This window comes from Streptomyces brasiliensis (assembly GCF_014647875.1).
Taxonomy (GTDB): Bacteria; Actinomycetota; Actinomycetes; order Streptomycetales; family Streptomycetaceae; genus Streptomyces; species Streptomyces brasiliensis.
On sequence record NZ_BMQA01000028.1, the window covers coordinates 57,672 to 108,451 of the forward strand.

Annotated in this window: 56 protein-coding genes, 2 tRNA genes, 1 other RNA gene and 3 pseudogenes (1 of these 62 only partly in view); 25 read left to right on the forward strand and 37 right to left on the reverse strand. The window is 71.0% G+C overall.

Annotation, left to right across the window (positions count from 1 at the left end; genetic code table 11):
* The 5 genes from IEZ19_RS31395 to ffs all read right to left on the reverse strand — a co-directional run.
* On the reverse strand, positions 1–30 hold the start of the coding sequence (locus IEZ19_RS31395; RefSeq protein ID WP_189314695.1) for a N,N-dimethylformamidase beta subunit family domain-containing protein. Its footprint begins 1,467 nt before the window's first position; 30 of the gene's 1,497 nt are visible here — the first part of the coding sequence; the start codon lies at positions 28–30; its stop codon lies beyond the left edge, outside the window.
* A gap of 129 nt (positions 31–159) precedes the next feature.
* Positions 160–1,938: a M48 family metalloprotease gene (locus tag IEZ19_RS31400; RefSeq protein ID WP_189314747.1), complete on the reverse strand. Its 1,779-nt coding sequence runs from the start codon at positions 1,936–1,938 to the stop codon at positions 160–162.
* A 282-nt stretch (positions 1,939–2,220) separates the two neighbouring features.
* The gene (gene purD / locus IEZ19_RS31405; protein ID WP_189314696.1) at positions 2,221–3,474 is read right to left on the reverse strand and encodes a phosphoribosylamine--glycine ligase; all 1,254 of its coding nucleotides are present in this window, start codon (positions 3,472–3,474) and stop codon (positions 2,221–2,223) included.
* A gap of 97 nt (positions 3,475–3,571) precedes the next feature.
* Positions 3,572–5,812, reverse strand: a complete 2,241-nt coding sequence (locus IEZ19_RS31410; RefSeq protein ID WP_189314697.1) for a DNA polymerase III subunit gamma and tau — start codon at positions 5,810–5,812, stop codon at positions 3,572–3,574.
* Positions 5,813–5,902: 90 nt separating this feature from the next.
* Positions 5,903–5,997, reverse strand: an RNA gene (gene ffs, locus IEZ19_RS31415) — signal recognition particle sRNA small type.
* A gap of 73 nt (positions 5,998–6,070) precedes the next feature.
* On the opposite strand from ffs, the gene IEZ19_RS31420 reads away from it, so the two are divergent.
* Positions 6,071–6,158, forward strand: a tRNA-Ser gene (locus IEZ19_RS31420).
* Between the two features lie 79 nt (positions 6,159–6,237).
* Here IEZ19_RS31420 and IEZ19_RS31425 read toward each other — a convergent pair.
* Positions 6,238–7,086 (reverse strand): annotated as a pseudogene (locus IEZ19_RS31425) (tyrosine-type recombinase/integrase); the annotation flags it as partial.
* A 202-nt stretch (positions 7,087–7,288) separates the two neighbouring features.
* Positions 7,289–8,305, reverse strand: coding sequence for a DNA-directed RNA polymerase subunit alpha (locus IEZ19_RS31430; RefSeq protein ID WP_189314698.1), 1,017 nt, complete (start codon positions 8,303–8,305; stop codon positions 7,289–7,291).
* Positions 8,306–8,573: 268 nt separating this feature from the next.
* Between IEZ19_RS31430 and IEZ19_RS31435 the strand changes: the two genes are divergently transcribed.
* On the forward strand, positions 8,574–8,795 hold the full coding sequence (locus tag IEZ19_RS31435; RefSeq protein WP_189314699.1) for a hypothetical protein: 222 nt from the start codon (positions 8,574–8,576) through the stop codon (positions 8,793–8,795).
* Positions 8,796–9,366: 571 nt separating this feature from the next.
* Here the strand turns inward: IEZ19_RS31435 and IEZ19_RS31440 are convergent.
* Positions 9,367–9,730: pseudogene (locus IEZ19_RS31440) on the reverse strand (tyrosine-type recombinase/integrase); the annotation flags it as partial.
* A gap of 796 nt (positions 9,731–10,526) precedes the next feature.
* On the opposite strand from IEZ19_RS31440, the gene IEZ19_RS31445 reads away from it, so the two are divergent.
* The gene (locus tag IEZ19_RS31445) at positions 10,527–12,029 is read left to right on the forward strand and encodes an eCIS core domain-containing protein (protein WP_229841086.1); all 1,503 of its coding nucleotides are present in this window, start codon (positions 10,527–10,529) and stop codon (positions 12,027–12,029) included.
* Between the two features lie 335 nt (positions 12,030–12,364).
* Here the strand turns inward: IEZ19_RS31445 and IEZ19_RS31450 are convergent, their stop codons facing one another.
* The 7 genes from IEZ19_RS31450 to IEZ19_RS31480 all read right to left on the reverse strand — a co-directional run bounded on the left by IEZ19_RS31450 (position 12,365) and on the right by IEZ19_RS31480 (position 17,627).
* Positions 12,365–13,330 carry a LysM peptidoglycan-binding domain-containing M23 family metallopeptidase gene (locus IEZ19_RS31450; RefSeq protein ID WP_229841091.1) on the reverse strand — a complete coding sequence of 322 codons (966 nt, stop codon included), beginning with the start codon at positions 13,328–13,330 and terminating at the stop codon, positions 12,365–12,367.
* A 243-nt stretch (positions 13,331–13,573) separates the two neighbouring features.
* Complete coding sequence (gene gap / locus IEZ19_RS31455) at positions 13,574–14,572, reverse strand: type I glyceraldehyde-3-phosphate dehydrogenase (protein ID WP_189314700.1); 999 nt, start codon at positions 14,570–14,572, stop codon at positions 13,574–13,576.
* A gap of 125 nt (positions 14,573–14,697) precedes the next feature.
* Positions 14,698–15,657 (reverse strand): GlxA family transcriptional regulator, encoded by a 960-nt coding sequence (locus tag IEZ19_RS31460; protein WP_373297084.1) that lies wholly within the window; start codon positions 15,655–15,657, stop codon positions 14,698–14,700.
* A 33-nt stretch (positions 15,658–15,690) separates the two neighbouring features.
* On the reverse strand, positions 15,691–16,146 hold the full coding sequence (locus IEZ19_RS31465) for a hypothetical protein (protein WP_189314702.1): 456 nt from the start codon (positions 16,144–16,146) through the stop codon (positions 15,691–15,693).
* The gene (locus IEZ19_RS31470) at positions 16,130–16,627 is read right to left on the reverse strand and encodes an RNA polymerase sigma factor (protein ID WP_189314703.1); all 498 of its coding nucleotides are present in this window, start codon (positions 16,625–16,627) and stop codon (positions 16,130–16,132) included. The genes IEZ19_RS31465 and IEZ19_RS31470 overlap by 17 nt, the downstream gene beginning before the upstream one ends.
* On the reverse strand, positions 16,624–17,268 hold the full coding sequence (locus IEZ19_RS31475) for a class F sortase (RefSeq protein ID WP_189314704.1): 645 nt from the start codon (positions 17,266–17,268) through the stop codon (positions 16,624–16,626). Before IEZ19_RS31475 ends, IEZ19_RS31470 begins: the two co-directional genes overlap by 4 nt.
* Positions 17,265–17,627: a Tat pathway signal sequence domain protein gene (locus IEZ19_RS31480; RefSeq protein WP_189314705.1), complete on the reverse strand. Its 363-nt coding sequence runs from the start codon at positions 17,625–17,627 to the stop codon at positions 17,265–17,267. Before IEZ19_RS31480 ends, IEZ19_RS31475 begins: the two co-directional genes overlap by 4 nt.
* A 188-nt stretch (positions 17,628–17,815) precedes the next feature.
* Between IEZ19_RS31480 and IEZ19_RS31485 the strand changes: the two genes are divergently transcribed.
* The 3 genes from IEZ19_RS31485 to IEZ19_RS31495 all read left to right on the forward strand — a co-directional run bounded on the left by IEZ19_RS31485 (position 17,816) and on the right by IEZ19_RS31495 (position 19,250).
* Positions 17,816–18,154 (forward strand): ArsR/SmtB family transcription factor, encoded by a 339-nt coding sequence (locus IEZ19_RS31485; protein WP_189314706.1) that lies wholly within the window; start codon positions 17,816–17,818, stop codon positions 18,152–18,154.
* Positions 18,151–18,627, forward strand: coding sequence for an ATP-binding protein (locus IEZ19_RS31490; RefSeq protein WP_189314707.1), 477 nt, complete (start codon positions 18,151–18,153; stop codon positions 18,625–18,627). Before IEZ19_RS31485 ends, IEZ19_RS31490 begins: the two co-directional genes overlap by 4 nt.
* Positions 18,628–18,761: 134 nt before the next feature.
* Positions 18,762–19,250 carry a hypothetical protein gene (locus IEZ19_RS31495; RefSeq protein WP_189314708.1) on the forward strand — a complete coding sequence of 163 codons (489 nt, stop codon included), beginning with the start codon at positions 18,762–18,764 and terminating at the stop codon, positions 19,248–19,250.
* Positions 19,251–19,281: 31 nt separating this feature from the next.
* On the opposite strand, the gene IEZ19_RS31500 is transcribed toward IEZ19_RS31495, so the two are convergent.
* The 7 genes from IEZ19_RS31500 to IEZ19_RS31530 form a co-directional block, all read right to left on the reverse strand.
* Positions 19,282–19,632: an ArsR/SmtB family transcription factor gene (locus tag IEZ19_RS31500; RefSeq protein ID WP_189314709.1), complete on the reverse strand. Its 351-nt coding sequence runs from the start codon at positions 19,630–19,632 to the stop codon at positions 19,282–19,284.
* Between the two features lie 160 nt (positions 19,633–19,792).
* Positions 19,793–20,218 carry an ATP-binding protein gene (locus IEZ19_RS31505; RefSeq protein ID WP_189314710.1) on the reverse strand — a complete coding sequence of 142 codons (426 nt, stop codon included), beginning with the start codon at positions 20,216–20,218 and terminating at the stop codon, positions 19,793–19,795.
* On the reverse strand, positions 20,218–20,358 hold the full coding sequence (locus tag IEZ19_RS31510; RefSeq protein ID WP_189314711.1) for a hypothetical protein: 141 nt from the start codon (positions 20,356–20,358) through the stop codon (positions 20,218–20,220). The genes IEZ19_RS31505 and IEZ19_RS31510 overlap by 1 nt, the downstream gene beginning before the upstream one ends.
* Positions 20,355–22,079 carry a SulP family inorganic anion transporter gene (locus tag IEZ19_RS31515; protein WP_189314712.1) on the reverse strand — a complete coding sequence of 575 codons (1,725 nt, stop codon included), beginning with the start codon at positions 22,077–22,079 and terminating at the stop codon, positions 20,355–20,357. Before IEZ19_RS31515 ends, IEZ19_RS31510 begins: the two co-directional genes overlap by 4 nt.
* Positions 22,076–22,417, reverse strand: a complete 342-nt coding sequence (locus tag IEZ19_RS31520; protein WP_189314713.1) for an ArsR/SmtB family transcription factor — start codon at positions 22,415–22,417, stop codon at positions 22,076–22,078. The genes IEZ19_RS31515 and IEZ19_RS31520 overlap by 4 nt, the downstream gene beginning before the upstream one ends.
* 103 nt (positions 22,418–22,520) lie before the next feature.
* Entirely contained in the window at positions 22,521–24,254 is a 1,734-nt protein-coding gene (locus IEZ19_RS31525; RefSeq protein ID WP_189314750.1) for a copper resistance CopC/CopD family protein, read from the reverse strand.
* Between the two features lie 138 nt (positions 24,255–24,392).
* Entirely contained in the window at positions 24,393–27,086 is a 2,694-nt protein-coding gene (locus tag IEZ19_RS31530; protein WP_189314714.1) for a GNAT family N-acetyltransferase, read from the reverse strand.
* Between the two features lie 99 nt (positions 27,087–27,185).
* Here IEZ19_RS31530 and IEZ19_RS31535 point away from each other — a divergent pair.
* From IEZ19_RS31535 to IEZ19_RS31560, 7 genes and pseudogenes are all read left to right on the forward strand, one after another.
* Positions 27,186–27,587: pseudogene (locus tag IEZ19_RS31535) on the forward strand (SIP domain-containing protein); the annotation flags it as partial.
* A 24-nt stretch (positions 27,588–27,611) separates the two neighbouring features.
* On the forward strand, positions 27,612–28,199 hold the full coding sequence (locus IEZ19_RS31540) for an HhH-GPD-type base excision DNA repair protein (RefSeq protein WP_189314716.1): 588 nt from the start codon (positions 27,612–27,614) through the stop codon (positions 28,197–28,199).
* Between the two features lie 58 nt (positions 28,200–28,257).
* Positions 28,258–28,926, forward strand: coding sequence for an HdeD family acid-resistance protein (locus tag IEZ19_RS31545; RefSeq protein ID WP_189314717.1), 669 nt, complete (start codon positions 28,258–28,260; stop codon positions 28,924–28,926).
* 79 nt (positions 28,927–29,005) lie between these two features.
* Positions 29,006–29,320, forward strand: a complete 315-nt coding sequence (locus IEZ19_RS31550) for a hypothetical protein (protein WP_189314718.1) — start codon at positions 29,006–29,008, stop codon at positions 29,318–29,320.
* Positions 29,321–29,394: 74 nt separating this feature from the next.
* Positions 29,395–29,520: a hypothetical protein gene (locus tag IEZ19_RS52715; RefSeq protein WP_268248689.1), complete on the forward strand. Its 126-nt coding sequence runs from the start codon at positions 29,395–29,397 to the stop codon at positions 29,518–29,520.
* A 303-nt stretch (positions 29,521–29,823) separates the two neighbouring features.
* Positions 29,824–30,120, forward strand: a complete 297-nt coding sequence (locus IEZ19_RS31555) for a type II toxin-antitoxin system VapB family antitoxin (protein WP_003999914.1) — start codon at positions 29,824–29,826, stop codon at positions 30,118–30,120.
* Positions 30,121–30,229: 109 nt separating this feature from the next.
* Positions 30,230–30,865, forward strand: coding sequence for a LytR C-terminal domain-containing protein (locus IEZ19_RS31560; protein WP_229841087.1), 636 nt, complete (start codon positions 30,230–30,232; stop codon positions 30,863–30,865).
* 379 nt (positions 30,866–31,244) lie between these two features.
* On the opposite strand, the gene upp is transcribed toward IEZ19_RS31560, so the two are convergent.
* Positions 31,245–31,880 (reverse strand): uracil phosphoribosyltransferase, encoded by a 636-nt coding sequence (gene upp / locus IEZ19_RS31565; RefSeq protein WP_189314719.1) that lies wholly within the window; start codon positions 31,878–31,880, stop codon positions 31,245–31,247.
* A 104-nt stretch (positions 31,881–31,984) separates the two neighbouring features.
* Here upp and IEZ19_RS31570 point away from each other — a divergent pair, with 104 nt between their 5' ends.
* From IEZ19_RS31570 to IEZ19_RS31585, 4 genes are all read left to right on the forward strand, one after another.
* On the forward strand, positions 31,985–32,194 hold the full coding sequence (locus IEZ19_RS31570; protein WP_189314720.1) for a hypothetical protein: 210 nt from the start codon (positions 31,985–31,987) through the stop codon (positions 32,192–32,194).
* A 300-nt stretch (positions 32,195–32,494) separates the two neighbouring features.
* Entirely contained in the window at positions 32,495–33,031 is a 537-nt protein-coding gene (locus tag IEZ19_RS31575) for a tRNA adenosine deaminase-associated protein (RefSeq protein ID WP_189314752.1), read from the forward strand.
* Between the two features lie 56 nt (positions 33,032–33,087).
* Positions 33,088–33,519 carry a tRNA adenosine(34) deaminase TadA gene (gene tadA / locus IEZ19_RS31580; RefSeq protein ID WP_229841092.1) on the forward strand — a complete coding sequence of 144 codons (432 nt, stop codon included), beginning with the start codon at positions 33,088–33,090 and terminating at the stop codon, positions 33,517–33,519.
* Positions 33,520–33,569: 50 nt separating this feature from the next.
* Positions 33,570–33,654, forward strand: a tRNA-Ser gene (locus tag IEZ19_RS31585).
* 65 nt (positions 33,655–33,719) lie between these two features.
* Here the strand turns inward: IEZ19_RS31585 and IEZ19_RS31590 are convergent.
* The 13 genes from IEZ19_RS31590 to IEZ19_RS31650 all read right to left on the reverse strand — a co-directional run bounded on the left by IEZ19_RS31590 (position 33,720) and on the right by IEZ19_RS31650 (position 43,373).
* Entirely contained in the window at positions 33,720–35,006 is a 1,287-nt protein-coding gene (locus IEZ19_RS31590; protein ID WP_189314722.1) for a tyrosine-type recombinase/integrase, read from the reverse strand.
* Positions 35,007–35,017: 11 nt separating this feature from the next.
* Positions 35,018–35,248, reverse strand: coding sequence for a helix-turn-helix domain-containing protein (locus IEZ19_RS31595; protein WP_189314723.1), 231 nt, complete (start codon positions 35,246–35,248; stop codon positions 35,018–35,020).
* Positions 35,249–35,451: 203 nt separating this feature from the next.
* The gene (locus IEZ19_RS31600) at positions 35,452–36,597 is read right to left on the reverse strand and encodes a DUF3631 domain-containing protein (protein WP_189314724.1); all 1,146 of its coding nucleotides are present in this window, start codon (positions 36,595–36,597) and stop codon (positions 35,452–35,454) included.
* Complete coding sequence (locus IEZ19_RS31605) at positions 36,594–37,028, reverse strand: hypothetical protein (protein WP_229841088.1); 435 nt, start codon at positions 37,026–37,028, stop codon at positions 36,594–36,596. The genes IEZ19_RS31600 and IEZ19_RS31605 overlap by 4 nt, the downstream gene beginning before the upstream one ends.
* Positions 37,025–37,930, reverse strand: coding sequence for a bifunctional DNA primase/polymerase (locus tag IEZ19_RS31610; RefSeq protein ID WP_189314725.1), 906 nt, complete (start codon positions 37,928–37,930; stop codon positions 37,025–37,027). Before IEZ19_RS31610 ends, IEZ19_RS31605 begins: the two co-directional genes overlap by 4 nt.
* Positions 37,931–38,018: 88 nt before the next feature.
* Entirely contained in the window at positions 38,019–38,501 is a 483-nt protein-coding gene (locus IEZ19_RS31615; RefSeq protein WP_189314726.1) for a hypothetical protein, read from the reverse strand.
* Between the two features lie 203 nt (positions 38,502–38,704).
* Positions 38,705–40,822: a P-loop NTPase family protein gene (locus IEZ19_RS31620; RefSeq protein WP_189314727.1), complete on the reverse strand. Its 2,118-nt coding sequence runs from the start codon at positions 40,820–40,822 to the stop codon at positions 38,705–38,707.
* Positions 40,823–41,119: 297 nt separating this feature from the next.
* Complete coding sequence (locus IEZ19_RS31625) at positions 41,120–41,290, reverse strand: pRL2-8 (RefSeq protein ID WP_373297083.1); 171 nt, start codon at positions 41,288–41,290, stop codon at positions 41,120–41,122.
* Between the two features lie 2 nt (positions 41,291–41,292).
* The gene (locus IEZ19_RS31630) at positions 41,293–41,610 is read right to left on the reverse strand and encodes a hypothetical protein (RefSeq protein WP_189314729.1); all 318 of its coding nucleotides are present in this window, start codon (positions 41,608–41,610) and stop codon (positions 41,293–41,295) included.
* 2 nt (positions 41,611–41,612) lie between these two features.
* A complete protein-coding gene (locus tag IEZ19_RS31635; protein WP_189314730.1) occupies positions 41,613–41,960 on the reverse strand; it encodes an RRQRL motif-containing zinc-binding protein in 348 nt (115 codons plus the stop codon).
* Entirely contained in the window at positions 41,960–42,844 is an 885-nt protein-coding gene (locus IEZ19_RS31640) for a DUF2637 domain-containing protein (protein WP_189314731.1), read from the reverse strand. Before IEZ19_RS31640 ends, IEZ19_RS31635 begins: the two co-directional genes overlap by 1 nt.
* A complete protein-coding gene (locus IEZ19_RS31645; protein ID WP_189314732.1) occupies positions 42,841–43,107 on the reverse strand; it encodes a hypothetical protein in 267 nt (88 codons plus the stop codon). Before IEZ19_RS31645 ends, IEZ19_RS31640 begins: the two co-directional genes overlap by 4 nt.
* On the reverse strand, positions 43,104–43,373 hold the full coding sequence (locus IEZ19_RS31650; RefSeq protein WP_189314733.1) for a DUF6284 family protein: 270 nt from the start codon (positions 43,371–43,373) through the stop codon (positions 43,104–43,106). Before IEZ19_RS31650 ends, IEZ19_RS31645 begins: the two co-directional genes overlap by 4 nt.
* 644 nt (positions 43,374–44,017) lie before the next feature.
* Here IEZ19_RS31650 and IEZ19_RS31655 point away from each other — a divergent pair.
* The 7 genes from IEZ19_RS31655 (at position 44,018) to IEZ19_RS51255 (ending at position 49,507) form a co-directional block, all read left to right on the forward strand.
* Positions 44,018–44,776: a GntR family transcriptional regulator gene (locus tag IEZ19_RS31655; RefSeq protein ID WP_189314734.1), complete on the forward strand. Its 759-nt coding sequence runs from the start codon at positions 44,018–44,020 to the stop codon at positions 44,774–44,776.
* The gene (locus IEZ19_RS31660; RefSeq protein ID WP_189314735.1) at positions 44,757–45,374 is read left to right on the forward strand and encodes a GNAT family N-acetyltransferase; all 618 of its coding nucleotides are present in this window, start codon (positions 44,757–44,759) and stop codon (positions 45,372–45,374) included. Before IEZ19_RS31655 ends, IEZ19_RS31660 begins: the two co-directional genes overlap by 20 nt.
* Positions 45,375–45,905: 531 nt before the next feature.
* Positions 45,906–46,085, forward strand: coding sequence for a hypothetical protein (locus IEZ19_RS31665; protein ID WP_189314736.1), 180 nt, complete (start codon positions 45,906–45,908; stop codon positions 46,083–46,085).
* Positions 46,086–46,095: 10 nt separating this feature from the next.
* A complete protein-coding gene (locus IEZ19_RS31670; protein WP_189314737.1) occupies positions 46,096–46,389 on the forward strand; it encodes a Dabb family protein in 294 nt (97 codons plus the stop codon).
* A gap of 158 nt (positions 46,390–46,547) precedes the next feature.
* Complete coding sequence (locus tag IEZ19_RS31675; RefSeq protein WP_308429031.1) at positions 46,548–47,381, forward strand: RNA polymerase sigma factor SigF; 834 nt, start codon at positions 46,548–46,550, stop codon at positions 47,379–47,381.
* A 287-nt stretch (positions 47,382–47,668) separates the two neighbouring features.
* On the forward strand, positions 47,669–48,595 hold the full coding sequence (locus tag IEZ19_RS31680) for an RNA polymerase sigma factor SigF (protein WP_189314739.1): 927 nt from the start codon (positions 47,669–47,671) through the stop codon (positions 48,593–48,595).
* A gap of 660 nt (positions 48,596–49,255) precedes the next feature.
* Positions 49,256–49,507: a hypothetical protein gene (locus IEZ19_RS51255; protein WP_229841089.1), complete on the forward strand. Its 252-nt coding sequence runs from the start codon at positions 49,256–49,258 to the stop codon at positions 49,505–49,507.
* Between the two features lie 31 nt (positions 49,508–49,538).
* On the opposite strand, the gene IEZ19_RS31690 is transcribed toward IEZ19_RS51255, so the two are convergent.
* Positions 49,539–49,733 carry a hypothetical protein gene (locus IEZ19_RS31690; RefSeq protein WP_189314740.1) on the reverse strand — a complete coding sequence of 65 codons (195 nt, stop codon included), beginning with the start codon at positions 49,731–49,733 and terminating at the stop codon, positions 49,539–49,541.
* A gap of 250 nt (positions 49,734–49,983) precedes the next feature.
* Between IEZ19_RS31690 and IEZ19_RS31695 the strand changes: the two genes are divergently transcribed.
* Positions 49,984–50,487, forward strand: a complete 504-nt coding sequence (locus IEZ19_RS31695) for a MarR family winged helix-turn-helix transcriptional regulator (RefSeq protein ID WP_189314741.1) — start codon at positions 49,984–49,986, stop codon at positions 50,485–50,487.
* Positions 50,488–50,780: the final 293 nt, after the last annotated feature.

The window sequence follows — 50,780 nt, forward strand, 5'->3', positions numbered from 1 at the left end:
CTCCCAGCGGCGGATCTGTTCCGAGGTCATGGTCGCTCCCCTCCCTCGTTCCCCCGTAAGCCCTTGCCGTGTGCGCGAACGGTCCCAGCACATCACATTCCGCACGCGCACGGTCACTACTCGTTGCGAATTGACTCAAAGTGGAATCGATGACTCCGGTCACACGAGGCGTACCGGCTTCTCCGGGCGTATGCCCGACGCGATCAGCCAGGCGCGGAGCGGGGCGGGGTCTCCGTCCTCGGTCAGGCTGAGGACGCGTGAGGGCAGATCGGCGGCTCGCTCGCCGTTGAGCAGCAGGGACGGGCCGTCGAGCCAGTCGAGGCCGGGGGCGGCTCCGGCCGTGTCCATGGCGGCGCAGCAGACCATCGCCGTGACGTGATCGGCGAGGAGTTCGCGTGCGGTGCGCGGGGGCTGGAGCGGGAAGAGGGGGAGGGCGCCGTCGTCCCAGAGGGGTGTGCCGGTGCCCTGGCCGGGGACGGCGGAGGCCGATCGGGGTATGCCGGCGCGGCGTGCGGTGGTGGCTTCCTCGCGGGCGAGTTCGGCGCTGAGACCGGCGGCGAGGGTGGTGCTGCGGTCGGGGGCCGGGGCGAGGCCTTCGGTGGAGCCGGCGCAGGGGACGGAGGTGTCCGTAGGTTCGGTCGCTTCGGTGTCCGGCTCGTCCGGTGTCGACGACAGGTGGTCGAGGACCCGCGCCAGTGTGGGTCCGCCGGGGTCGCGGGTCGTCGTGCCGGCCGTGGGGCGTACGCCGAGGGAGTTCAGGACGCGGTGGAGACGGGCCGCGTCGGTGCGCCACTTCCGGTCGACGACCTCCTCCGGGTACTCCTGCCAGTCCACCGGCGCCCAGTCCGGACCGTGCTCGGCGGGGCCGCCGTGGAAGAGGCGGGCAGCGAGCAGCGAGGCGGCCTCGTCCACCGTGCCGGGCTCCTCGAGCAGGTCACAGGCGGGGCGCTCGCCCAGGCGGGAGGCGAAGCCCTCGGCCAGCCGGTCGCGCCGGGACAGCTCGGTGAGCGCCGCGACGACACCGGCGTCCAGCCGCGACGGCCAGCGGCCCATCCGCCAGGCGGGCAGCGCGACGCGGGTCAGCAGCCGGTCCCAGCCGGCGTACGCCAGCCCGACCTGTTCCTGGGCGACGATCCTGAGGCCGTAGTCCACAGCCTGTGCACGCTCGGCCGCCGCCGCGGCCACGCCCCGTTCCATCTCGGCCGCGTGCACGCGGCAGCCGCGCAGCAGCAGCCGGGTCACCCAGCCGACGCCCGCGAGCACCGTGCGGGAGACGGGGTCGCGGCCGGGTTCCGAGGTCACGGCGACGGCCGCGTCGAGGCCCCGTACGAAACGGCGGGCAGCCGCTATGTCCGGGTGCGCCGAGGGTCCCGTACCGGCGACGACCGGGGCCAGGACCGCGCGCAGTTCGCCGATGCGCATCCACCACAGGAACGGGGAGCCGATGACCAGGACGGGCGCGGTCGGCGTACGGCGGTGGGGGCGCCGCCCCGGACCCGCCAGTTCGTCGCCGCTCTCCGGCGCGGGCGGGCCGTGCGCCGGGTGGGTGCGGTCCTCCAGCCAGCTGTCGCAGTCCGGGGTGAGCGCTATGGCGGAGGGCGCCGGGACGTCGAGGCGGTCGGCGAGGTCGCGCACCATCCGGTACAGGTCCGGGGCGGACTCCTCGGCGATCGGGACCGTCGGGCTGACGGCGGGGCGGGCGCGGGCGACGACCAGGGCGATGCCCGCGGCGGCCAGCAGCACCAGCACGGCGACCGCGCTGACGGTCCCCCGGGCGACGTCCCAGGCGCCGCCGACCAGATGTCCGGTGGTGCCGCCCGCCAGCAGGATCACGGCGGCGGCCGCGGGCAGCAGCGCGACGGCCAGCGCCCGGCCGCGCACCCGCAGCACGGCGAGGGCGCGGGAGCGCGCGGCCTGCGCACCCGCCTCCACTCCCATCCCGGTCACGATCCGGAGGTCACCCCCTCGCTGTCCTGGCTCCTGGCTCTGTCCTGGCGTTGCTCACTCCCCCACTGTGGCACCCGCAGGTGACATCGCAATGCCGGTGGGCCAAGTGCCGGAACGCTTGCGCCGCACCCTAGTTGGGGCCCCGGCCGTCGTCAGCCGGATGAGCGCTTCGCTCACTCGATGGAATGGCTTTGGTCAGAGGTGGATGACGGACGGCAAAGATCAGGCCCCGGATTTCTCCGGGGCCCGGGTGCAGGTGAGAGGGGGCGTCCGCTACACGCCGGCGGCCGCCTTCGCCGCGATGTCCGTACGGTGCTGGGAGCCCTCGAGACCGATTCGGGCGACGGCCTCGTACGCGCGTTCGCGGGCCTGCATCAGGTCCGTGCCGGTCGCCGTGACCGAGAGGACGCGGCCACCGGCGCTGACGATCGCGTCGCCGTCGCGCCTGGTCCCGGCGTGCAGGACGTAGGCGTGCGGGGCGTCCTCGGCGGCCACCGCGTCGAGGCCGGTGATCGGGTCGCCGGTGCGCGGGGTACCGGGGTAGTTGTGCGAGGCGACGACCACGGTGACCGCGGCGTCGTCGCTCCAGCGCAGCGGCTCGAGGTCGTCGAGGGTGCCCGTCGCGGCGGCGAGCAGCACGCCGGCCAGCGGCGTCTTCAGGCGGGCAAGGACCACCTGGGTCTCCGGGTCGCCGAAGCGGGCGTTGAACTCGATGACGCGGACGCCGCGGCTCGTGATCGCGAGACCGGCGTAGAGCAGGCCGGAGAAGGGGGTGCCGCGGCGGCGCATCTCGTCGACGGTCGGCTGGAGCACCGTCTCCAGGACCTCGTCGACCAGCTTCGGGTCGGCCCAGGGCAGCGGGGAGTAGGCACCCATGCCGCCGGTGTTCGGGCCCTCGTCGCCGTCCAGGGCGCGCTTGAAGTCCTGCGCGGGCTGGAGCGGGACGACCGTACGGCCGTCGGTGATCGCGAACAGGGACACCTCGGGGCCGTCGAGGAACTCCTCGATGACGACGCGCTCGCAGCCCGCCGCGTGCGCCCTGGCGGCCTCGATGTCCTGCGTGACCACGACGCCCTTGCCCGCGGCGAGACCGTCGTCCTTGACGACGTACGGCGCACCGAAGGCGTCGAGCGCCTCGGCGACCTCGTCCTCGGTGGTGCAGACGTACGACCGGGCGGTGGGCACCCCGGCCGCGGCCATCACGTCCTTGGCGAAGGCCTTGGACCCCTCTAGCTGCGCGGCCTCCTTCGAGGGGCCGAACACCGGGACGCCCGCCTCACGCACGGCGTCGGCGACCCCGGCGACCAGCGGGGCCTCCGGGCCGACGACGACCAGATCGGCGCCGAGCCGCGTGGCGAGCGCGGTCACGGCGGCGCCGTCCAGGGCGTCGACCTGGTGCAGCTCGGCGACCTCGGCGATGCCGGCGTTGCCGGGGGCGCAGTGCAGCGCGGTGACGTCGGGGGCGAGGGACAGGGAGCGGCACAGGGCGTGTTCGCGGGCGCCGCTGCCGATGACGAGGACCTTCACGGGGTCAGCCTAGCTGGCGTTGGATACGAAGGCCGGGGGGCGGGGAGGCTGTGGGTTCCTCCACAGCGCGCCGGCGGCTTGGTCGCCCGCTCGTCGGCTATTCGTTGGTGAACTCCTCCACCACCGTCGCGCCCAGCTCCTTGACGATGAGTTCGTGGCCGGAGAGGGCCGATTCGTCGAGGTCCGGGTCGTCGTCCTCGGGGATGTCGTCCTCGGGGGCGACCGGGGGCGGTTCCGGGGCGGCGGCCGGCCGGGGGGCCTGGGGCGCTGCTGTCGGGGGCGCGGGCGGTGCGGCGGGTGCGGGCGCGGTCGGCTGAGGAGCGGCCGGACGCTGTACGGGGGTGGGGGAGGGTGCGGTGTAGCTGTTGCCGCCGCCCGCGTACGTCGAGGAGCCGCCGGCGGGTGCCGGGGCCGAGCCGCCCGACGGGTCGACGATCGCCTCGATCTTCCACTGCACGTTGAACTGCTCGGCCAGCGCCTGCCGCAGCACGTCCTCGCTGCCGCTGCTCGCGAAGTTGTCGCGTGCGCCGGCGTTCACGAAGCCCAGCTGGAGCGTGGTGCCGTCGAAACCGGCGACCTGGGCGTTCTGGCTGAGCAGGATCCAGGTGAAGCGGCGGCGGTTCTTGACGGCTTCGAGGATGTTCGGCCAGAGCATGCGGGGGTCGAGGCCGCCGGGGGTGGGGGGCGCGGACGGTGCCGGGGTCGCGGGCGTGGGCGCGGGCGCGGGTGTCTGGGGTGCCGGCTGTGACTGTCCGCTGCCTGCGGGGGCGGCCGTGGGCCAGCCGCCCGGCCGACGGCCACTGCCCGCGGGGGCGGCGGTGGGCCAGGCGCCCGGGGCCGGACCGGCGGAGGGGGGCGGAGTCTGGGGAGCGGCCGGGGCCGGGGGCTGGGCAGGGGTGGAAGGCAGGCCACCGCTGACGGGCCCGGCGGGACCGTTGCCCTCGCTGGCCGGCCCGGCACCGGGCGCGCCGGGGGCCGTAGCTCCAGGAGCCGCAGCAGCGGGAGCGGAAGGAGCCGGAGGAGCAGGGGCCGTGGCCCCCGGAGCAGCCCCACCGCCGCCCGGACCCCGAACGGCCGCGCGCGCCGCAGCGGGGCCGCCGCCGGCCGGCATCTGGGGGGCGTGCGCGTCGGGACCGGGGACGTACTCCATGGCGGGGGCGCTCGCGGCGCCGGAGAAGTTGATGCCGCGCTCGAGGCGGTCGAGGCGGGCCATGACGGAGCGCTCGTCGCCGTAGGCCGCGGGGAGCAGGACGCGGGCGCAGATGAGTTCGAGCTGGAGGCGGGGCGAGGTGGCGCCGCGCATCTCCGTGAGGCCCTCGTTGACGAGGTCGGCGGCGCGGCTGAGCTCGGCGGCGCCGAAGATGCCGGCCTGGGCCTGCATGCGCTCGAGCACGTCGGCGGGGGCGTCGATGAGTCCCTTGTCCACGGCGTCGGGCACAGCGGCGAGGATCACCAGATCCCGCAGCCGTTCGAGCAGGTCGGCGACGAAGCGCCGGGGATCGTTGCCCCCCTCGATCACGCGGTCCACGACCTCGAAGGCGGCGGCTCCGTCACCGGTGGCGAAGGCCTCGACGACGGAGTCGAGCAGTGACCCTTCGGTGTACCCGAGGAGCGAGGTGGCCATGGCATACGTCACACCATCGGCCCCGGCACCGGCGAGCAGCTGGTCCATGACGGACATGGAGTCACGCACGGATCCGGCGCCGGCGCGCACGACGAGCGGGAGCACACCGTCCTCGACCGGGATGTTCTCCTTCTGGCACACCTCGCCGAGGTAGTCGCGAAGCGTCCCTGGAGGCACGAGCCGGAACGGGTAGTGGTGGGTGCGCGACCGAATGGTCCCGATGACCTTCTCGGGCTCTGTGGTGGCGAAGATGAACTTGAGATGCTCGGGCGGCTCCTCGACGACCTTGAGCAGGGCGTTGAAGCCGGCCGACGTGACCATGTGGGCCTCGTCGATGATGTAGATCTTGTACCGGCTGCCCGCGGGCCCGAAGAAGGCCTTCTCACGCAGCTCACGGGCGTCGTCCACACCACCGTGGGAGGCCGCGTCGATCTCGATGACGTCGATGGAACCGGGTCCGTTCCGGGCGAGATCCCGGCAGGACTGGCACTCGCCGCAGGGCGTGGGCGTAGGCCCCTGCTCGCAGTTCAGACAGCGGGCCAGGATGCGCGCGCTGGTGGTCTTCCCGCACCCACGCGGCCCGCTGAACAGGTACGCGTGGTTGACCCGGTTGTTCCGCAGCGCCTGCTGCAGCGGGTCGGTGACATGCTCCTGCCCGATGACCTCCGCGAAGGTCTCCGGGCGATAGCGGCGGTACAGCGCGAGAGACGACACGCATACGAGGTTATAGGCGTCCACTGACAACGGACTCCGCCGTCGCCCGTACCCGGATGTCCTGGTTCCTCCAGGAAACCTCCAGGAAATGCAGACGCCCCCCACGCACCCGCCAGAGCCGACCTACCCTTGCTGCCTTCCGGCCCTGGGGGAGTTCAGTCAGATAGCGCCGCGTGAGGGGCTCCGCACAGAGTACCTGATAGCGGCAGGTGGGAACGAGTTCGCGAGCACTCCTCTCGGTCATGTAATGTTTCCGGCGGAGGATTCGCCTAGAGGCCTAGGGCGCACGCTTGGAAAGCGTGTTGGGGGCAACCCCTCACGAGTTCGAATCTCGTATCCTCCGCCAGTGCCTCACCGGGCACGATGTCGAAGGGCCCCACCGTTCGCGGCGGGGCCCTTCGACGTTGTCCGTCTCAGTTTCCGTCTCACTTGGTCTTCGGCGGCTCCCAGAGAGCATCGCCGACTTCTTGAGCGACCTTCCGCAGCATCGTTCCAGTGACGTGCATGTACCGGGCGCGCATCCGGGCCGCTCCCCCAGGCTCCCACCCCATGATCGCGTCGACCACGACGTCAGGGACGCCGAGGATCAGAAGCACGGTCGCGGCGGTGTGGCGAGCGTCACGGAGACGGCCGTCCCGAACGCCCGCGTCTCGAAGCAGCCGCTTCCAGACGTGAAAGTCGGTGTTCGGGCTCAGGGGCCCGCCGGTCAGGGAGGCGAAGACGTACCCCTTGTCCTCCCAGTCGGCACCGGCCGCGCTCCTCTCCTTCTCCCGCACCTCCTGGTGATGGCGGAGGAGCTTGATCAGCGGATCCGGCAGACCGACCGTTCGACGTCCGGCACGGGACTTGGTGGACTTGTGCTCGCGGCGGATCTGCTGCTTCTGAGGGCAGTGGCCGGCCTTCCGGCCGCACGGATCGTCTCCGCAGCCGTGGGCGTACTTGGGGCGGAGCCGGTTCTTGCGGATGCGGACGTACCCGGCGTTCAGGCCGACGTCTTCCCAGTGGAGCCCGAGCGCTTCCCCTTGGCGGAGGCCGAAGGCCAGGGCGACGACCCAACGAGCGCTGTTGCGGACCTTGGCCGCCTCCACGAGGAGGCTCTGTACCTCCTCGATCGTGAACGGCTCGATGTCCTCCTCTTCGAGCCGCGGAGCCTTGGCGATCTCGGCCGCGTTGGTCGGGATGTGCCCGCGTCGCACGGCTTCTCCGAGGGCAGTCCGGACGGTGCGGTGAATGTGATGGGCAGTGCCGGCGGAACTCCCGGACTCCTGCATCCGGGGCACAGCGTGTCAGGCGGCTCGGCCGCACCCGGGGGGACAGGGAGTAAGGCAAGATAAAAATGGCGGCTGGTTGATCAGGCTTGGAGGGCTTGGGCGTCTGCATCTCCGCCGGTGGGCCCTCGGGGAGCCGGGTGCGGTCGGCCGTTGCTCATCGCTGGCTCCTCTGCTTTCCTGGCTCCCCTGCGACCCGGCGCAGCGTTCAGTACTGCTCGGTCTCCATGAAACCCGTGCTCCCGTTATCGTCCGCGTCGAAGGCGGCGGCGGTCAGGTCGAATCCGGGCGGGCTGTCCTTGAGCGTCAGGCCCATGCCGGCCAGCTTCGCCTTGACCTCGTCGATCGACTTCGCACCGAAGTTGCGGATGTCAAGCAGGTCCGCCTCGGAGCGCGCCAAGAGCTCACCCACCGAGTGGACGCCCTCACGCTTGAGGCAGTTGTAGGAGCGGACGGTGAGTTCCAGCTCCTCGATCGGCAGCGCCAGGTCGGCGGCGAGGGCGGCGTCCGTCGGGGACGGACCCATGTCGATGCCCTCGGCGTCGATGTTGAGCTCACGCGCCAGACCGAACAGCTCGACCAGGGTCTTGCCGGCGGACGCCATGGCGTCGCGCGGGCGCATGGCCTGCTTGGTCTCGATGTCGACGATCAGCTTGTCGAAGTCGGTGCGCTGCTCGACACGCGTGGCCTCGACCTTGTAGGTGACCTTGAGCACGGGGCTGTAGATGGAGTCGACCGGGATACGGCCGATCTCCTGGCCCACCTGCTTGTTCTGCACGGCGGAGACGTAGCCGCGACCGCGCTCGACGGTCAGCTCCATCTCGAGCTTGCCCTTGCCGTTGAGCGTGGCGAGGACGAGGTCGGGGTTGTGCACCTCGACACCGGCCGGGGGCGCGATGTCGGCGGCGGTGACCAGACCCGGGCCCTGCTTGCGCAGGTACATCACGACCGGCTCGTCCTGCTCCGAGCAGACGACCAGCTGCTTGATGTTGAGGATCAGGTCGGTGACGTCCTCCTTGACGCCCGGCACGGTGGTGAACTCGTGCAGGACGCCGTCGATGCGGATGCTGGTGACAGCAGCGCCGGGGATCGACGACAGGAGGGTACGGCGCAGGGAGTTGCCGAGGGTGTAGCCGAAGCCCGGCTCCAGCGGCTCGATCACGAACCGGGAGCGGAACTCGTCGACGACCTCTTCGGTCAACGAGGGACGCTGAGCGATCAGCATGTGTGGATCAGATCCTTCAGTCGTGGGCGCCCGCAATATGACACCCGACCAGGCCGCACCCTGAAGAATGCGGATACTGCAAGAGTACGGGCGGTACGACCATATATGGGGAGGTACCGCCCGGATCCTCAGGCAGGCCGTGCCTCAGACGCGGCGGCACTTCGGCGGACGGCAGGCTCAGCTCTTGCAGGAGTGGAGTCCAACGATCAGTACTCCTGCCCCTGAGAGTCGGCCACCAGTGCAGTTCGTAGATGCATACTGGGGGGCGATGACAAAGCCTGCTGCACCGAAGCGTCATTTGCCTACCAGCCCCTTTAAGGCCCCGGTCACGCCGGTTCCCAAGCACTTCGCCGTGGGCGACCAGGTCACACACGACATGTACGGCCTCGGCCGGGTGATCGGCATCGAGGACGGAATCGCGGCGCTCGTGGATTTCGGCTCGGCACAAATGCGGATCTTGAGCCCGTACGCCAAGATGACCAAGCTGTAGGACCGCTGTGCCCGGTCACGGCACGCCAGGCCCCTTCAGGGACCTGCAACGAAAGGGAGACCTCTCATCGATCTGACGTCGCTGTTCTCCGCCCTGGAAGGGCAACCCCGCTGTGCCACTGCGGCATCGCCGCCTCCGACGACAAACCCCTTCCAGGCCCCGGACTTCGGGGAAGACGAGACCTTCGTGCTCGAGGATGCACAGGAGCCCGCCTCAGGCATGCGTGCGGCGCGACCCAAGGCAGCTTAGCTCCACGAGTAACGGTGGCTTCGACAGCTGGCCGCGGGCCGTCGCCGGTGCTGCGGTGAGGAGTGCGACCGTCTCAGTTCCCGTCTCATTCAGCCCCGTTCACCGTCGTTCAGCCGAGACCCTGTGCCGGTCCCTTCCCGTAGGCAAGCCGCCCACGAACGCAGGTGAACGCTCCTGCACACAGCCCAGCACCCCACCAACACAGGTGGAAAGCGTGTTGGGGGCAACCCCTCACGAGTTCGAATCTCGTATCCTCCGCCAGTGCCTCACCGGGCACGATGTCGAAGGGCCCCACCTCACGGTGGGGCCCTTCGACGTTGTCTCAGACCTCGTTGTCCTGGTCTTTGTCCACAGCGGGTGTCTCCGGGGGTCCCCAGATCGCATCGGCGATCTTCCGGGCCACGTCCTTGAGCACGGCGTCCGGCACGCGGAGGTACCGGGCCCGCATGCTTGCGGAGGTGCCCGGCTCCCACCCCATGATCTGATCAATGACGCGGTCCGGGACACCGAGCAGCATGAGCGGCGGCGGCCGTGTGCCGGGCGTCGTGCAGCCGACCGTTCCGAACCCCCGCGTCTTCCAGCAGCCGCTTCCAGTCGTGGTAGTCCGTGTTCGGGCTCAGTGGGCCACCCAGCGACTTGGTGAACACGTAGTCCGACTCGAGCCATAGGTCGCCGGCCGCCTTGCGCCATGGCTTACCGGGCTGACGCGCCGAGCCTTCGTCGCCTCACCAGGCTCATCGCACCGCCCGAACCGCTCTGGGGGAGGCACCACTTCTCCAAGCGCGCCGCGGTCGGACCGGCCAGCTGGGGGCCTCCCGTGCCCACCCGGGCCACAAGCCTGACCAGGCCGGCGACAAGCTCAACAACACCTGGTGGGGGGCCAGGTGTGTCGGAGTCGGGCCAGGGCCAGGTACTGGCCTGTTCGGCGTCACGGTGCCCGTGGATGTCTGGATGGATGTCCGGTGCGACGACGCCGCACCCGGCGAGTCCGGCATCACATGCGTCTTCCCGGACTGCGCTCCGACCGACACGGTAAGCCCCAGTGGCCCCAACGGCGCCTCCTGCGGCACTGGTTCTGTGCCCGTTCGGCCGTCAGCTCTGCCCCCGAACACCTGGAATCCGCCTGCTATCCCGCCCGACGCTGAATGCAGATTGCCTCACTTCGACCGCACAGGAGCGCATATGGTCACATACCGAGACCAAGGCAACAACACTGAGCATGGGCGCGGCTCCGATCGGCCCAGAGTTGCTTCCGCCAGGCCCGCCGCTCAAGGGCTCCTCGGTTTGCAGGCCGACGCCGGAAACACGGCGACCGTCCAGATGCTCCGCCAGAACGGTCATCCCTGGGCTCAGGACACACATCAGCACGGCCCCGCATGCGGGCACCACGCAGAGGGATCCCCCGTCCAGCGGCGTGCCGCGCAGGACCAGTTCGCCGGTCCAGCACCCCGGAACGAGGCACACGCCCACGGCCACGAGGCCGTGGCGGACAGCAGCCCAGCCGGTCAGCGAGCCCTGCTCGACAAAGCCAAGGCATCACCGAGCCGCCCGCTACCCGCGCCCCTGATCGCGGCGGCGACGTCGTTCTTCCAGAACCGCAACCTCTCCCTCGCTCGTCTCCACGACAATCCGGTGGCACAGCGGGCCACCGAGGCGATGGGGGCCCAGGCCATGACGATCGGCGCCCACATCTTCGCTCCTCCGCAGGCCGTCGGGAACATGAGGCTCATGGGTCACGAGCTGAGCCATGTCAACGAGAACCTCAACGGCACCCACGAGACCGGCAACACCAACAGTGCAGGGGTGACGGTCACCGACCCCAACCAGCCCTCCGAGCACAAGGCGGACAGGGACGGGGCCTTCTTCGACGCCGGTGCGGCGACCGCGCCCTCCGTCGTCGCCCAACGGGCAGTCGAGCACAGCGCTGGCCACGCGGCCGGATACGGGGAGGCCGTCACCGGAGCACCCACCGTCCAGCGGGCACCGTACGGCTCCAGTTACTACGACGAGGAGGTGTCTATGGAGCCAATGGTGATCGACGTCGAGCCCGTGTACCACCAATCGTCGTCGCGGCCTTCCGCCCATGATGAGGACGTGGACATGGACCGGTACGACGGGCGCGGTCACTCCTCGTCCAGGGGTCCCTATGGCGGGTCCCGGCAGTCCTCGCAGGCCCCCGGCCACGGGCACTCCGGGAGTTCACGGCACTCAGAGCGGCACGGCGTTCGCAAGTCCAGCCAGCAACCAGCCTCATCCACCACAACCAGGCTCCTGGCGATCGCCAGCGGTGTCATGCGGGAGGTCCACAGCCGGCTGCACCGTGGGGCGGCCAACCAGATCGCGGCCGCGGCTGCCGCCGGCGGCGGCCTGCAGCACTTGCTCAGTGCCGTCCGCGATCCCGCCTACCGGCTACAGCCGGGGACCTTCCAGGAGCACCTGGGCCAGAGCGCGGCCGCAGCCTCCGCCCTTGGCGTCGGAAACTGCGGAGAACACGCGGCCTTGGCCTTCTGCCTGCTCAACAAGGCTCGACTGCCCGAAGGCGTTCGCATCTGGCACGTCTCCCTGTCGATCGACCACGCCTTCGTCGCCGTGGGACGCCCCGACAATCCCCGCAACATCGTGGTCCTTGACGCGTGGCAGAACAACTCCAGCCCCAAGCTGGCCGCGGAATTCAACTTCCCGTTCCTCGTGAACGTCGGCACGCCCGAGGCGCGGCAGTTCCGAATCACGCGCGAGGCGAGGCCGTTCCAACCCGACGGCCGAGACTACCTGGCATACGGTCGGCAGACCGTCGACATCGAAGCCATGACCCAGACCATGGACACCACCGGCCCGGCCATCGACCCTCGCGAACTGGCCGGCCAGTCACACATGTGGGACCACACCATGCCCGACTCCGCAGACCGCCCCCGCCCCCGCCATAGGCACGACCGCCGGCAAATTTCGGCGCTCGAGAGGTACCTCGCTGGCGGCAGCCGCAGGTAGCCCGCGATTCAGCGACGCCCGCGACCGTCAGACCAGGGCAGGCGACCACGTCTGGAGACGTGAACCCGAGCTGGTGGTGCTTGGCCCGCCGCAGGGCGATCAGGTCCCCGTCGACGTCGTCCAGGAAGAGGAGGCACTCCGGCTCGGGCCTCGTCGCTTCCTCGGCCGACTTCCGGTACGCCTCGGCCTGCTCATCGCTGTTGGTGTGCGTCACATCACTCTCCCCCACGAACCCCATCTGCCGACACCCCCGGAACACGCCGAAGGCCGGACCCGGGGATCGGGGTCCGGCCTTCGGCGTGTTCCGGGCAGGTGGTTCTCGCGTGGGACGCGCGTCAGCCGATGGCGACACCCTTGGCGCGCAGGTAGGCGACCGGGTCGACGTCCGAGCCGTAGTCCGGCGTGGTGCGGATCTCGAAGTGCAGGTGCGGGCCGGTGACATTGCCGGTCGCGCCGGAGAGGCCGATCTGCTGGCCCGCGGTCACGGTCTGACCGGTCGAGACGGACAGCTGGGAGAGGTGGGCGTACTGGGCGTAGTAGCCGTCGGCGAGCTGGATGACGACCTGGTTGCCGTACGCGCCGCCCCAGCCGGCCGAGACGACGGTGCCCGCGCCGACCGCCTTCAGCGGGGTGCCGGTCACGGCGACGAAGTCGACGCCGGTGTGGTAGCCGCTGGACCAGCTGCTGCCCGACTCCTTGTAGCCGGTGCCGAGGGAGACGCCGGACAGCGGGGCGGAGAAGCCGTTGCCGGTGCCGGCGGCCTCCTCGGACGTGGTCGCCTCCTCGGCCTTCTTCGTCGCGGAGGGCTTCGAGGCAGACGAGTCCTCCGAGGACGACTTGGACATCGAAGAAGGCGCGGAGGACGACGACTTGGGGGCGGTCGTCTCGGCCTTCTTGCCGCCGATGGCGAGCTTGAGACCCGGACGGATCAGCGACGGGTCGGCGCCGACGGCCTCACGGTTGTCGGCGTAGAGCTTCTTCCAGCCACCGCTGACGTTCTGCTCGTCGGCGATCTTCGAAAGGTAATCGCCGACCTTCACCGAATAGGTCCGCACGTCCGTCTTCTTCTGGACTGTCTTCTTCTGGGCTGCCTTCTTCTCGACAGCCTTCTGGCCGGCGCCCGGAAGGATCTGAACGGCCTCTTCCGGAACGGACTGCGAGGGAGCGGAGTGGGCGCCGGCGGCGGCGCCGGCGGCGCCCATGAGCAGAAAAGCGAGAGCCCCGCGACCGGTTCCGGCGAGGGCTGGTAGAGCAGTCGCCAAGCCGGCCACGATTGCCAGGGCGACGCCCAAGAAGATGATGTAGCGACGGAGAGCCACGACGGCACCACCAAGCTGAGGGAGAACGTTCGGTCTTGCTCTCGAAATTTAGGCAGCTCGCGCAGAGCTGTCAAGACCGAACGTTCTACGCCATCTCGCCGCCCGCCGCCGGTAGCGGCGTTCCTTGCTCTCCCTCGGCTTGGTCAAGTGGCTGGAGAACTCCCCGTTCGAGCTCAACGCCTGGCGCAGGACATGAGGTCGTTCCGCCGCGAGGCCGGCGGCAGTTCAGCCTGCCGCGAGGAGTTCCAGCGTGTCCACCACCCGGTTCGAGAAGCCCCACTCGTTGTCGTACCAGGCGACAACCTTGATGTGGCGGCCGTCCACACGGGTGAGGGCCGAGTCGAAGATCGAGGAGGACGGGTTGCCCGTGATGTCGGAGGACACCAGCGGGTCCTCCGAGTATTCGAGGATGCCCGCCAGTCGGCCTTCCGCTGCCGTGCGGTACGCCGCCAGCACCTCGTCGCGCGTCACGTCGCGGGCCACCGTCGTGTTGAGTTCGACGATCGAGCCCACCGGGACCGGTACGCGGATCGAGTCGCCGGACAGTCTGCCGTCGAGGTTCGGCAGCACGCGGCCGATCGCCTTCGCGGCGCCCGTCGTGGTGGGCACGATGTTGACGCCGGCGGCGCGGGCGCGGCGCGCGTCGCGGTGCGGGCCGTCCTGGAGATTCTGTTCCTGCGTATAGGCGTGCACCGTCGTCATGAAGCCGTGTTCTATGCCCGCGAGTTCGTCCAGGACCGCGGCCAGAGGCGCCAACGCGTTCGTCGTGCACGAGGCGTTGGAGATGACGGTGTGCTCGGCCGGGTCGTACGTGTGCGTGTTGACGCCGAACGCCAGCGTGACGTCGGCCCCTTCCGACGGTGCGCTGACCAGTACCTTCCTCGCGCCCGCAGCAAGGTGGGCGCGGGCCGCCTTCGCCGACGTGAAACGGCCGGTCGCCTCCAGCACCACGTCCACGCCGAGTTCGGCCCACGGCAGCTTCGCCGGTTCGCGTTCAGCGAGCACCGTGATGCGGCGGCCGTCGACGACCAGGGCGTCCCCGTCGACGGTCACCGGACGGCCCAGCCGGCCGGCCGTCGAGTCGAAGGCCAGGAGCCGGGCGAGGGTGGCGGGTTCCGTCAGGTCGTTGACCGCGACGACGTCCAGGTCGCTGTCGCGTTCCAGCAGTGCGCGCAGCACATTGCGTCCGATGCGGCCGAATCCGTTGATCGCTATGCGCGTCATGAATCGTGTCCCCGGGTCGAGTGAGTGGTGTTTCCGCGAGATGTCATCAGCGTCCTGCGCGGCCTCCTTCCGTGACAGCGGCGTGATCGCCACGGTTCACAAGGATCTCGCCACACCGCCGTGCGCTACTCGCCCTGCGCGAAGGTGCGTCGGTACAGGCTCGGCGTCGTGCCGAGGATGCGCTGGAAGTGCAGTCGCAGGTTCGCGCCGGTGCCCAGGCCGGCGTCCGCCGCGATCTGCTCCACGCTGCGCTCCGAGCGTTCGAGCAGTTCGCGGGCCAGGTCGACTCGGGCTCGCATGACCCACTGCATCGGCGTGTAGCCCGTGTCCTCGACGAAGCGTCTCGAGAAGGTGCGGGGTGACACCGCCGCGTGCCGGGCCAGCGCCTCGAGGGTCAGGGAGGTGCCCAGCCGGTGCAGTGCCCACTCGCGGGTGGCGGCGAAGCGCTCGCCCAGCGGCTCGGGCACGCTGCGTGGCACGTACTGAGCCTGGCCGCCGCTGCGGTACGGGGCCGCGACCAGGCGCCGGGCCGCGTGGTTCGACGCGGCCACCCCCAGGTCCGCGCGCAGGATGTGCAGACACAGGTCGATACCCGAGGCGGCGCCGGCCGAGGTCAGCACGCTGCCCTCGTCGACGAACAGGACGTTCTCGTCGACCTGCACGAGCGGATGCTTCGCGGCGAGCGCCCGCGTGTAGTGCCAGTGGGTCGTGGCGCGCCTGCCGTCGAGCAGGCCCGTGGCAGCGAGCGCGAAGGCGCCCGTCGAGATGGCGGCGAGCCGCGTGCCCCGGGCGTGCGCGGCGATCAGCGCCTCGACCACGGCGGGCGGCGGATCGTCGCGGTCCGGAAAACGGTAGCCGGGGATGAAGACGATGTCGGCGACCTCGAACGCGTCCAGGCCGTGGGCCACGTGGTACGACAGGCCGTCTCCGCCGGTCACGAGACCGGGCGCCGCGCCGCACACCCGTACCTCGTACGGCATGCTCGCGCGCGTCGTGAACACCTGCGCCGGAATGCCCACGTCCAGCGGCTTCGCGCCCTCGAGCACGAGAACAGCGACTCGACGCAAGCGGCTCACGGGGAACAGGGTACGAGGTGAGGAAGGTCCGGGGCGGGTCTGTCAGCGCACCTGGGTCGGGGGCACCGACGGTTCGCCGGTCGGGCGTGCCGAACTGCTCGGCAGGGTAGGGACGTCGCTCGTGCGGGGGGTCTCCGTCCGAGGGTTCGCGGTCCGGGAGTCCTCCGTCGGCGTCGACGGGGCCGGGGACGGCACGTGCGCGGGAGGTCGGCTCGGCGTCGCTGCCGGGAGCGGTGGTGCCAGCGGGACCGTCGTGGAGGTGGAGGGCGCAGGCGATCCCGGGGTCGTCAGGTGCAGGGGGAGCGCGATGACCAGCGCCGTTGCGCAGGTTGCCGCCGCTCCCGCGGCCGCGCGCAACGCCCGGCGGCGTTTCGCCGTGCGGCGGATCCTGTCGTAGCTGCCGGGGGGCGGGGGCAGGAGCTCGGCCGTGGGCGGGCCGAGGAGCGTCAGGGGGTCGTCGGTCGTGAACTCCGGGTCGTCGTCAAAGCGTGTGGTCAAGGCTTCTCCTCAGGTGGACGCGGAGCAGTTCGCGGGCCGCGTGCAGGTCGGCCTTGACGGTTCCTTCCTTGCGTCCGGTCAGCACGGACACCTCCCGGATCGGCATGTCAGCGTAGTAATGGAGCAGGATCGGGATACGAAGCCGGTCCGGCAGCGACTGGACCAGGAGGCGTACGGACGGGTCCGCCTGTTCGGGGTGCGGGCGGACCGCGGCCTCCGTGGTCGCCCGGCGCATCGCCCTGCGTTCGCGTTCCAGCTTGCGCCAGTGGTCGCGGACGAGGTTGGCCGCGGTGACGTAGAGGAAGCCGCGTGGTTCCTCCACCGCCGTCCAGCGTGCCCACAGCCTCGTGAACGCCTCCGAGGCGATCTCGTGCGCCGTCTCGTCGTCGTCGACGAGACGGCGGCACCAGCCGGCGAGGCGCGGGTAGAGGGCGGCGAACAGTTCGGACGCCGCCCTCTCGCGGGCGCGGGACCGTTTCAACGCTCTCCAGGGTCGTGGGACTTCGGGACATCACCGTCGCGCAGTACGGCGAACACGATCACGTTGTATGGGTAACCGTCGCCTGTACGCGGGCCGCCGCACGTGATCAGGCGCAGCTCGGGACGGTTCACGTCTCCGTACACGTCGTCCGCCGGGAAGTCGGCCTTGGCCACCGTCCGTACGGCGGTGACCGTGAACACCGGCGTCGTGCCGTTCTCCAGGCGCGCCTCGATCCGGTCGCCGCGGCGCAGGTCCGCGAGCCGGCGGAAGACGCCGTCCCCGAACTCGCCGACCGTGACATGGCCGAGGACGACCGACGGGCCCACCTGGCCCGGTGTCGGCGAGTGCTGGTACCAGCCCGCGCGGTCGTGGGCCGTGACCGGCGGCACCTGCACCGTGCCGTCGGGCGCGAGCCCGAGCCGGATCAGCGGGGTGTCGACCCCGATGGCCGGGATGCGCAGGCCGACGGGGACCGAACGGCCGGTCGCATGCGGTGTCCTGGCGGAGGCAGGCGGGGGTGGGGGCGTGTCGTCGGCGCGCACGGCAGCCGTGGCCGGATGGTCGCCGCCACCTCCGCAGCCCGCCAGCAGCAGCGCCGACGCCGCCGTGGCGAACGCGCGCCTGGAGAGCGGCGAGGTCATGCGCCGGTCGCCCGCCGGCGCCGTACGACGAAGACGGTCCCGCCGGCCACGGCCAGCAGCGCGGCGGCTCCCCCTCCGATGAGCCCACCGGTCGGGCCGGAGTCCGTGGACCGAGCGATCACCCCGGTATCAGGGGCGCCGCTCGGGACGACGGAGACCTGGCCACGGCCCGGTGCACGGGTGGGGGCGGCGCTGGGCGCGCGGGTCGGCTCGGCGGTGGGCACGGGGCTCGGGGTCGCGCTCGCCCGGGTCGGGGCGGCGGTGGGGGCCGGGGTCGACCCGTCGGCGAACGCGGGCACGGTGCTCGCCAGGACGGCGGTGCACGCGAGTGCCGCCGCGCTCAGGGCAGTTCGGCGCATCGAATCGCTCTCTTTCGTCGGCCCACGGGGTCTGGGCTGCGGTGGGGATCGAGCGGAGAGACGAGGGCCGGACGAGGCGGGTTGCAAAGAGATGGCAAAGCCGGTTCGGTCGATAGGCTTGAAGAGTTCTTCAATTCACTAGGTGCCATGAGACTTCGGGTGGTCGGCGTGGGTGAGGAGTGATCCGGGTGCAGGTGCCGCTGTACGAGGCGAAGGCGGAGTTCTTCCGGATGCTGGGGCATCCGGTGCGCATCAGGGTGCTGGAGCTGTTGCAGGACGGGCCGAAACCGGTGCGGGAGCTGCTCGCGTCGATCGAGGTCGAGCCGTCGAACCTCTCACAGCAGCTGGCGGTACTGCGCCGCTCAGGCATCGTGACCGCGACCCGCACGGGGTCGACGGTGGTGTACGAGCTGGCCGGCGGGGACGTCGCCGAACTGCTCGCCGCCGCACGCCGCATCCTGGCCGTCCTGCTGTCGGGCCGGCAGGACCTGCTGGACGAACTGCGCGACGCGGAGAGCGCGCGATGAGCGGTGGGCGGGGCGGCTTCCGGCTGCCGTGGCGGAAGGGGAGACCCGCGGCGGCCGTCGAACACGTCCTGCCACCGGTCCGCCGTCACGTCACCTCGGTGGAGGCGGGCCAGTACGCGGTACGGCGGGCCAGGGAGGCGGTGGCCGGGGCCCTGCCCGCGGCGGGGGTCGCAGCGGACTCGGCCTTCGCGGACGCGGTGCTGCTGGTGGTCAGTGAGCTGGTCACCAACGTGCTGCGGCACGCCCCGCGTTCGCCGGTGATCGACGTCGGGGTCACCGTGGCGGCGGGGCAGCTGGTCGTCGGCGTCGCGGACGCGGAGCCCCGGCTGCCGGATCTCAGCGAGGCCGGGATGGGGGCGGGGCTGCGACTGGTGACCGAGCTGGCGACGCAGTACGGCGGTGAAGTGGGCGTCGAGCCCTCCGTAGATCACGACGGCAAGGTCGTCCTCGTACGGTTCGCAGTGCCGTCGTGAGACGTGCGGGTCCGTGCGGCACAAAGGGCCGACCGGCCCTGGAATGGGTCCCAGCGACCCTACTTGGTGCTTTCCCCGGCCGGAGAAGATCAGGCGTTCCGGTGCGCGGACCTGGCACGAAAGGACTGAGTCGAGTGATCGCTGTTGTGGGACACCCCGATCTCACAGCGCCCACGCTGGCCCTGCTGGAGGAGGAGCTGCGGCGGCGGCTGGCCTCGCTCGCACGCGCCGGCCGGGCCGGGCTGGTGCGGGCCGGACAGGGGCTGCCGGTCGTCGTCGGGCGGGCGGCGCGCGCCGCGGGTCTGGCGCTGGTGACCGTGCTGCCCGCGCGAGGCGGCGTGCCCGAGGTGCTGACCGCGCAGGACCGCAGGGCGGCCGGGGAACTGCTGCTGCTCTCGGACCAGGTACGGCTGCTGGAGTACGACCCCACCGACCGGGACGCCTGCGTCGGCGCCGACGAGAGCCTGCTGCGCTCGTGCGCCCGGCTGCTGGCGGTGTGGGACGGTTCCCCCTCCAGCGGCCGCGACGCCACCGCTCACCTGGTCGCCTTCGCCCGCAGCAGCGGCGTGGACGTCGAGATCCTGTGGCCGGCAGGGGCGGGGCGTACAGCACCGGCGGTGTAGCCGCCGGCTGCCGAGCCGGAGCTCGCCGCCGCTACGACGGCGGTTTCCGCTCCCCCTGTACGGCCTGGAGATCGGCCAGCAGCTCGGCCTGTCCGGCCAGCACGCCGGACAGGATCGTCCGCGCCACCCGCAGCAGCTCGGCGACGTGCGGGCTGGTCAGCGAGTAGTAGACGTTCGAGCCTTCCTTGCGGGTCTTGACGAGGTTGGCCCGGCGCAGCACGGCCAGTTGCTGGGAGAGGTGAGCGGGCTCGATGCCCACCTCGGGCAGCATCTCGGCGACGGCGTGCTCGCGCTCGCTCAGCAGCTCCAGGACGCGGATGCGGGCCGGGTGACCGAGGGTTTTGAAGAACTCCGCCTTCAGCTGGTACAGCGGCGTGCTCACCGTGCCGTCCCCTTCCCGGCACAACAGCACGACCCCACCGGCCGGACCTCGGCGCATCGCGTCCACCCACTCGTCAAGAACATGTGCCCATCCTCGCGTGCGGGGGCGGCGGGGCCGAACCCGCACCCGGAGATCCGGCCTGCCCCTGGTCTGCCACGGGTCAGAGGGGGAGCGTGATCCAGATGCTCTTGCCGTTGCCGTCGGCGTCCGCGCGGACGACCGCGGTGCCGCCGAGGCCCAGGACCAGCTCCATCACGGTGCCGAGGCCGCCGGCGCCGGTGCCGGTGACCGCGCCGAACAGGGGCGGCTGGTAGGGGTGGCGGTCGTGGACGGCGAAGGCGAGGCAGTCGCGGCTCGCCGCGTAGATCACGGTGACCTGCGGGGAGAGGGCGGCGGCGTGCCGGACGCTGTTGGTCACCAGCTCGCTCAGGATCAGCAGCGCCGGGTCCACGCTCGGGTGCCGCAGTCCGATCCCCCACTCCAGCAGCGCCATTTCGGCGGTCTCGCGGGCGGTGCGGACGGCGGCGGGTTCGGTGGGCAGGGTGAGCACGTGCCGGTAGGGCAGCGTCTCCAGCCGGGCGGGCATCACGCCGCCGGCCCGGCGAGCCGGAAGCCGGTCACCGTCTCGCGGCGGATGCGCAGCACCGCGTCGTGCGGGCCGTGGATCCAGCGGCAATGGGGGAGGGCCACCTCGTCCCGGTCGCCGATCACCTCGACAGGGCTCATCGGACGGGTTCCTCACGGGGTGTCGCGGTCTGCTGCGCGGGGATGGCGGGCAGGACTCCGGAGTGCTCCAGGAAGTCCCGGGCGCCCCGGATCGCCTCGGGCGTGGTGGCGTACTCGCGGCCGTCGTGGCACAGCAGGTCCAGCGCGCCGACGGAGTCGAGGACCCGGCGCTGGCCGGGCCGTATCCCGGAGGCGAGGACGAGGATGCCGCGCCGCCGCAGTTTCTCCACCGCGTCCTTGAGGACCAGGGCGCCGGTGGCGTCCATGGTCGACACCCGCGACATGCGCAGGACGACGACCCGGACGTCGGCGACGTCGGTCAGCTCGAGCAGGAAGCGGTGCGCGGCGGCGAAGAACAGCGGGCCGTCGATGCGGTACGCCACGATGTGCTCGGCGAGCAGGGCGTGTTCCTCGGCGCTGTGGTCGCCGCGGTCGAGCGGGACCTGGTCGAGGCGGGCCTGCTTGGCGACGGCTCGCAGGGCGAGGGCGCCGGCCACGGCCAGGCCGATGACGACCGCGTAGACGAGGTCGAGGGCGAGGGTGGCGGCGGCGGTCAGCACGAGGATCAGGGCGTCGGAGCGAGTGGCCTTGGCCATCGCCCGCAGCGAGCCGACCTCGACCATGCGGATCGCGGTGGCCAGCAGCACACCGGCCAGTGCGGCCAGCGGGATCTTCGAGACGAGCGGGGCCGCGGCGAACACGATCACCGCGAGGACCGCCGCGTGCACCAGGGCGGCGAGGCGGGAGCCGGCGCCGGTGCGAACGTTGACGGCGGTGCGGGCGATGGCGCCGGTGGCGGGCACGCCGCCGAAGAGCGGGGCGGCGATGTTGGCCAGGCCCTGGCCGAACAACTCCCGGTCCGGATCGTGCCGTCGGCCCACGGTCATGCCGTCGGCGACCGAGGCCGACAGGAGGGACTCCAGCGCGGCGAGGGCGGCGACCGCGACGGCGGGGGCCAGCAAGGAGCCCAGCGCGCCGGGGTCGAGGAAGGCGAGGGACGGCGCGGGCAGCCCGGCGGGCAGGTCGCCGATCGGCTTCGCCGCGTCCAGGTGGGCCACCCGTGCCACGACGGTGGCGGCGATCACCGCGACGATGGAGAACGGCACGGTCGGCCGCCAACGGGCGCCGACCAGCATGACGGCGGCCACCGCGACGGCAAAGCCGACGGCGGTCCAGTTCGGGGACTTGGCGAACTCCTCGACCGCGCGCCAGGTCACCACGAGCACCCGGTCGCCCTCGGGCTTGGGGACGCCCAGCGCGTTCGGGATCTGCTGGAGTCCGATCACACAGGCGATGCCGAGCGTGAAGCCCTCGACGACGGGCGCGGGCACGTACTGCATATAGCGTCCGGCCCGCAGCACGGCCAGGGCGACCAGCAGCACGCCGGCCATCAGGCCGACGGTGAGGACGCCGGTCGGGCCGTACCGGCCGACGATCGGCACGAGCACGACGGTCATGGCGCCGGTCGGGCCGGAGACCTGGAGGTCGGAGCCGCCGAAGACCGCGGCGAGGGCGCCCGCGACGACGGCGGTGGCCAGGCCCGCCTCCGCGCCGAGACCGGAGGAGACGCCGAAGCCGAGGGCCAGCGGCAGGGCGACGATGGCGACCGTCAGTCCGGCGAGCAGGTCCCGCCGGGGGTCACGGCGCACCTGGGCGAGGTCGGTGCGACCGGGCAGCAGTGCGGTGAGCCGGGCGGCGACCCGGCCGGTCTGCGAGGTCATCGCGCGGCGACCTCGGCTTCCCGCAGCTCGGCGAGGAGTTCGTTACGGCCCGACAGCATCTCGGTGAGGATCCGGCGGGCCGCCTTCATGAGGTCGGCCACGTCACCGCCGGACAACTGGTAGACGACCGTCGAGCCCTCGCGGGCGGAGGTGACGATGCCCGAGCGGCGGAGCACCGCCAGCTGCTGGGAGAGGCTGGAGGGCTCGACCTCGATCGCGGCGAGCAGGTCGCGCACCGGCCTCGGCCCGTCCTGCAGCAGTTCGAGGACCCGTATCCGTACGGGGTGTCCGAGCATCCGGAAGAACTCGGCCTTGGCCTGGTACAGCGGAACGGACACGAACCCTCGATTCGAGCATCTGCGGAATCAACCGGCACAGCATCTAACGAATTGCAAACTTTTGCAATTCAGCAGGCACTGGAGGCTGGGGCCGCTCGCGGGGCTACCGCGTGATCTTCACCCGCTTCGGCACGGTCACCTGGTCCACCTCCGACACCCGCACCGTCACCTTCATCGTCCAGGTGTCGGCGAGGGGCAGGGCGAGGGAGTCGGTCCCCCAGTAGCCGCCCTTGTCACGCAGCCGGGCGTCGATCGGGCCGATGCCCCGGGCCGGGAGCGCGAAGGAGACACGGAGTTCCGGGACGGCAGCGAGTCCGCTGTCGGGGCCGAAGACCACGGCCTCCACGGAGTTCGGGCCCACCCGGCCGGGGTCAAGGGTGATCTGCACCTTGCCGCCCGCACCGCCGACGGCGAAGGGGACGGTCGTCACGCTCGCGGCCGGGATGTCGGTCGCCGCTCCCGCCGTCGACGCCTCGGCCGTGGCCCGGCCCGGCGGGGTGCCCGTCAGCACGGTCGTGACGACCAGCACCGTGACGCCGACGGCGACTTCGGCGAGGACGGAACGCCGGAGACCACGGGGGTCCGGTGCGGAGGGTCGTTCCTCCGCGGCCGCTTCGGGTGCGGAGGAACGACCTTCCGCAGGCGGTCCGCCCACCAGCTCCGGCACCCGCTCCGGTACGGCGGCCTCCGCCCCCGCGAGCCGCGCCGTCCAGCGCCGGCACCGGGCCGCGGCGGCCAACAGCAGGGCCACGGCGGCGAGTTTGACGAGCAGGATCCGGCCGTACGACGTGCCGGTGAGCGCACTCCAGGAGCCGAGGCCGCGCCAGGACTGGTAGACGCCGGTGACGGCCAGGACGGTCACGGAGGCGAGAGCGAGGCGGGAGAAGCGGGTGACCGCGATCGCGGGAAGGGGCTCCGTGGCCCGGTACAGCGTCGTGAGCAGGGCGGTCAGGCCGCCGAGCCACACGGCCATCGCCAGCAGGTGCAGCACCGAGGAGGCCATCGCCGCCGGGACCTGGATCCCGGCGGCGGCGTGTTCGGCGGCGGCCCAGGTCAGGGCCAGGGCGACGGCGGTGACGGCGCCCGCGGCGAGGACCGGCCGGGACCCGTTCCGTAGCCGTGGCAGCAGCGCGCCCGCCACGAGCAGCAGGGCGAGGCGGGCCAGCAGGGCCAGACCGGGTCTGCCGGTGGCCGTGCGGGCGAGGGCGTCCGGGTCGAGGGCCGACGCCGGTCCCGTGCCCGCCTCGTACGGGGCGCGCAGCACCAGCAGCACCACGGTCGAGGCGAGCAGCGCCCGCCGGCCCGTCCGCAGCGGTCCGCGCAGGGGGCCCGGGTCCGGCGGGCGGCAGACGGCCAGGAAGACCGCCGTGCCGATGAGCAGCGCGACGGCGAGGTAGGCGACGTAGCGGGCGATGTCGTAGAGGCTGCCCGTGGCGGGGTCCTCGACCGGGCCGGAACCGATGTTCACCATGGTCGGGGAGGGTTTGCCGACGGAGAAGGTGAAGGCGCCGGCGACCGGGTGGCTGTCGGCCGAGACCACCCGCCAGGCCACGGTGAAGGTGCCGGTGCCGAGCCCGCCGGGCAGGCTCACCCGGGCTGTGTCGGAACGGCCGGGCGCGTGTTCCGGCTCGCCGGTGTCGATCCGGTGGTTGGCGGGGTCGTACACGCGGAAGGAGTCGTCGAGCAGGCCGACGGACTCGGTGAAGGTCAGAGTGACGTGCGCCGGGGCCGACTTGAGCACGGCCGCGTCGGCGGGGTCGGTGGCGCGGAGGGCGGCGTGCGCGGAAGCGGGGGACGCCCCGAGGAGGAGCAGGACCAGCACGGAGCCGAGCAGCACCAGCCCGCGAAGTCGCCGGAGTCCGCCGTACGCGCCGTATCTGCTCTGCCCTTCGCCCACGTCACCGCTCCGTCTCCGTGCTCGCGCCGCCTCCGGTACGTACGGACGGATCGGCCGCCGCGCTCACCGGCGATGGTGTCAGGAGTGCTCCGGGAAGGCCGTCTCCCGGGTGAGGAAGGCGAGTTGAGCGTGCTTCTCGGGCAAGTGGATGTCGGGGAGGTCCACTTCGGGCAGGACCACGACCGGTCCGGGTACGAAGCCCTGCTTGAGGAAGCGGGCGACAGCCTTGTCGTTGCGCACGTCGGGGTCGACGACGACCCGCCGTCGGTCCAGGCCGAGCAGGACGTACGACGTGCACACCGACAGCAGCGCCGTCGACCAGCCGGACAGCGGGCCGTCCGATCCTGCGGGGGCCAGCAGCAGGTGGAAGCCGATGTCACCGGGGCGCACCTCGTAGCACTCGCTCACCCGGTCGGCGTCGGGCTCGTACGTCTGGAGCACGGCGACGGGTGCGCCGTCCTTGACGACGAGGAAGGCGTGATGGGTGTCGAGGGTGTCCATGTGGGTGTAGATCTCGGCCACTTGGTCCCTGGTGAGGCCGTTCATGCCCCAGAAGGAGGCGCGTTCCTCGGTGACCCAGGCGTGCACCACGTCGGCGTCCGCCTGCGGGTCGAGGGGCAGGATGCGGACGGCTCCGAAGCCGCCGACCAACTGCTCGTGGACCGCCTCGCGGTCGGGGGTGTACGGCTCGGGCATCCTGGTCTCCTTCGTCAGCAGGTTCCAGTCGGTGACGACCGGCACGAGATCTCCCTCGGCCCACAAGGGGAGTTGGTCGCGGTGGTGGGGTGCGCCGGGGACGCCGTCGGCGCCGAAGGGCACCACCCAGCGGCTGTCCTCGCGGCGGGCCAGGTCCCAGACGTATCGGGCGGCCGGGCCACGGGCGGCGAAGTCGGTGAGCCCGGGCACGGAAGAGGTGCACAGCACACAGTCGTGGTCGCCGGACAGACCGGGTTCGGCGAACGGCGCCCCGGCGAGCGCCCGCCAGGGGGCGAGGCGGTGGGTGTCGGCCCAGGTGCGGTCCGGCCGGTCGGCGGCGACCTCCTCGACGGCCGCGCGGACGGCGGCGGGCCGGTCGATGCCGTACAACTCCTCGGCGCGCAGCAGATGTTCCAGGGCGAAGCCGACGCGCGGGACGAGCGCCAGCCAGGGGAGCAGCACCTCCGGGTAGGCGGGCGGCCGGGTGAGGGGCGCGAAAGCGGGGTCGGCGGCGAGCCTGCGGACGACCGCCGTGCGCACCGCCGCGAAGGCCGCCGCCTCCGTGCTGTCCGCGTCCATGTGGCGGTTCCAGGCCAGGAGGCGGTCCCGGAGGCGGGCGGCCGACGGGGTGAGGTCGTCGAGGGCGGCCAGGTGCCCGAGCAGGGGGGCGGCGGAGGCGAGGTGGGTGTCGGCGTGCAGGGCGGGCATGTCGGCGGCACACCAGGTGCGGCGCGCATCGAGGAGGGCGCGGATGCGGTCGGCACGATGGGGCGGGGCGAACTCGACGCCGAGGGGGGCCGCGGGACCGCGCTGGTTCGCCATCACGGCGACGCCGTCGGTCAGGCCGGCTCGGGGCGTCTCGTGCCATCCGCGCCACTCGTGTCCGGGTTCCCAGGCGGGCACCAGCCGAGTCCGGTTGGCCTCGGACCGCACAGGCACCCGGCCCGCGACCCGGTGCAGCACACCGCCGTCGGTGTCGGCGGCCTGTACGACGTTCACCGGCTCGGCCCAGGCGTCCAGGGCCCGGTCGACGTCGGTGACCGTACGCGCCCGCAGGAGGGGGAGAAGAGCACCGAAGCCGAGGTCCTCGGTGACCCGGGGTGGGTGGCGCAGGGCGACAGCCAGGGGGATGTCGTCGGTCGGGGTGGACCCCTCCAGGCCCTCCGGGCCCCCGGCGATCACCGGGCCGCGCTGCGTCTCGATCACCTCGATCTCGACCGGCGACTCCCCCGCGACCCGCACCGTCTCCGTGTGCCGGGCGGCGCGTGTCCAGGTGCCGTCGGGCCCCAGGGCCTCCACGCCGGCGCCCGTGCGGCGCAGCCGCTCGCGGTACAGGTCCTGGTAATCGGCCATGGCGTTGGTGATGGCCCACGCGACCGTCCCGGCGTGGCCGAAGTGGGCGAGGCCGGGAACGCCCGGGACCGCGAGGCCGACCACGTCGAACTCGGGGCAGGCGAGCCGGATCTGCTGGTAGACGCCGGGGTCCTCGATGAACCGGTGCGGGTCGCCCGCCACGATCGCCCGCCCGGTGACAGTCCGCTCTCCGGCGACCAGCCAGCCGTTGCTGCCGGAGGTGCCCGGACCGTCGGTGGCGAACAGCCCCACCGCCTTCGGGCCCAGGTGCCGTATCGCCTCCTCCCGCCACAGCTTGGCCGGGAACCCGGCGAACAGGATGTGGGTGCCGAGCCAGACGCCGAGCGGGTTCCACGGCTCCCAACGGCCGGGCTCCAGACCGGACTTCGCGAACTCGGGCGCTCGGCCTGCGCCCCGGGCCAGCCCCTCGTTGACGCCGTCGACGTACGCCCGTACCCAGTCGGCCGTCTCCGGGTCCCGTCTCTCCAGGGCCTCGAAGCAGCGTCTGGCGGTGTCGTCGAGGCGGGCGCGGCGCGCGAACACGTCCCAGGACAGGGCGTCCGGACCGAGGAAGGACGCCGAGGTGCCCCGCGACCGGTGCCGCTCGACCTCGAGCTGCCAGGCCCGGTCGAGCGCGGTGACGCGGCCCTGGGCACGGGCGAGTTCACGGGCGCTGCCGGCCCGCAGATGCGGAATGCCGTAGGCATCGCGGTAGGTCTCCACAGCACGACCCTCTCACTTTTAGGTTAGCCTTACCTAAGTAATCGGTAGGGGAATCGTACGCGAGAGGTGGACCCCGCATGAGCCAGGGACGTGGACCGGGAGGCCACGGTCCCGGGCACGGGCTGCACGCACCCGTCCCCCGCGCCCACCCACGTCCTGGCGATCGGCGACCCGGCATCGCTTCCGGCGGTCAACTCCCTGCCGACCGCGCTCGGTCCGGCCCCGGCGACCGTCCGGTTCGAGGGCACCCTGGACGGCCTCCCCCGCCCCACGGACCCGGCCAGTCACGAGATCCGCGAGGTCCCGCGCCGCGACGCGGGCGCCCATCTGGTCGAACGTGTCCGCGCCGGACTTCCCGCACCCCTCGCGTCCAGCGAGCACCCGTACATCTGGATCGCCTGCGACACGGGCACCACCCGCGCCCTGTCGTCGTACGTCCGCAAGGAACTCGCGGTACCGGGGCAGCGGGTGCAGGCGCTGGGGTACTGGCGCGCGACCTGAACCGGCGCGCGGGATCATCGAGCCATGGACGTGACCGTGCACCTCGCCCAGGACCCCGAGGCCGACGCCCTCCTCGGACGCAGCGCCCTCGCCGCGCTGACCGGCATGCTGCTGGACCAGCAGATCCCGATGGAGTGGGCGTTCAAGGGCCCGGCGACCATCGCCGCGCGGCTCGGCGCCGACGACCTGGACGCGCACGAGATCGCCGCCCAGGACCCGGAGGCGTTCGCCGCGGTACTCTCCGAGAAGCCGGCCGTGCACCGCTATCCGGGCTCGATGGCCAAGCGGATCCACGTACTGTGCCAATACCTCGTCGAGCACTACGACGGTGACGCCGAGGCGATCTGGCAGGGCGTCGACAGCGGGGCCGAACTGCTGAAACGCCTCGAGGCCCTGCCCGGCTTCGGCAGACAGAAGGCGCAGATCTTCCTGGCCCTGCTCGGCAAACAGCTCGGCGTACGGCCCAAGGGCTGGCGGGAGGCGGCGGGCGTGTACGGCGAGGCGAAGTCCTTCCGGTCCGTCGCCGACATCACCGGACCGGAGTCCCTGGCCAAGGTGCGGGCGCACAAGCAGGAGATGAAGGCGGCGGCCAAGGCGGCGAAGAAGGGCTAGTCATCCGGGTGGCCCGCGTCCACTGGCGGGCGGTGGCCCCGTGATCAAAACATGGGGCATGACCGAGCCACTCAGCAGCGGCTCCCCCGAGGGCCGGGAGTTCGACGACCGCAAGGTCCACGCCACCCGGGACGCGGCCGGCCACCACGAGCCGGAGCCGCCCTTCGAAGGCCCTCTGCACGCCCTCTCCCGCGCGGCCTGGCAGGTCGTCCTGCTCACCGGCGTCGCGTCTCTGATCCTGGGCGTCCTCGTGCTCATCTGGCCGAGTGCGTCCCTGCTCGCCGCCGGTGTCCTCTTCGGCGTCTACCTGCTGGTCAGCGGCGCCTTCCAGCTGGTCTCCGCATTCGGCACGCACAGGGCGACCTCACTGCGCGTGCTGGCGTTCATCAGCGGCGCGCTGTCGATCGTGCTGGGTCTGTTCTGCTTCCGCGGCCCCATGCAGTCGATCCTGCTGCTCGCCCTGTGGATCGGGATCGGCTGGCTGATCCGCGGGATCACCCAGACCCTGGCCGCCCTCTCCGACAGCTCCATGCCCGCGCGCGGCTGGCAGGTCTTCCTCGGGATCGTCACGTTCGTCGCCGGAATCGTGCTGATCGACTCGCCCTTCGCGTCGGTCGCCGTACTGACCCTGGTCGCGGGCATCTGGCTGATCGTGGTCGGCATCGCCGAGATCATCACCGCGTTCCGGATCCGCGGCCGCGCCCAGCTGGTGCCGCACGCGGTGTGAGCGCCGTCCGTAGCCCGTGCGAGCGGTTCTCCGGACCGCCGTGCTGCACCCACCGCATCCGCCGGGGAGACGACCTCCGATGAGCACCGCACCGAGCCTCCCGCACGGCCAGGCCTGGCTGCGATCGCTCGTGCTGCTGCTCGCCCTGCTGGTCCCGAGCACGCACGCCGACGTGCACGCGGTGCAGGTCGCGGCCGTGGACGTCGCCGAGCACGTCGTCCTGGACACGGCGCTGCGGCCGCCGTCCCGGACCGCCCACCACCCCGACGTACCCGAGCACCCCGCGCCCGCGCCCGTCCCGGCGCCCCCCGCGCCCGAGGCCCGCCCGTTCCCGGCGCCGCCGCAGCCGCAGCAGGCGCTGCACACCCTGCGCTCCGTGGTCCTGCGCTGCTGACAGACCCCCGCACGAGGTCCGTCGGTCCATCGCACGAACACGTCCGCCGCAAGGACGCAAGGAGCACAGAAGCCATGCCCACAGATCCGTACGCCGTTCTGCGCGCCCTGCTGCGCGCGGAAGCCCTGCGCAGCACGCCCAAGTCCCAGGTGAACAAGCCGAAACCGCCGCAGCATCCCGCGCGGCGCGAACACGCCTGACCGAGGAGCCGGGCCGTCCTCAACGAGCCGATCGCGACAAGGTCACGCGTACGACACCCGAACTCCGATTCGACCCGCGGGAACGTCCGCTCCCGCGGGTCGACCACGACCGTGGCGCTCACGCACGCACGCCGGCACTCACGTGAACTCACTCAACCGGAGGCAGATCCGAACTCTTGTTTCCGCGACTGCTGTTCCTCACAGGTGCTTTCGTAACCTTTACGGCGTTTGCAACGTCCTTTCCAGCGTCGCACTGCGCCGCCACGGCTGCGCCCGGAACGTGTTGACCGGTAGGCTTTCCGTGTGATCTTCAAGCGCATCGGAAACGGCCGGCCGTACCCCGACCACGGCCGGGAAAGCACCCGGCAGTGGGCGGACGTCGCGCCGCGCCCGGTCCGCCTCGATCAGCTCGTGACGACCAAGGGGCAGCTCGACCTGGAAACACTGCTGGCCGAGGACTCGACGTTCTACGGCGACCTCTTCGCGCACGTCGTGAAGTGGCAGGGCGACCTGTACCTGGAGGACGGCCTCCACCGCGCCGTCCGCGCGGCGCTGCAGCAGCGACAGGTGCTCCACGCGCGCGTGCTCGAGCTGGACTGAGGCTCCTCGGGACACGCCCCGGTAGGGGCTTGACCCTTTCGGGTTCTCCTGGGCGCTGTCGAATGATCATCTAGTAGGCACGGCCGCTCCGGCGCACTACGCTGCGGCCATGAGCATGCTGACTCCCCAGGGCATGGGCGGCGAGTACCGGATCACCGGGTCCAAATACCCGCGCATGCGCCCTCGCCGGCGGCGCGGCAGGCTCGCGTTCGGAGTGGTCGCCTCCGTCGCCGCGCTCGGCCTGATCGGCTGGGGCACCCTGCAGCTCATCGACGTGTTCACGGGCGGCGGCAAGAAGGCGTCGGCGGCGGGAACCGGCGCGTGCCCACCGAAGGCAAGCCCGTCGGCCCGGCCCACGGTGGCCCTGCCCGCCCCGGCGAAGATCACGGTCAACGTCTACAACGCGACACAGCGCACCGGCCTGGCGAAGACCACGGCCGACGAGCTGAAGAAGCGCGGCTTCATGATCGGCGAAGTGGGCAACGCACCGGCGCAGTTCGACAAGAAGATCAAGGGCACGGGGATCCTGCTGGGCCCGGCCTCCTCGTTGAACACCTCGTTGCCGGTCCTGGCCACCCAGCTGACCACAGCCGAACGCCGCACGGACGCGGCCCGCAAGGCCCCGACCCTGGACCTCATCCTCGGCGACGCCTTCAAGACCCTGACGACGAAGCCGGAAGCGGACAGGGCCCTGACGAAACTGACGGCACCGGAGCCCACGGGAGCACCGACGAAGAAGTGCTGAGGCCGGCTCACGCCGGGGCTTGCCGAGGGGCCGCACAGGCAGGGGTACGGCCCAGCGCCGAACGCCCCGCACACCCACTCGCCGAACCCGGCTACCGTCCGCTGCCCTGGCGACCGACCTCGCCACGGTGGACTGCGGGCCGAGGGTTCCGCGCCGACCGGCTCCGGTGCGGACGGCCGTACTCCGACCGGCCCTCCGTCGGCCGACACTTCCGGCGCCCGCCAGGGGCGGGACAGCCCGCGCTCGACGACCACGCGACCGGCCCGCCCGCGCAGAGCCGGACCGCAGAGGACCTACGCCGACCGACCTCGGCGCGATGGGCCGCACGCCGAAGGACCCGAGCCGTTCCTTCCGGCCCGGGTCCCCTCCCGGCCCGTCGCTACTCCGCCGCGCCGTACAACCGGTCGCCCGCATCGCCCAGGCCCGGGACGATGTAGCCCAGCTCGTTCAAGTGGTCGTCCACCGCCGCCGTGACCACGGTGACAGGGGTGCCCGCCAGTTCGCGTTCCATCAGGGCGACGCCCTCGGGGGCCGCCAGCAGGACCACCGCCGTCACGTCGTCCGCGCCGCGCTTGATCAGTTCCTGTATCGCCGCGACCAGCGTGCCGCCCGTGGCGAGCATCGGGTCCAGAACGTACACCTGACGGCCCGAGAGGTCCTCCGGCATGCGCGTGGCGTAGGTCGACGCCTGCAGGGTCTCCTCGTTGCGGATCATGCCCAGGAAGCCCACCTCGGCGGTCGGCAGCAGCCGGACCATGCCATCCAGCATGCCGAGCCCGGCGCGCAGGATCGGCACGACCAGCGGACGCGGGTGGGACAGCTTGACGCCGGTCGTCGTGGCGACCGGCGTGGCGATGTCGACCTGCTCGGTCCGCACGTCCCGGGTGGCCTCGTAGGCGAGCAGGGTGACCAGTTCGTCGGCGAGCCGGCGGAAAGTCGCGGAGTCGGTGCGCCGGTCGCGCAGCGTGGTGAGCTTGTGGGCGACCAGAGGGTGGTCGACGACGTGGAGACGCATGTCCATAACAGTAACCGCGCTGCCCAGCACCTCGCGGCACCTCACGCTGGCATCAAACCGCCCGTCCGGGGGAAGGTGGGAGGACGGACCGGGGTGGTGAGCCGATGCCTGACCTGCCTGACAGCGATCCCGACGCCGCGAAAGAGGCCGCCGGGCGCGTCGCCCCGGAGTCGGACGCCGAACGACGGCGCCGCCGGGCCCGGTTCCTGCGCGAGCTCGCCGAGGCGCGCGAGCTGCGTGACCGCGTCCAGCCGCGCCGCGCCAAGGTCGCCCGGTTGCGGCACGCGATGCGCATGCGCACGTTCCGCTGGTAGGGAAGATCCCCGATCGCCGGGACGTTCACCCGAAGGCCGTGCGTGACCGGCGCGTAAAGCCGCGTACGATCCGCAGGTGGCGGCAACGAGTGCGCTGGTGACTGCTTCACGGACGTACGGGTGTCTCTTTGCACACGTGCGATCAAAACTGCCGGACACAGGGAGCCGAAGACGTCCCCTGAACGCCTTGTTTCTGCCACGATTCCGAGTGGGTGGGGCTCGGAGCAAAGCTCTCCCCGCCCAGAACCTCCGCCGGGGGGACCCCCAACCGGCACGCCTATGACCAGTGGGAGAGTCACGGTGTACTTCGCCGCACTGCTCGCGCGCACCGAAGACGGGTGGGAAGCGAGCGACACAGAGCTCGACGATGTGGAGACCCTGTCGGATCTGGCCGACCTGGCCCGGGAAGCCTCTCCCGACGAGGACACGGTGCTCGTCCTGATCGAGCAGGAGGACGCCTGGTTCGGCGTCGTCCGCATCGATGGTGAGGACGACCCCCGCATCTACGTCTCGGACGCCGCCGCCGCTGCCCGCAGCGCATACGGCGAGCTGCTGCTCACGGACGAACTGCTCGGCCGCGAGCCCGGCTCGGACGGCCCCGACCTGGACGCCCTGGACCTCGACGGCACGGAAGACGGCGAGTCCGACGAGTCCGACGACGAGTCCGACGACGGCCCCGACGCCGATGCGGTGACGCACGGCCCGGTGGGCGACAGCGAGATCCTCGACGACCTCGGCGTCGGCGAGAAGGAACTGCGCGCCCTGGACGCGGAGGACGCGCTGGGTTCGATCGCCGAGGCCCTGGGCGCCTCGGAGGTGCTGGAGACCGTCCGCTGACCGCCGCCGAGACGGCCGGCACCCCGGACCCGGTGCGCGACCGCTGGCGGCCCGCGATGCGGCTCGCCCTGGCCGAGGCCGAGCGGGCCGTCGTCGGCGGGGACGTCCCCGTCGGCGCCGTCGTGCTGTCTCCGGACGGTACGACGGTCCTCGCCAGGGGCCACAACGAGCGCGAGGCCACCGGCGACCCCACGGCGCACGCCGAGGTGCTCGCGCTCCGGCGCGCCGCCGCGGCGCTCGGCGAGTGGCGGTTGGCCGGCTGCACGCTCGTGGTCACGCTTGAGCCCTGCACCATGTGCGCGGGAGCGCTCGTGCAGGCTCGGGTGGACCGGGTGGTCTACGGCGCGCGCGACGAGAAGGCGGGCGCGGCCGGCTCCCTGTGGGACCTCGTACGGGACCGGCGGCTCAACCACCGGCCCGAGGTCGTCGAGGGCGTACTCGCCGGGGAGAGCGCCCGGCTGCTCACCGACTTCTTCCGGGACCGCTGAGCGGGAAACGGATTTCTGACCATGGCCCACCGTGCTGTAAGGTCTCCCTCGGTAGCGTGTCCGAGCGGCCGAAGGAGCTCGCCTCGAAAGCGAGTGTGGCGCAAGTCACCGAGGGTTCAAATCCCTCCGCTACCGCAGGTAGACGAAGGGTCCGGCTCACCACGCCGGACCCTTCGCGCATCTCCGTCTCAGTTTCCGTCTCAGTTGGCCCGTACGAGTGCCCCGGCGGCCCCGTCGTCATCGTCGCCCGATCCGTCTCCGGATGACTTCCAGATGAGCCCGTCGACGCGTTCAGCGACCTCGTTCCGGACGGTGTCCACCATGTGCTGGTACCGCGCGGCCATGGCCGTGGTGGACCACCCCATGAGCCCCATCACGGCACGCTCGGAGACTCCGAGGATCAGCAGCACCGTGGCGGCCGTGTGGCGAGCGTCGTGCAACCGCCCGTCCCTCACCTTGGCGGCTTCGAGCAACTCCTTCCAGTCGTCGTAGTCCGTCCGGGGGGAGGTGCCCCGACCGGTCGGGGTCGCGAACAGCCATCCTTCGTCGGTCCAGTCGTCGCCAACCGCTGCGCGTTCGGCATCCTGCTTGGCCCGGTGGGCCCGGAGCAGGTCCACGAGCTGTGCGGGCAGACCCACGGCGCGCCGTCCCGCCTTCGACTTGGTGTCGGCCGTCTCGGGGTTCGTCCGCTGGCGCTGCGGGCAGTAGCCGGGCTTCCGCCCGCACGTGTCCCCGCATCCGTGGGCGTAGCGCGGGCGGCGGCGACTCCGACGCACCATCAGGATGCCCCGGGTCAAGTCGACATCGGTCCACTTGAGTCCCAGTGCCTCCCCTTGCCGCAGTCCGAGCGCGAGCGCCACGGCCCATCGTGCGGAGTTCCGACGGTCGTCGGCGGTCCGCAACAATCGCTGGACCTCTTCGACAGTGAAGGGCTCCACCTCCTCTTCCCGGATGCGGGGGGCCTTGGCGAGTTGGACGGGGTTCCTCCCCAGGTGACCACGCCGTACCGCCTCGTTCAGCGCGGTGCGGAAGGTCCGGTGAATCTGGTGGATCGTGCCCGCCTTGCGGCCGTCGGCCTGCATGTTCCCGTAGAAGCGCTCGATGTGTTCCGGCCGGAGCTTGTCGAGTCGGTGGGCACCGAGGGCGGGGATCAGGTGCTTTCGGACGGCTACGCCGTAGCCGACCATGGTGTTCTCGTTCACTGCGAGGGGCGCGATGCTGTCGACCCAATGGGTCAGCCACGTCTTGACCGTCCAGGGCTTCCCCGGCTTGGCCAGGGTCTTGGCTTCCCGTTGTTTCTCCAGGTCACGAACGGCGGCGGTCACTTCGGCGCGGGTCTTGCGTTCGACGTGGCGGCGGTCTGGTTTGCCGTCGTCACGGATGCCGACGGTGACGCGGCCGTGCCACTTCCCGTCCTTGCCCTGGTAGATGGACGACCGGCCATTCGGCTGTCGGGTGCGCTTCTTCTCGTTGTCGGCTTCGGCCATACGTGTACTCCTCAGGCAGCAGCGCGGGCGGGACTGTGGGGCTTGCGGCGGCGGGTGACGAACTCGGGTACGGCGTCGGCAGGGATGCGACGGAGGTGGCCGACGGTGATGGACTCCAGCTCTCCGGAACTGATGAGCCGGTAGCAGACGGTTCGGCCGATCTGGAGTCGGCGGGCGGCTTCTTCGACGGTCAGAAGCACAAGGGTGGGGTCGATGGCATCGGCGAGGTTGGCCGTGTCCATACGGATGACGCTCCTTCGTCTCACGGGTGGGGATTCGGAGCGGGCCCCCAGGGGCCCCTTTCTGAGGGCCGCTACTTCCGCTACCGCCGCTACCGCGCAGGTCAGGGGCCTGTTGGAGGTAGCGGGAGGGGGTAGCGGTAGCGGATGGGTAGCGGCGCGGTAGCGGCAACTCAGACCGGTTGCCGCTACCGCGTTGTTGCTGGTCAGGCCACGTTTTCGGTGCCCGGTAGCGGAGGTAGCGGACTTTCCGGGGGTGGGGGGCAGTAGCGGGCCCACGCGTCCCACAGATCGGCGGCGTAGTAGCCCTTGAGGACACTCCCGGCGGTCTTGATGTTGCGGGAGGCGATGGGCTCGTTGTCGGCCGTCATGTACTCCGCGAGCATCCGGCCCAGGCGCCGGTTGTCGAGCGGCTTGCCGTGCATGTCCGCCCAGGGAGCGTCGTCGAGGGCGTTGAGCCGGTCGAGGATGGCGACCGTGGGCAGGCGGTCGATGCCGGTCATGACGTGGTCGCGTAGATCAGTCAGGAGGCGAACCCCGAGACTGCCTTTGTCGTTGGCCTTGGACGCGGTCACGAGCGTTACGCACGCAGCGCGGGCCCGCTCGGGCCAGTCGCCGCCGACTGCGTCGGCGATGGCGAGCAGGGGTTCCCACACGTCGGCCGGTCGGTCGGTGACGCCGTCGGGCATGTCCGGCCATGCGCCCATGACGAAGCCTCGGGCGTGCTCCGCCCACTGTGCGAGGCGGTCACGGAGCTTGTGCCCCTCGGCCTCGTGGACGCGGGCCCGGAAGGATTCCACGGACTCGTTCCGTGCCCGCCGGCGCATGCGGATGACGACTGAGCGGGTCATGATCGTGTCGGGGAGAGAGCCGAGTCCGGCGACCGCGACGGCGCAGTACGAGGGGAACGCCTGAACGGTCTGGTTGCCGCCGTCGCCGATGCACCGGTAGGTGACCCCGGTACGACGGTGACCGGCATTGAGGAACCCGCGCAGCTCCTCGTTGTCCCCCGCCTTCGGGCCGAAGATGGTGTCGATCTCGTCGAACAGGATCGTCGGCCGCCCGTTCGCCCCGGACACGGACCGGAACAGCGCGGCGGCGGACGCGTTCACGGCCGTCATCGGCTGCGGCACCAGCGTCTCCACGATCTCCAGCGCCCGCGACTTCCCCGACCCCGGCTCCGGGGACAAGAACGCCAGACGCGGCGTGGAGTCGAAGCACTCCAGCAGGTGCGCGTGCGCGTCCCACAGGGCCACGGCCACGTAGGCGGCTTCGTGGGGGAAGACGTTGAAGCGGCGGTGGAAGGCTTCCACCTCGTCCAGCAGCGCGGCCCCGTCGATGGTGGGGGTCATGCGGCGTTCCTCCGTTCGGGGAGCGGTGCGGGTGTGCCGGTGCAGGCGGACTTGTGGGCGTCGTACTCCGCGACAAGCGCGGCCACAGCGCGTTGGCCGGTGGCCGTACCGGTCTGTCCGCAGGTGCAGGCGTAGGCGGCACGTGGGGTGTCGCCGTAGCGCTTGGACCAGCGGGCCCCGTCCCAGTGGTCGCGGTAGACGGGTGGGGCGTAGACGCGGATACCGGGGTGGTCCGGTGTGGGGTCTGGACTGGGGGCGGGGTCCGCGTCGGGGGCCGGAGAACGGTCAGGGAGAAAAGCAGTGACGACGCCCTTGCGGGCGGCGCCTTTCGGCCCGCCCACGATGGGTCGGGGTGCGGTCCATCGGGCGGCATCCGGGCCGTCGGGGGTGGCGCTGACGCTCTTCAGGGAGGGGCGGGGAGGGGTGCTCATGCCGTCTCCCGCCTGGTCTGGTTGTGGGTGATGGACCAGTTCAGAGCGCTGCGGAGGGTGGAGCGGCACTCGGAGACGGTGAGTCCGGCCGCCTCCCCCGCCTCCTGAAGAGCCTGCTCGACCACGTGCCGGGGGAGGTCGCCCCACGCGACGAACCGTCCCAGGGCGCGCGCCGCGACGAACAACTTCCGCTCGCGCTCCCCGTGTTGGGCCGTGGCGACGTTCCGCGTCTCGTTGACGAGCGCTACATCCGCATATCGACGGGATTGTCCCGCCATGGCCACTGAGGGCGCCTCAGAGGCTTTGGGAGCGGGTTGCAGGATGGTTTGGAGCCAGGAGGGCAGTACGGCCGTCTCGGGGCCGCACAGAGCCTCGTACGTTCCGGCAGGGGTGGTGCTGCCCGCCGCGACGACGTAGCCGCCCCACGCGCGAGTGTCGACTAACTCTCCGATGGTTCCTGCCGTGTTGGACAGGCGGACGCCGTCCGGGGCGGTGAAGTACAGGTGCTCTCCACCGCTCGCGGTCCGCACCCGGTAGGTGGTGGGGACGGTGTGCCCGGCGCGCTCGCAGAGCGCTGCGAAGGTCGCCGCGCCGCCAGGCGCGTCCGAACTGCCCTTGTCCTTGGGCACGTCCAGGTCGACGACCAGCAGCCCAGACGGGCCGGTCGCGATGCCGACATTGAACGGCGCCCGCGACCAGGCGGCACGGATGCGCTCCGGGTCGGTGGTCGCGCGCTGCTCCCACTTCAGGTGCCTACGGACGCACTCGCCGGTGCGGGTGCAAGCGCGTTCGCCGTGCAGTGCCGGGGGCTTGCCGCCAGGACGGAGAGGGAAGACGTGCCAGCCGCGTTCGGCTGCGTCCAGTGCCGCGCGGAGCAGCGCGGTACGGGGGTCATGGGTCATGCTGAGAGACCTCCAACAGGTCTGTTGTGGATTGGTTGGGCAAGGGCGACCCCGGATCTTTGGCGAGACGGTGGGGTCGCCCTTGGCGTCAGTGCTGGTTGTTGGTCTTGGCCCACACACCGGTCGTGCGGCTGTGGACGGTGCGCTGGTCCTGGTAGACGGGGCCCTCGTAGTGGTGGTGGTGCTCCTCGGGCAGCACGTTCTTGGCGCGCTTGGCAAGCCGTGCGAGGGCGAGCACGAGGGCGGTGGGCGCGCCGAACACGAGGCCGCACACGACCGGGTCGGCGAACTGGGACACGTACATGAGCACGGCCGCCGTGCCACCGACCATGGCGGTGGTGGCGCCGCCCGCGAGCATGAGCACGCTCGCGTCGGTGGCGCCCTGGCTCATCGGCGGCCGTCCGGGCTGAGCCACGGCCGGGGTGGGGCCGTGCGCGGGCACCGGGGTGTCGTCGCGGTAGGCGGTGGGCCGGTAGGCGTCGGCGATGATCCGCCGGGCCTCTGCGGCGGCCTCATCGTCGGTCATCCGGGCGTCCGGGCGGAGGGTGTCGGGGGTGGTCTCGGGGTACATGCGGAATCCCTTCCGAACATGGCTCAGGGAGGCGGAGACACCCCCTGCCGGGAGTGCTCTGGAGGGGTTTTCGGGGGTCTGACCTGCACGCCTCCCTGCCTCCCTGAACGATCATTCGTGCAGGTCAGGTACAGGGAAGCGGGTCAGGGAGGGGGTCAGGGAGTTCTCCCCGCCTCCCCGCCCGGGACGGGGTCGCCTCCCCGTCACTCGGATGCGGAAGCGGAACCATCGCCGTCGCGGTTGGCGAGCGCGCGAGCGAGCCGGTCGCGGCTGACGACCATGACGCCCTCGGACTTGTGCGGCTCCGCGCCAGCGTCGTCCAGGACGCGCTTGAGGTCGAGGAACGACCACTTCCCGTAAGCGGCCTCGTTCAGGCTCGCGAGCCGCTGGAGGACGTCCTTCGTCCGCACCCGCGCAGCCGTGCCGACCACCGACGCGATGTCCGCGAGCGGGTCCCGCTCCTCACCCCGCTCGATGACGTGCAGCGTCGTGACGCCGTCACGCAGTGCCTTGGCCCGGTCGGCGATGACCTTGGCGTCGTCGGTGCTGATGTAGTGCGTGCGGACCGTGACGGAGGACTGGCCCTTGGGGATGGCGATGCCGTCGGAGGCGACGACCAGGGTTCCCTTGTCCAGACCGGGCCGCAGCAGGTTGGGGGCCGCGCCGCCGTCGACGGCCTTGTCCCCCAGCGCCATCCGGGCCTGCGACTCGGTCCCGAGGGCGAGCGAGGCACGCGTGTGGGCGCCCTCACGCACGAGCTTGGGAAGGTTCTGGTCGGTCGGGTCCTGCGTGCCCTGCCACAGCAGCACGTTCACGGCCCGCCCCTGGTTGTGGATCTTCCGTGCGGCCATGAAGTACCGGGACGTCGAGGACGAACCGCCATAGGGGCGCTTGTCCTCGCCCTTGACCGGGCACATGAACGCGACCTGCGCCTCATCCACGATCACGACCAGCAACGGGAACTCCGTGCCAGGCGGCGCCTGAAGACGCCGGTTCATCTCCTCCACGGCGTCCTCCGCCATCTCCGTGACCTGGATGACGTGGTCGTCGGTCGGACCCTGGATCAGCCGGGAGGCGATCCCGTCGAACATGGCCCAGTCGCCCACGCCCTTCAGGTCACCCATCCAGAACTCCACCGTGCGGTCCAGCGCCAGCCACAGGGCGAGCGAGCGCAGGGCGGCGGTCTTGCCCTGGTTGGACAGGCCGGTGATGAGCAGGTGGCGCTGATACACACTCAGCGCTGCCGCGTCCCCGCGCAGGTCCTGACCCCACGGGGCCTTGCCGGTCTTGTAGTTCGCGGTCATCGTCTCGTCGGTGACCAGCGGCGACGGCCCGATCGGCTCATCCAGCGCGCCCGAGTCGGCGATCCACAGGCGGACGGTGCGGGCCGCCTCGGGGATCGTGATGAACACCTCGTGCTCATGCCGGGTCAGGTTCTCCGCGAGCTTACGGCGCCGCTTCTGCACCTCGTTCGTCGACACCCCCGAGGGCAGGGTGACGTCGACTTCCACGCCGCATCCGGCGATGCGGATCGGGCCCAGCATGGACGCGCCCGCGTCGCCCATCTCCTTGATGGCGCCCTTCAGCGGAGCAATGCCCAGGTCACGCAGGGCCTTGACCACGATCGACGGGGTGATCGGCTCACCCTCACTCGATCGGGCACTGTCCGGCAGGGCCCACTGGGGTGCGGCCTGTTGCTTGCTGCCGACGGCCCACAGGGCGAGCAGCGCGAGGAACGGGCCGATCGTTATCGCAGGTCCCCACACGATCTGCACGATCCGGATCAGGGTGGCGATGAACTCGATCGTGGCCGCGAGCGGCGTGACGACGTCGGTGACGTCCTTGTTGGCGATGGCCATCACGACCCCGAGCGCGACCAGGGCGCCAACGCCCATGCCGGTGCCGACCGCGACGCCCTTGGCCGCGTCCACCGGGGAGTGGAGGAGGTCCATGCGGCGGCGGTGGCGGGCGTCGCGGAAGCGCTGCAACCGCTCTTCCCACTCCTGCGCCACCTCAAAGTTCCCCGCCGCTTCGGCGGCGCGGAGCATGCGTTCGTAGCGGGCCCCGGTACGGCCGTCCCAGGTGCGGCGGGCCACGATCCGGCCCCCATTCAGCGTGTAGAGACCGTGACGGGCCACCGCACGAACCGTCGTCTTGGTCGTCTCGTGCGTGACCGCGTGCTTCACGGCGCGGCCGGAGCGCACCCACAACGGCACGATGGGCGCCGGCGGAGCCTCGGGGACGACGGTGAGCACGGTCGGCGCGTCAGCGCCGGTCGGAGGGTCGGTGTTCTTGTGCAGGTGAACGACGTTGCCGCTCATGATGGGAAGACTCCTGACTGCCCCGAGAGGGGCGGAAGTTTGAGGGGGTGCCTGCCCCTGCCCGGCAGCAGCGCGGGCGGGGGGCGGGCGGGCATCAGCGGTGGTGGCTGGCCTTGTGGGTGCGCAGTGCGGCCTTACACGCGGGGCATGAGCGGCTCGGGCCGTCACCGACGACCGGTGCGGGGATCACTTGGCCACAGATGGCCCGGCTGACGCCGAACACCAGTGGTCCGCAGTCCGGGCAGTGAAAGTGGGAGTCAAGGACGGGCTTGGCCGTGCCTCCGGTACGGAACACGGTCACCACCACCCCGACTTCTTCTTGGGAACGATGTACGGGCAGCCGTTGATCATGTGGTCGACGCACTGCGGGCAGTCCTCACGGGGCCGCAGGTTGCGGTGCACGCGCCGGTCGTGCGCGTGCTGCCAGCACTGCGGGCACTCGCCAGGAGGCGTGTCCTTGACGGTCACGCTCACCACCACCCGGAGGACTTCTTGGCGGCCTTGGCCTTGGCGTTCTCGGTCACGATCCGGGCCCGCTCGACCTGCAACGCGGTGATCTCGGCCGTCAGCCGGGTCTCAGCAGAGGTCCAGGCGGTGTCGATGCGCTGGTCGGCGTGGCCGGTGCTGCGACCCCGCGCGCTCCGGTAGGTGCCGCTGGCCGCTGCGGTGAGGACAGCGCGGCGTTCGCGGCCATCCAGCGGCCACATCTCCCGGTTGCGGACCGCTTCGAGCTTGCGGGTCGTCTCCCGAATCGCCCTGTCCAGGCGACGGGTGTCGGGCTTGCCCATACTCAGGAACTCCTCAAAGGCTCGGAGAGGTCGGGGAACGCGCAAGGGGCGCAGGTACCGAGCGACGGGGGGATGACGTAGCCCGCATCGCGTCGGCACTCGGGGCAGGTGCGGCGGGCGGCGTTGGCCTTGGCCAGAGCCGCCCACTTGCCGGGGGTCATCGGCCGCACGGGCTTGGCCGCGTCGACGCGGTACAGGTAGGCGACCAACGGGCCCCGGCGGCGGCGTGGCCGCTCTAACTGAGCGGCCACGCCCTGACCACCGGGCCGCAAGCCGCGCGCCCGCAACTGTCGGCGGGTGGCGTAGCCGTCCGGTGCGAGGTGCCACCGGAAGACCGGCAGCGCGGCCATCACGCGGTGGCGGCGGCGCGCTCAGCCAAGAGCGTGTCGCGCAGCGTCCGGGCGTTGGTCGGGGAGGTGTGGACCGTGCGGCGGATCCCCTCAGCGGTGATCTGCGCATCGGCCCAATCGGCGGTCGCGGCCCGTGCCTCGTCGAGCAGTTGAGCCGGTGTCCGCTTCGGTCGGGTCGACCGCGCCGCCTCGGGAACCCGACCAGTCGCCCTGCGGGGTCGGGTCGACTCAGCCGGAACCGTCCGCCGCTCGATCGAGGCGACCGGCACCCGATCGATCGCGGGTGCCAGTTTGGGTGTCTGGGTCGACTTGATGAAGTCGACCGCCACCGGATCGGCCATCCGCACCATCGGTGCGACGACGGGCGGCGGGGTCGATTCCACGAGGTCAGCCGTAGACCGAATCATCTCGGTCTCGGTGGATTCCTCCGCATTCGCGGTGTCGGCCGGAATCGGGGCGGGGCGGTGGTGCAGCACCTTGGCGACCAGATCCGATCCGAAGTAGATCGAGCCGACCGGAAGCGACGTGGCCAACAGCACAAGCGCCCAGTTCGCCGGATCCCAGTCCGCGAGCCGTCCCCAGTCGACCGTGCTGCCGTGCAGCTTCGGCACGAGACCGTGGACGTAGTTGAGGACCAGGGAAGCGATCGTGTAGGTGCCCAGCACCTTCAACGCGAACTTCCGATCCTGGTCGACCAGCACGAGGGTGGCGACCAGCGCCAGGGCCATCAGGCCGTCGACCACGAACGGGTAGAGGGTGGCGGCGGTGTTGTCCGCGCCGATGGCGTTCGCGATGTCCCGCAGCGCGTTCCACGAGACCCGGAACGCCATGCCGACCACGCCGACCAGCGCGGTCACGAGCAGGATGCGGCCGGTGCGGTTCATGCCGCGCCCCCGTCCGCGTCGTAGTGGCGGTAGGTGGTCGGCGGCTTCGTCGCGAGCCGCTTCCGCAGGTAATCGGTGTGCCAGCCCAGCCCCCAATCGGCGGCCGGAGGCTCACCCAGCGCCCCGGTCAGGGCAACGACCGCGTCAAGCACACGGTCTTCCAGCAGGAGCTGGAACGCTTCACGGTCAGCGAAGGTGGCCGGTGCGGGGATGTTGATGGCGTCCAGGACGGCCGCCAGGAACTCCCGGGTGTCGTCCTTCACGCCGCACCCCCGGGCAGGGTCGCCCCGGCGGCGCGGTTGGCCAGCTCCCGGCGGGCCGCGAGGACCCGGCGGCGGGCCCGGCGGATCCGGCGAGCGTCCAGCTCGCCCGGCGTGCGGTCCAGGGTGACGATCTGCGCGTCCAGCAGGTCAACCTCCGCCAGGATGACCGGGAGCTCCCGCTCGATCGCGTCCAACTCCGCGTCCGTCGGCTCCATCCACGGCTCGAACGCGGTAACAAGGTCCTGAACAGTGACGATGGGACTCATAGGGTCGTAACTCCTCTGCTCTGGAACGGCCCGAACAGCGGCTCCCGGGGTGCCACCCGGGAGCCGCCTGCCGTCTAGGGGGTAGAGGCCTCTCGCGAGGACGAGCGGCCACGGCCGCCCGGCACCGAGCGCCACCCAAGGCGGCGGTGCCGGGGACCGTGAGCACTGGTGCTCAGCACAAGGTCATGAGGCGCGCAGTCCGTGACCGCGCGGTTCGTCTTTTCGGGTTGGGCAGACGGAGCCCGCGATCTTTGCCCTTGTCTCGCCGCACGTAACGGCTCCACCCGCCCCGCAAGGACGGCATAGGGAGAAGGTTCTTGCTGCTCTCGTGTGCGGCAGGGCCTACGGCTTGTCGCTGTTGCCTGCGTACTTCTGACGGCCGCTCTTCCCGTGTGCAGGCTGCGGTACGTCCTCTGTTCAGTTCTCAACCAACGAACGCTCCTTCGTACTCACCCCCAGTCGGGGGCTTTCCTCCGGGCGTACGACCTGTACGGCAATGCCATACGTGACACCTCATCCGACTTGTCTGGAGGAGTGCGCCGTGGCAAAAGATTGCACGAGTCGGGCTTGGAGAGTCAAGCCCCCTGGTCTAACTTGTACGGAGGAGTTGGAGCAGAGGGGATGTCTTGGCAGTGCGACGCGGCATGACGAAGGCGCAGGAAATCGCCTATGACCTGCGCGAACAGATCCTTTCCGGGGCGCTGAGGGGGGGCGAAGCACTGCCCAGCGAATCGAAGATGATGAGCCAGTACGGCTACAGCCGAGAGACGATCCGCTCCGGCGTTCGCGTCTTGATTGAGGAAGGCCTGGTCGTCACAGGGCAAGGTCAGGGCAAGTACGTCCGCGAGGACTACCCGCCCGTCGTGTGGAACTGGACGACACTCGAAAGCCGGAGCCGCCATGCCAACGCGGTCGAAGGGCGAACGGCCGGCGACCAGTGGGCAAGCGTGATCTCGGAGAACGGGAACGCCCCCCGCCAGGACATTTCCGTGTCGATCGTTGAACCCCCACCGCACGTGCGCGAGCGGCTCGAACTCCCCGCCAACGGCTTGGCCGTCGCCCGTAAGCGCGTCCGGTTCATAGACAACCGGCCCTACGCACTGGCCGACTCGTACTTCCCCCAGGAACTCGTCAACGGCACGCCCTTGATGGAGCCCCGAGACGTCTCCGCACCTGGGGGCATCTTGGCCTCCGTGGGCCTCGTGCAAGCGAAGTACGTAGACGAAATCTCAGTACGCATGCCGACTCGCCAGGAGGCTGAGCTTCTTGCCCTACCTGCGGCAACACCGGTCGCTGAGCACACCCGAACGGGTTACGACGCGGACGGCCGTCCCCTCCGCTGCATGGTCACTATCCTCCCCGGAGACAGGCACAAGATCCTCTATGAAGTCAGCACGGACTGAGTACCTACGCCCCGCAGCAGCCGAGGATGTGCCCGCCCTCTTGGCTCTGCGAACAGAAGCGGAGCGGTGGCTACGCACCAAAGGCACCGACCAGTGGAGCGACGCGGAAACCGGCGAAAGGGCCATCGCGAAATGGCGCGCCAGCATAGATGAGGGACGCGCATGGGTTGTGACTGACGAGCGTGACGAAGTACTCGCCACTGTCAGCCGTGGTCCGGTCGACCGGGACTTCTGGACGGACGCCGATCACCCTGAGACCGCGCTGTATCTGTACAAGCTGATCGTTGCGCGCAAAGCGGCGGGCCGACAACTCGGCATACGGGTCGTCGACTGGATGTCCCGCCTTGCAGCCTTGGAGGGGCGAACCTGGGTGCGCATTGACACCTGGCGCACGAACTTGGGATTGCACGCCTACTACGAGCGCTTGGGCTTCAGGCACGTCCGCACCGAGGAGCCGCCGCACAGACGTTCGGGATGGCTCGCTCAGCGGCCAGCAGGCGAGCTTGCCCTACCTCGCGACCTCTTGTTCGCCTCCCCTCGCGGGGGCCGTCACGAGGTCGTGACAACGGGTCTCGAAGTGCCGCTTCAGAGGGGGTAAAACGCTGGTCAGGAGGGGGTGACTCCGTCTCAGTTTCCGTCTCATTCATGTCTGTCCCGCGCCGTCCACACCGGTTCACGCGCTGAGCGTGAGTACACGAATGAACGAGGCTGAACAGCTCTGGATCACGCTCTGACCAGCACGAACAGACCTCGAAAGCGAGTGTGGCGCAAGTCACCGAGGGTTCAAATCCCTCCGCTACCGCTCGAGAAGGGCCCCGTCGCGAGACGGGGCCCTTCGTGCGTTCCCGGGAGCCGCCCGGGCGGACCGACGGGGACGGATCCACAGGTACGCGCCGCGACCCGGGGGAATGGCACGGCGCGCACCCCGCAGTGGGATCCGTCCCCGGCCCCTCGGATTCCTGCCGGATCCGCCGGGGCCTGTTTCCATCCTGCGCCTCGGGGCAGAGTGCGCGGGGGCGGCAAAAGGCCTCGACCTGCGGGCCGTTGGTCCCTAAAAAAGGTGTGAAGGTTACACTCGCGCCCGGCAACAGGGGTCCCGAGGGGCACAGCAGTCACAGGGGAGGCCGCGGTGGCGGTGAACGCCAAGAAGATCGCCGTATTCGTGCTCGTGGTCTTCGCGCTGTACGTGATCATCACTGACCCGGCCAAAGCCGCGGACTACGTCCAGATAGGGTTCGAGGGCATATCGAACGCCGCGAAGGCCATCGGCGACTTCATGACCTGGATCGCCGACGGGGCGAAGAACTGAGGGACGAGCCATGATCCGCCACCTGGTCCTGTTCAAGCTCGACGAGGGCGTCGAGCGCGACGACCCGCGCGTCGCGGCGGGCGACGCGGCCTTCCGTGCCCTGGGCGGGCAGATCGAGGAGCTGCGCTTCTGGGAGTGCGGCTGGAACGTCAGCGACCGCCCCATCGCCTATGACTACGCGATCAACTCGGCGGTCGAGGACACGGACGCCCTGCGGCGCTACATCGAGCATCCGGCGCACCAGGCGGGCGTCGCGCTGTGGCGGGAGTTCGCCACGTGGGTGATCGCCGACTACGAGTTCTGAGCCCCGCGCCTCCTCTGCCCTCCGCCACCACGGCGGGGGGCTTTCGTGTGTACGGAGCCCCAACTTGCCCTCAACACGGAGTTATGCGGTGCTTGCACACAGTGCACATGTCTTGTGATGCTATGACCGCTTTTGACGGATGATTGACCGATGAAGAGGTGGCATCGACCGTGTCGGCCAGTACTGCGCCTCTTCAGGGAGAGGCACCCGCCCCCGCCCCCGAGAAGCGGCGCGGAGCCGATACGCGAGCGCTGACCCAGGTGCTCTTCGCCGAGCTGAAGGAGCTCCAGCCGGGCACGCCGGAGCACAACCGCGTGCGAGGGGCGCTCATCGAGGCGAACCTCCCGCTCGTGCGCTACGCGGCCGCCCGATTCCGCTCCCGCAACGAGCCGATGGAGGACGTCGTCCAGGTCGGCACCATCGGGCTGATCAACGCCATCGACCGCTTCGACCCGGACCGGGGCGTGCAGTTCCCGACCTTCGCGATGCCGACCGTCGTCGGCGAGATCAAGCGGTACTTCCGGGACAACGTCCGCACGGTCCACGTACCGCGCCGGCTGCACGAGCTGTGGGTGCAGGTCAACAGCGCGACCGAGGACCTCACGACGGCGTTCGGGCGCTCCCCCTCCACCGCCGAGATCGCCGAGCGGCTGCGCATCAGCGAGGACGAGGTGCTCTCCTGCATCGAGGCCGGGCGGTCGTACCACGCGACGTCCCTGGAGGCCGCACAGGAGGGCGACGGACTGCCGGGCCTGCTGGACCGCATCGGCTACGAGGACCCGGCCCTGGACGGCGTGGAACACCGCGATCTGGTCCGGCATCTGCTCGTCCAGCTCCCCGAGCGGGAACAGCGCATCCTGCTCCTGCGCTACTACAGCAATCTGACCCAGTCGCAGATCAGCGCGGAACTCGGCGTCTCCCAGATGCACGTCTCGCGCCTGCTCGCGCGCAGCTTCCAGCGGCTGCGCTCGGCGAACCGGATCGACGCCTGACCGGGCACGGGTGGAGCCAAAACCGCATAAAGGATCGAACCATCACCGGGGCGAGCGATTCGCCCACCAGGGGCGTTGCCGACAGTTGTGCTCCCGGACGCCGTCAGACCCCCTCCTTCCAGGGCTGATTCGGGACTCACATGTCGACATGTCACTACAGCGTGTTGCCGACATGTGACATTCTGCGGGAAGCGCGTTTGCCGTGGCTCCGGCTCCGGTATTCAGGTGAGGGCTGCGTTCCCCGACGGAGCGCCGCCGCGACCGTCCCGCGACCCAAAGGGGGTGGCATGTCCGCAGACCAGGGCAGCTCGAAGGTGCTCACGCCCACGAAGAGCGAGGCAGCACCCAAGGAGCTCGACGCTCTCGACGTGCTTGCCGACGACACGGCCCTCGAGGCCGCGCAGTCCCCAGCCGTCCCGGCTGCCGATGTCCCGGCCCTGCCGAGCTCCGGTGACATCGACACCCGCACCCTGTCCCGCTCCCTGTTCCTGCGGCTCGCCGCACTCGGCGAGGACAGCCCCGAACGCGCGTACGTCCGGGACACCCTGATCGAACTCAACCTCCCCCTCGTGCGCTACGCGGCGGCCCGCTTCCGCTCCCGCAACGAGCCGATGGAGGACATCGTCCAGGTCGGCACGATCGGCCTGATCAAGGCGATCGACCGCTTCGACTGCGAACGGGGCGTGGAGTTCCCGACGTTCGCGATGCCGACGGTCGTGGGCGAGATCAAGCGCTTCTTCCGCGACACCTCCTGGTCGGTCCGCGTCCCGCGCCGCCTGCAGGAGCTGCGCCTGGCCCTGACGAAGGCCAGCGACGAACTCTCCCAGAAGCTGGACCGCTCTCCGACGGTCGCCGAACTGGCCGCCGTCCTGGGCGTCTCCGAGGAGGACGTCGTCGACGGCCTGGCGGTCGGCAACGCCTACACCGCCTCCTCGCTGGACTCACCGGCCCCCGAGGACGACGGCGGCGAGGGCTCCCTCGCGGACCGCCTCGGCTACGAGGACACGGCCCTGGAGGGCGTGGAGTACCGCGAGTCCCTCAAGCCGCTGCTGGCCAAACTCCCGCCCCGCGAGCGCCGGATCATCATGCTCCGCTTCTTCGCGAACATGACCCAGTCGCAGATCGGCGAGGAGGTCGGCATCTCCCAGATGCACGTCTCCCGCCTCCTGACGCGCACGCTGGCCCAGCTGCGGGAGGGCCTGATCTCCGACTGACGCCGAGGGGTTCCTTCCTGACTGGGCGTCAGCCGCACGAGCCCGATGCCTCGCACTGCGACGGAAACCCCCCGGACGCCCTCGACCGGTGGCCGCCGAGGCGCCGTTACGGCAGCGTCGGCGGCCGTCGTCTGCCCGGGCACCCTGCTGGCCGCGTGCGGCTCGAGCGCCGACGAGGGCTATGTGGCGGTCGGCCCGGCGGGCGGCGCGCCGTCACATGCGACGACGACACCGAGGGGCTCGGTCACGCTGGTCCCACTGGACGACCGGTCGACCACTGGCCGCGTGCGGCTCGAGCGCCGACGAGGGCTATGTGGCGGTCGGCCCGACGGGCGGCGCGCCGTCACATGCGACGACGACACCGAGGGGCTCGGTCACGCTGGTCCCACTGGACGACCGGTCGACCGCGGCGGGCGGCCGGCCGTCGGCCGCGGCAGACGGCAACGCCCCTGCCGTGCCCGACACTTCGGCCGATGCCTCTCAACAACCCCTGGGCGCAGGCGAATCCGCCCCGGAAGCACCGACGACCCCGAAACCGGCCCCGGAACACAGCCGTACGACCACTCCGCCGGCCGCTCCACGCCCCGCACCCACCGAGCCCGCCACCCCGGCCGCGCTCACCTGGGGCGGACCCGAGCGCGAGGCCACGGACCAGCGCTGGTGCGAGAAGGTGACCGTCACGTTCCGCAACTCCGGCGGTACGGCGATCCGTTCGGGCGTGGTGACCTTCGGGACGCACGTCATCGACCTGCTGGGCTCGACTGGTCGACGATCGAGACGGCGGAGGACCTGCCGGTCCCGATCGACGCAGGCGCGACGAAGAAGCACACCTGGACGGTCTGCGTGGACTCCTGGCGCGTGCCCCTGGGTATGCACATCGAGACCCAGGACGTGAAGGTGACCTGGAAGTAGCGGTCGCCTGCCGAAGCGCCAGCGACGCCTCTTACTTCAGCGCGAGCCAGGCCACGGCCGCCACGACCGCCACCACGACGATCACGCCGACGATGAGGCCGATGCGCGGTCCGGCCGGGGCGGACGTCTGCTGCCGGCCCTGAGGGGCCTCGTCGACGAACGCGCGGAACATCTGGGTGCTGCCTGCGGGGTCGTGGTTGCCCTGGGGGCCCTGGGTGTTAGCCATGGGCCGAGACATTAGCGAAAGGGGGCCGGGCCGCCCAAGTGGGGGGCCGCCGGAGATGGCGTACGGATGGCGTACGGATCCTGTGTTCGCCCCTGCACCACTCCTCACCCGGCACATCGCCTCCCACCTGCGTGTTTACGTTCGCAATACTTGCCTTTGCCAAGTTTTTGTTCCGTCGGGGCCCGATTTATTTGCCTGCAGCAACCAAACGCCATTACAGTTGCCCTAAGCAACGAATTCAGGAGGTGTCATGGCGGAGCAGACGCAGTTCGAGGAGCTGGCGCGTCAGCTCAGCGCCTTCGGAGCGGTGAAGCGAGATCTGGGACGGATCGTTCCGCCCGACTGCCCGGCCGGCGCCGCGGCCGTGCTGACGCTGCTCGGCCGGCACGGCGACATGCGCATGAGCAAGCTCGCGGAGCTGCTCGCGGTCGACATGTCCGTGACGAGCCGGCATGTGGCGCACCTCGCCGAGCGGGGCTGGCTCGAGCGGTCCCCCGACCCGGCGGACAAGCGCTCGCGCATCCTGCACCTCACACCCGCGGGCCAGGCGATGCTCGTCGAGCTCTACCACCGCAGCACCGATCTGCTGGCGGAGCGGCTGAGCGACTGGTCCGACGACGAGGTCACACAGCTGACCCAGCTCATGTCCCGGCTGCGGGAGAGCTTCGGCGACTGCCGCACCCCGCAGAGCCGGCTCCCGGCCCCCGCAGCCACACCCGCGCTCGAAGCGACGACCACCCGTACACCCGCATAAGCACACCCGTACACCCGCAAAAGCAACAGACGAAAAGGAAGCCCATGGCAACGACCACACCAGCCGGTGTGCGGGCTCACGCCAAGCCTGGGGGAGGCTCCCCGGGGAGCGCCCCGATGTCCCACCGGCAGATCATGGAGGCCCTCTCCGGGCTGCTGCTCGGCATGTTCGTGGCGATCCTGTCGTCCACGATCGTCTCCAACGCACTGCCGAAGATCATCGGTGACCTCGGCGGCGGCCAGTCCGCCTACACCTGGGTGGTCACGGCCTCCCTGCTGTCGATGACCGCGACC

Excerpts from the sequence above, each read along its gene's own strand:
- IEZ19_RS31695 (WP_189314741.1), top strand. The coding sequence starts at position 49,984 with ATGGCGGAGCAGACGCAGTTCGAGGAGCTGGCGCGTCAGCTCAGCGCC.
- IEZ19_RS31475 (WP_189314704.1), bottom strand. The coding sequence starts at position 17,268 with ATGACCTCGCCGCTCTCCAGGCGCGCGTTCGCCACGGCGGCGTCGGCG.
- IEZ19_RS31435 (WP_189314699.1), top strand. The coding sequence starts at position 8,574 with ATGACAAAGCCTGCTGCACCGAAGCGTCATTTGCCTACCAGCCCCTTT.
- IEZ19_RS31690 (WP_189314740.1), bottom strand. The coding sequence starts at position 49,733 with ATGGCTAACACCCAGGGCCCCCAGGGCAACCACGACCCCGCAGGCAGC.
- tadA (WP_229841092.1), top strand. The coding sequence starts at position 33,088 with ATGCGGCTCGCCCTGGCCGAGGCCGAGCGGGCCGTCGTCGGCGGGGAC.
- IEZ19_RS31560 (WP_229841087.1), top strand. The coding sequence starts at position 30,230 with ATGAGCATGCTGACTCCCCAGGGCATGGGCGGCGAGTACCGGATCACC.
- IEZ19_RS31545 (WP_189314717.1), top strand. The coding sequence starts at position 28,258 with ATGACCGAGCCACTCAGCAGCGGCTCCCCCGAGGGCCGGGAGTTCGAC.
- upp (WP_189314719.1), bottom strand. The coding sequence starts at position 31,880 with ATGCGTCTCCACGTCGTCGACCACCCTCTGGTCGCCCACAAGCTCACC.
- IEZ19_RS31610 (WP_189314725.1), bottom strand. The coding sequence starts at position 37,930 with ATGACCCATGACCCCCGTACCGCGCTGCTCCGCGCGGCACTGGACGCA.
- IEZ19_RS31570 (WP_189314720.1), top strand. The coding sequence starts at position 31,985 with ATGCCTGACCTGCCTGACAGCGATCCCGACGCCGCGAAAGAGGCCGCC.
- IEZ19_RS31590 (WP_189314722.1), bottom strand. The coding sequence starts at position 35,006 with ATGGCCGAAGCCGACAACGAGAAGAAGCGCACCCGACAGCCGAATGGC.
- IEZ19_RS31605 (WP_229841088.1), bottom strand. The coding sequence starts at position 37,028 with ATGAGCACCCCTCCCCGCCCCTCCCTGAAGAGCGTCAGCGCCACCCCC.
- IEZ19_RS52715 (WP_268248689.1), top strand. The coding sequence starts at position 29,395 with ATGCCCACAGATCCGTACGCCGTTCTGCGCGCCCTGCTGCGCGCGGAA.
- IEZ19_RS31550 (WP_189314718.1), top strand. The coding sequence starts at position 29,006 with ATGAGCACCGCACCGAGCCTCCCGCACGGCCAGGCCTGGCTGCGATCG.
- IEZ19_RS31630 (WP_189314729.1), bottom strand. The coding sequence starts at position 41,610 with ATGGGCAAGCCCGACACCCGTCGCCTGGACAGGGCGATTCGGGAGACG.
- IEZ19_RS31515 (WP_189314712.1), bottom strand. The coding sequence starts at position 22,079 with ATGACCTCGCAGACCGGCCGGGTCGCCGCCCGGCTCACCGCACTGCTG.
- IEZ19_RS31510 (WP_189314711.1), bottom strand. The coding sequence starts at position 20,358 with ATGAGCCCTGTCGAGGTGATCGGCGACCGGGACGAGGTGGCCCTCCCC.
- IEZ19_RS31505 (WP_189314710.1), bottom strand. The coding sequence starts at position 20,218 with ATGCCCGCCCGGCTGGAGACGCTGCCCTACCGGCACGTGCTCACCCTG.
- IEZ19_RS31650 (WP_189314733.1), bottom strand. The coding sequence starts at position 43,373 with ATGAGTCCCATCGTCACTGTTCAGGACCTTGTTACCGCGTTCGAGCCG.
- IEZ19_RS31595 (WP_189314723.1), bottom strand. The coding sequence starts at position 35,248 with ATGGACACGGCCAACCTCGCCGATGCCATCGACCCCACCCTTGTGCTT.
- IEZ19_RS31635 (WP_189314730.1), bottom strand. The coding sequence starts at position 41,960 with ATGGCCGCGCTGCCGGTCTTCCGGTGGCACCTCGCACCGGACGGCTAC.
- IEZ19_RS31655 (WP_189314734.1), top strand. The coding sequence starts at position 44,018 with ATGACGAAGGCGCAGGAAATCGCCTATGACCTGCGCGAACAGATCCTT.
- IEZ19_RS31490 (WP_189314707.1), top strand. The coding sequence starts at position 18,151 with ATGAGCGGTGGGCGGGGCGGCTTCCGGCTGCCGTGGCGGAAGGGGAGA.
- IEZ19_RS31540 (WP_189314716.1), top strand. The coding sequence starts at position 27,612 with ATGGACGTGACCGTGCACCTCGCCCAGGACCCCGAGGCCGACGCCCTC.
- IEZ19_RS31620 (WP_189314727.1), bottom strand. The coding sequence starts at position 40,822 with ATGAGCGGCAACGTCGTTCACCTGCACAAGAACACCGACCCTCCGACC.
- IEZ19_RS31615 (WP_189314726.1), bottom strand. The coding sequence starts at position 38,501 with ATGTACCCCGAGACCACCCCCGACACCCTCCGCCCGGACGCCCGGATG.
- IEZ19_RS31480 (WP_189314705.1), bottom strand. The coding sequence starts at position 17,627 with ATGCGCCGAACTGCCCTGAGCGCGGCGGCACTCGCGTGCACCGCCGTC.
- IEZ19_RS31640 (WP_189314731.1), bottom strand. The coding sequence starts at position 42,844 with ATGAACCGCACCGGCCGCATCCTGCTCGTGACCGCGCTGGTCGGCGTG.
- IEZ19_RS31680 (WP_189314739.1), top strand. The coding sequence starts at position 47,669 with ATGTCCGCAGACCAGGGCAGCTCGAAGGTGCTCACGCCCACGAAGAGC.
- IEZ19_RS31660 (WP_189314735.1), top strand. The coding sequence starts at position 44,757 with ATGAAGTCAGCACGGACTGAGTACCTACGCCCCGCAGCAGCCGAGGAT.
- IEZ19_RS31670 (WP_189314737.1), top strand. The coding sequence starts at position 46,096 with ATGATCCGCCACCTGGTCCTGTTCAAGCTCGACGAGGGCGTCGAGCGC.
- IEZ19_RS31430 (WP_189314698.1), bottom strand. The coding sequence starts at position 8,305 with ATGCTGATCGCTCAGCGTCCCTCGTTGACCGAAGAGGTCGTCGACGAG.
- gap (WP_189314700.1), bottom strand. The coding sequence starts at position 14,572 with ATGACGCGCATAGCGATCAACGGATTCGGCCGCATCGGACGCAATGTG.
- IEZ19_RS31400 (WP_189314747.1), bottom strand. The coding sequence starts at position 1,938 with ATGGGAGTGGAGGCGGGTGCGCAGGCCGCGCGCTCCCGCGCCCTCGCC.
- IEZ19_RS31600 (WP_189314724.1), bottom strand. The coding sequence starts at position 36,597 with ATGACCCCCACCATCGACGGGGCCGCGCTGCTGGACGAGGTGGAAGCC.